Raw genomic sequence first — 57671 nt, forward strand, 5'->3', positions numbered from 1 at the left:
CGAGGCCTTGGCAGTCGCGATTGGGGATGAAATAGGCGACCACGACGAGCAGCGCCTCCTGCTGCGCCGCCGACCTGACCACGGTCGGGAGCCGCTCGAGATCGTGCTCACTGGTCATCCAGACGGCCTGGGGCGTCTTGGTGATCGGGTCCAGCCACGCCGAGTCGCGGTTGTGCGACTGGTAGATGGCTGCGGCGCTCTGCGGGTCGACGAAGAGCTTGGCGTGGTAGAACGGATGCCGTTGCCGCACGTAGCCTTCGGCCGGGTTCACCTGTGTCGGGCCGTCTGGCCGCGCGGCGCATCCGGCGAGGGCCAGCACCAAGGCGAGGGCGCATAGACGGCGCATCATGGCCTCCAGTACGCGCTGACCCGGTAGATGTGCACGGCGTCCTCGCCGGTGCCGAAGCTCGCCTCCTCGACGGCGTGTTCTCGTGCGCGCAGGAGCGTCGGATAGGCGGCTTGGTCGCCCCGGGTGTAGTACCAGTCGGGGACCACCAGGTAGTCGATCCGTCGCAGGGATCGCAGGACCTGGGGATCGGTGTCCAACTTGTACACCATGATGGGCTGAGGCGAGAAGCCGTGCCTGTGCACCAGGTCGGTCCAGATGGCGTCGTGCACGACGAGCACCTTGTCTCGCGGCACATGTACGGCAAGCCAGCCGACCGCCTGCCGTAGTGGCTGCTCATCGTGTTCGCGGGTGATGTCGCGGAGTGGGTTGATCCACACCTGGGCCGTCAGGGCCAGCAGGAGGACGCCGAGCAGGAATGCGTTCGAGCCGCGGACCGCGCGGGTGACCCACTTGGTGCGCACCCGCAGTATTCCGGCGTCGACGAGCTTGCGGTTGCCGGACAGTGCCACGATCGCACCGGTGAAGAGCAACGCGCTGAACGGCAGCAGTACGACCACGTACATGAACGGGACGTAGCCGCCGCGTGGCAGCACCAGCCAGCCCAGCAGCAGGGCGAGCGTGGCCGGGCGTAGCCGGGGCACGAGGACCGTGAGTGGCACCGCGACCAGTCCGGCGATCAGCAGATACGGGTCGTCGGCCAGCCATCGGGCCAGCAATGCGTGTGCCCCGCTGCCGACGTCGAGCACCCAGCCCAGCGACGGGCGGCCGGCGAGCTGCCACCATGCCGTGCCCAGCAGGCTCGTTCGGCCGGGCCGTGCGAACAACTCGCCTTTGTAGAGCGCGAGAAGCGGAAACATGGCCAGCAGCAGCACACCGCAGAAGATGGACACCGTGAGCACCTGCTGGCGGTTGCGGCGGTCGAGGTTCTGCGCGAGCGCCCAACCGAACGCGGGCAACATGATCAGCGCCGTCTCCTTGGTCAGGGTGGCCATCGCGAAGGCGAGTGTGGCCCCCGTCGCGGCGCCGATCGTGCGGCTGGGTGCGTATGCCAGCACGAATGCCGCCAGCAGCCACACAATCATGATGTTGTCAAGGAACATCCAGCGGCCGTAAAGGATCCCGAGCGGGCACAGTCCGAAGAGCACCGTTGCAAACATCGCGCCCAATCGGGAAAAGCCGAGCCTGCGCCCGAACGCATAGACCAGCGCCGACGCGGCCACCTTGGCTATGAGCATGACCTCGGCGCCCAGGTCCAGCGCCGAATCGTACCGGTTGAAGCCGTCGGTGAGCGCGGCCCACAGCGCGATCTGAAGCCAGCCGCCCGGGGGGTGGTCGTAGGTGTACGTGTACGGCGAGAGCGCGCCCTGGTACAACGCCGCCCACGCGTCTGCCAGGTAGACGCCCGAGTCATCCACATAAGTGGGATAGGTGCGGCTGCTGGCCCGGTGTACCACAGCGATCATGGCCAGCAGCGGCGACAACAGTGCCAGGCTCACCGCATGCCGCAGCAGCCAGCGCCGCGAGCCCTCGAAGGCGGCCCGGCTCAGCGACCAGCCAGCGGCGAACGGTCGCTCCGGCAGCGCCACGGTGGTCATGTATTGGCCAGGTGAACGCCGTGATGCGTGGTCTTCACCCAGTTGTTGCGGCCCACCATGTAGCGGGCCAGCGCCCAGATCCCGGCCAGCGACAGCACGATCTGATACGGATAGGAGCCGAAAATCAGTGCGAGGTAGTCGCGGATGCGGACCTTCTGTCCGAACGTGCGCCCGAACTGGCCGAGCAGCTGGACGTCGAGGATCAGGCTCAGCAGGCTCAGCGCCAGCGGCACGGTGGCCAGTAGCGCGATGGCCACCGGCGACTTGTGCCTGAACGCCAGTAGGAGCCCGAACGGGGCGAACACGGCGCTGAAGGCCTGAAAGAACTGGAAACCCAGCACATACACGGCCAGCACGCGCTGGCTGAACGTGCGCAGCAGCCGCCAGTCGCCCTCGCCGAACACGTAGATGAATCCCTGCATCCATCGTACGCGCTGGAGCAACAGCCCTCGCAGGCTCGCCGGTGTTTCCTCCCGGGTCACCAGCTGTTCGACGTAGACCACATCCACCGGGCAGCCGAGAACCGACGCCAGGATGCCGATTTTGCAATCCTCGGTCAGGCAGTCGGCGTCCCACCAGGTGCCGTAATGCTCCTTGAGCCGGTCGAGGAACCGGCGGCGGAAGAAGACGGTGTTGCCTCCCAGCGGTATGACATTGACCACGGCCTGCAGCTTGAGCCGCGACTGGAACCATTTGTAGTACTCGAGCACGTTGGCCGCGCGCCACCAGGCGCTGAGGTGAGCCGAGAGCCATCTGCGGAGGTGTCTGAAAGGTCCCCGCGGCAGCCGTGCCGAGGCCGGATTGGTCCCGAAGTTCATCAACTGGACACCACATTGCACGATCTCGGCTCCGGTGGCACGGAAACGGTAGTCCACCATCCGGAGCAGATCGACGTGGAACAGGTCCTCCGCGTCGGCGATGCCCACCCAGTCGTATTCGACCCCGGCGTCGTCCAGGTAGTCCATGGCGGCGTTGAGCCCGGTGGGCTTGTTGTGCACGGAGCTTTCCTCCGGATAGGGCGCCACCAGTATCCGGTCGGGGAATCTCTCTGCCGCCTCGTGCGCGATGGCCGCCGTCCCCGGATCGTCGGGGTGATCGATGATCGGCACGACGATGTAGCGCGGATGGTTCAGGTTGGCCAGGCGGTTCAGCGTCTCACCGGCCACCAGCTCCTCGTGACGCATCGGAACCAGGATCACCCCGGGGAGCCGGGGCTCATCGGGCACGCCATAGCGACGCGGATCGTTGTTCTCCGGCCGCCACCACTTATACAGCTGGAAGATCAGCGTGGTGACGGCGATGAGCAGCATGAAGGCCGAGGTCAAGGCGATGAATCCGCTCATCCAAAACGCGACGAGCTCAGCGATCGCGATGACCACCGCCACCAAGACCAGGACGCGCACGCTCATCAACATACTGGTGCGCTGGAAACTCTCTGTAACCAATTCGTCTCGGTGAGGTCACGGAAGTAGGCAGACACAGCCGGGTGATCGTGTCTTTCAGGTGGCTGCGGGCTCACCAGGACGAGCCACATCGCGGTATAGAATGGTGCCGTTCTCGTCAGACAGATACACCTCTGTCTCATATGAGCTTCGCGAGTCGTCGGCGATGCCCGCCTCTGCCCGGAAACGCCGGTACTCCTTCTTGACCAAATAGGTGCGATACTCGTCGCCGACGCAACCCGTCGCCGTCATCGCACGCCGGTAGGTCACGTTGTTCACCGTCCTCGGGACGTCGTCCCAGCCATAGGTCTCATTGAGCGGCTTCATCGTTGCGAGGTAACGGGTCTCGCTGGCGGTGAAAGGCAGCAGCCCGCTCGAAGCGAGCGGAATGACGGCGGGCGAGGCAGACGCCCGCGCTCGGGCCGAGCCTGACGCCGACGGCGCGCCCGTGCTGGCATCCGACGGGTCCCGTGAGGCCAGCGTGCCCACCGCCCAGGTGCAGCATCCGGCGACGAGCGTCACCGCCGCGCACACCCCTCCGACGACCTGCCACGCCGCCACCGAACGCTTGCCGAGCAGGGACTTCACCAGCGACTGCATCGAAGGCTCCCGTGTCCTAAGAACGTTATTCATTCGACGCAAGTCGATGGATGCCGCTCGGGCTCAGCTTGATCAATCTGTGATGTGTCGAAAATGGACGCGACGGCCACCCGCGGGTAGATCACTTGGCTTGTGACAACTCAACCGATCTTCGCGGACAGGCCGTCGCGGGTAGAGACTATGACGGGCCTGACCAGCGATCAAGTCGACCGCCTCGTGCTCGACGTCTACACCCACACCGACCTGGAACCCTCCCGCCGCCGCGCCGTCGGCCCGTACCGCGCGGGCGGCCGGTCCGGGCTTCGAACTCGTGGTTGTCGGACCAGGCGACGCGTGCACCGGCTGCTTGCAGCGTCTGGGCGAACTGGCGGGAGGTGATCGGCCGCCTGCTCATGTCCGTTCCTGCTGCTGTTCCTGCGTGCGACGAATGCGTCGGTCGACCGAGGAATTGTCAAGACCTGTGGACGGGTGCCTCCAGTCGCCTCGGTCAGCTGGCGAGTTCCATGAACATCGGGCGTAGCCGGGTCGCCAACGTTGGGTCCGTGAGGTCGAGTTCCGCTGTCAACACGGTCAACGTGACGTTCAGGGCGCGTCGCAGCTCAGCCTCGGTAAGCGATCGGACCAGGGTCGCCTCGAGTGGTGTGGTCAAGTCTGCTGGCAGCAGGTGAGCGCCTTTGGCGTAGCTGGTGGGGTAGCCCAGGCGCCGGCAGGCCTGCGCGAGCACCTGGGCGCGTGCGGCGCTGATCCAGTACTCGGCTTGCCACCACCTGCGGCGCTGGATGCAGACCCACGCGTGCAGGACGTGGTGCCAGGCTAGGCCGGCCAGGTTGTCGTGGCTGGGCGACGCTGTTGACGTAGGCTCTGTGTTCTGGCCGAAGACGGTGCGCCAGCTCGGACCACGAGGGCCGAAGTCGGCCGTTGGGGTGAACCCGATGTCGACTTCCAAGCAGCCGGGCAGCAGGAATACCCGGTAGATCGTCGAGCCCGAGGGCAGGTCCCAGTGGTGCAGGGCGGCGAAGTCCCGGTATATCTGCTCTGTCCAGCGTTCCAATGCGAGCTCGATCGTGCCGTCGACGGCGAATACCAGATCGACATCCGACCAGCGGTCGCTGCTGTCGGTGGCATAGGAGCCGGTGATCGCGGCACCCGCGATGGCGGGGTCTGCCTCGGCCAGTTGCAGCAGGCGCTGGCGGACGCGGTCGCGTTCCCCCTCGGTGAACATCGCCCAACCTTATCGACCGGTGCACCGGCGTCGGCTGGCCGTGGAGACCGCCACGGTCAAGTGCTGCGTGGCTGCTATGCAGCCACGGCTTCGGGCCGTTCGAGGACGTGCCCGTCACGGAAGACGGCACCGGCGCGCACGAGCGCGACGAGGTGGGGTGCGTTGACCGCCCGCCACCGGTCCTGCGCAGACTCGATGAGCTTAAACGCCATGGCCGGGCCCTCGGCGCGGCTGCCGGGTCCTTTGGTGACGCGGGTGCGATGCCTGACGGTGGCGAAGGTCGACTCGATCGGGTTGGATGTGCGCAGGTGCACCCAGTGCTCAGCGGGGAAGTCGTAGATCGTGAGCAGCACGTCCAGATCGTCGGTGATCTTCGCGGTGGCCTTCGGGAACTTCGCCCCGTACGCGGCGGCGAACTTCTTGGCCGCGGCCTGGGCGTGGCGCTTGTCCTCGCCGTTGTAGATCTCGGCCAGCGCGGACTTCGCGCCGGGGTGCGCGGACTTGGGCAGCGCCGCGAGGACGTTGGCGGTCTTGTGGACCCAGTCGCGCTGCTCACGGGTGCCGGGGAACACCTCACGCAGTGCCGCCCAGAACCCCAGCGCCCCATCGCCGACGGCCAGGACCGGGGCGCGCATGCCACGGCGGTGGCAGTCACGCAGCAGGTCGGCCCACGACCCGGTCGACTCCCGGTAGCCGTCAGCCAGCCCTACCAGCTCCTTCGACCCGTCGGCACGGACCCCGACGATCACGAGCACGCACAGCTTGTCCTCCTCAAGGCGGATGTTGACGTGGACGCCGTCGGCCCACACGTACACGTAGTCCACGCTTGACAGATCGCGGGCGCAGAAGGCGTGGTAGTCGTCGGTCCACTGCTTGGTCAGCCGGGCGATCGTCGCCGACGACAACCCGGCCGCCGAGCCCATGAACTGCTCCAACGCGGGCACGAAGTCACCAGTGGACAGCCCGTGCAGGTAAAGCAGCGGCAACACCTCGGCCACCCGCGGCGACCTGCGGCATCGATGGTCTACCACCTGACGCGCGGTCGGATGGACAAACGCCCGCGGTACAACACCACCCAGCTCCCGACGCTGGACAGTCCCTGGCAGGACACACCTTCCGGCCGATACTTCGGCTGGCGATGCAGGCAGGCAAATCTCAACGGCGAGCTGGCGTTCGTCGTGGAATACGTCCTGTGCCCGCACTGCAAGCTGGGGTGGGTGGATAAGCCGTACACGATTGAGGAGTACCAGCGTCGAGGATTGGCGGCTGCCGGATTGGAGGCGTTACGTGGGGAGCATCCCGGCGTGGCTTGGCACACCGGGAGCGGGCACATGCGCAACTCCCGGGCGTTTTGGTCTGCTGTGGGGCACGGCGTTCCGGGCTCGTATTTGCCCAGGGAGCTGTGCGAACACGTCGAGCGACAGGGCGGTCTCAAGTCGGGCTGGCTAGTGAGACGAGAGGAGCAGCGCAAAGCTCCGTAGCGGCGCGGTCGGCCTCAAGCACGCCGAACGCGGCAACTCGGTCGGAGGTGCTGCCACGCGTAGCCGCTGTGGCGAGTTGGCGAGTCGCGTCGACGGCGTCGCGGCGGGGGTAGGACCTCGGGCGGTTACCTTGATCGTCTGTGCAGCCGGCGGGCAGGTACGTGGCTACCAGCCGCCATCCGCTGTCGCTGGTGTCCGACGCGTAGTGGCGTGACAGGCTGGCGGGCAGGCGCTCGGGCGGTTGCGGACACAGGGGCGCGACACCGGCCTGACCCCGGACCAGGTGAAATTGCACCGTGGGGCCTTCGGGATGGCCTGGCTTCGACAACCACAGCCGTACCCGAAGGCCCCACATCATTTCCGCGCGATGCACCGGATCTGACTCAGATTAGGAACGTGCGATCGCGTCCGCACACGCTGACCTTCAACGGGCGACTCAGGCGAGAGGTTCCTGTCCGCTGGTGCCACCTGTGTCAGCCGGTCCGGTCAATGGTTTCGGGCAGTGACCGTGTCCCCCGGAAACGTAGGGGCAGTTCTTGGTGATCCGGATGGTGTAGGTCTGCGCGTCCGAGCCGGCGCTGTTGGTGGCGGTGACGGTGAAGGTGTACGTCTTGGCCTTCTTCGGGGTGCCGCTGATCACGCCGGTGGAGGTGTCCAGGGACAGCCCCTTGGGCAGCTTGCCCGCGGTGACGCTGAAGGTGGGTGCAGGGAACCCGGATGCTGTGATCGTGAAGTGGTACGGGGCACCGACCGTGCCGTCGACCGGTGGACCGGAGGTGATCACCGGTGGTGTCGGGGCCGGGGTGATGGTCCAGGTGAAGGTCGCCTGGTCGGTGATCGTCGAGCTGGTGGCGGTGACGGTGACGGTGGTCGTCGCGGCCGTGGTGGGAGCGCCGCTGATGACACCAGTGCCCGGGTCGATGCTCAGCCCGGCCGGCAGGCCGGTGGCGGAGTACGCGATCGGGCCGCCGGTGCTCGTCGCGACCACAGGAACCGAGACCACGTCACCGACCGCGTCGGTCTGGTCCGGGATCGGCGACACTGACACGGTGACGAACGCGACCCGGATCAACCGGTTCGCGGCGACGCCGTTGAACACGGTGAAGGCGCCCCCGGCCAGGACGTTGCCGTCCGGCTGGACCGCGACGGCGAAGACCGAGAAGGTGGTCCCGGTGCCGAGGCCGGTGTTGAAGGCCGTGTCGGCGGTGCCGTCGGCGTTCAACCGGATCAACGATCTCACGTCCGCCCCGTTGAACGTGATGAACGACCCGCTCACCAGGACCTTGCCGTCCGGCTGCGCCACCACCGCCGTCGGGGTGCCGCCGGCCGGTCCGGTGCCGAGGTTGGTGTTGAACGCGGTATCGCGGGTGCCGTCAGGGTTCAACCCGACCAGGTGGTTGGCCGCCGACCCGTTCAGAGTCGTGAAGCCGCCGCAGGCGATGATGCCCCCGTCCGGCTGCACCGTCACCGACAGCACGTTCGCATCGAAGCCGGTGCCCAGGGCCGTGCTGAAGGCGGTGTCGCGGGTGCCGTCCGGGTTCAGCCGCACCAGCCGGTTCACCGTCACGCCGTTGAGCGTGGTGAACGTACCTGCCGCGAGGATCTTCCCGTCGGCCTGCAACGCGATCGAGGGCACGGAGTTGTTGAACCCCGTGCCGAGGGCCGTGCTGAAGGCGACTTCGCGGGTGCCGTCCGGGTTCAGCCGCACCAGCCGGTTCACCGTCACGCCGTTGAGAGTGGTGTACAAACCTCCCGCGACGATCTTCCCGTCCGGCTGCACCGCCAACGACAGCACCGACGTGTTGAAGCCCGTGCCCAGCGCGGTGCTGAACGCGGTGTCGCGGGTGCCGTCCGGGTTCAGCCGCACCAGCCGGTTCGCGGTCACCCCGTCGAATGTCGTGAAGTTGCCGCCGACGAGGATCTTCCCGTCCGGCTGCACGGCGATCGCCGACACCACTCCCACCGTCGGCCCCTCGAAGCCCGTGCCGATCGCGGTGCTGAACGCGGTGTCGCGGGTGCCATCGGGGTTCAAGCGCACCAGCCGGTTCGCGGTCACCCCGTCGAAAGCGGTGTAGTCGCCCCCGGCGAGGATCTTCCCGTCCGGCTGCACCGCGAGCACCCGCACCGAGCCGTTGAACGCGGCCCCGAGATTCGCGGCAAACCCGGCATCTGGAGCGACCCACCCCGACGTGGTCGCAGCGGCCGGCGAAGCAATCCCTACCACCAGGGCGAGCACCGCAGCCATCACCGCCACCAGCGACACGCGGGCACGCGACCCGGACCAGGCCAGCGCGTTCAACGCCACGACCCGGTATGGCGTCGGTTCCAGCGGTACCGACTCGGTGTCGCTCGTCGCCGGTCGGGGCTCAGTGGATCGGCTGGTCAAAGCCATTTTTAGTCTCATAAGCGGCAAAATACCTCAAGAACGACTAACAGGCATGAATACCTTTAAATTGCGCAGCAGCCGGTTCGTCCGACAAAGGTGATGTGAGTCACGAGCGCTCACGCGGAGTAGCCCTAACGAGGAGCCTGCCGTTGGCGCCCGGTATATACCCCCTGGGGGTCAAGGGGTCGTCGGTTCGAATCCGGCCAGCCTGACGTTGTGTAAGGCCTGGTCGAAGCCCGTTTCCGGAGTTCAGGAAACGGGCTTCGACGTTCTTCGAGACACGGTTTTTTACACGTACGAGCGTACGGTTTGGCGATCCGAGGGCTGTGGACCTTGGTGCGTCTGAGCTGGCCAAACATTCTTTGATCTTGATCACGAAGTCTGAGCGCGCCGGGACGCACGCAGTAGGCGTATTGCCCTCGGCGGCTGGCGTCTGTGCACCGACGCCAGCCGCGCTTCGAAGGAGCCCGTCATGGGACGAGGATGAGGCGGATCGGGTCGCCGGTCTTGTTCTCCAGCCGGTGGATCGCGGCGGCTGCGTCGGCCAGCGGGATGTGGTCGGTGATGGAGGGCGCCAGGTCGATGCGGCCGTTGGCGGCCAGCTGGACCAGTTCGGCCACGGACTCGGGGAAGCCGCCGTAGTGGCCGCGCACCTGCTTGGACAGGTAGTTGAAGGTCAGGCCTTCGCTGATGGTGAGCGGCTGCGGTGTGATGCCGACCAGGATGAGTGCGCCGTGCTGGCCGAGTACGGCGGCGGCCTGCTCGCGCACCGCCGGGAAGCCAGCGCAGTCGAAGGCGAAGTCCAGGCCGCGTCCGCCGGTGGCGGTGAGTATCTGGTTGGTGAAGTCGTCGGAGGTCGGGTCGAGTGCGAGGTCCGCGCCGAAGGCCAGGGCGCGCTGCCGGGCGCCTGGCAGCGGGTCGATGGCGATGATGGGCGCGGCGCCGACCAGGCGGGCGATGCGGACGTTGTGCGCGCCCACTCCGCCCACGCCCCATACGCCCACGGATTGGGCTGGGCGTACCCCTGCGGTGGCCACGACGGCGGCGTAGGGCGTGGAGACCGCGTCGGGGATGATCGCGGCCTGGTCGAAGGGAAGGTCGTCGGGGATGGGGATGAGCGTGTCCTCGCGGGCGAGGGCGTACTGTGCCCAGCCGCCGTCGTAGTCGATGCCGCGGGTGCGGACCTGGGCGCAGGGCCGGCGCCGTGCGCAGTCGGTGCACCGGTCACAGCTCTGGCCGGCCTCCAGGGTGACGCGCGTGCCCATGGCCAGGCCACGCTGGAGACCAGGCCCGAGGGTGTGGATCACGCCGGAGACCTCGTGGCCGACGGTGACCACGTCGGAGGTGGCGAACAGCGGGACCAGGGAGCCGTCGATCAGGTGGACGTCGGAGAGGCAGACGCCTGCGGCCTTCACTTCGACGAGCACTTCGCCTGAGCCGGGTACGGGTACGGGGACCTCCTCTACGACGAACTTCTTCGAGTCCAGGTGGAATCGTCCGGCGAGCATGGTGTCCATGGTGTTCTCTTTTCTGTGCGTGATGCCCTCGACTGATCGAGGTGCGACGGGTTCTGTAGGCGTGGCGGGCCCGGCGTGTGTGGATCAGGCGAAGACGTCTTGCTGGTAGCGTCCGTCTGTTTCGAGCTGGGCGAGCCACTTGTGGGCGGCCTCGTCGTCGCTGCCGGTGCGTTCGCGGTAGAGGGCGGCGAGTGCGTCGCGGACAGCCGGCGCCATACGGCGGCCGTCGCCGCAGACGTAGACGTACGCCCCGGCTTCGAGCGCCTGCCACACCGCGCCTGAAGCAGCGGTAATGGAGTCCTGGACGAAACGGGCCGGGTGGTCGACGACCGCGGAGAAGGCGGTGTGGATCTGGGCGACACCGGTCTTCTCCCAGGTCTGCATCTCCTGCTGGTAGAAGTAGTCGTGCTCCGGATGCCGGCAGCCGACGAAGACCTGCGACAGGCCGACCTGTGTCCCGTTGTCGTGCTGCCAGGCGCGTTCTTCCAGGAAACCGCGCAGCGGTGCGACGCCGGTACCGGGGCCGATGAGGATGAGCGGCGTGGCGGGGTCGGCCGGCGGGGCGAAGGTCGGCGAGGGCACGCGCACGTAGCCGTAGAAGACGTCACCAGGTTCGAGGTGTGCGATGTAGGACGAGCACAACCCGCGGTACTGGCCGTCGCCGGACAGTGCGGGTCCTTCCACCAGGCCGACCGTCAGCCGGACATGGCGCGGGTCGGCCAGCGGTGAGGAGGAGATCGAGTAGAAGCGGGGACGGATCGGCCCCATCATCGCCAGGAACGCGGCCAACGGCAGGTTGATGGCAGGAAAGCGTTCCAGCAGGCCCAGCACGGAGACGCGCTTGCCGAGGATCTCCTCCTGATAGCGCTGCTCGGCATCGACCGTGTCGACCGTGTAGGCCTCCAACTGCGGCCGGGTCCAGGGGCAGGCGGTGTTCTCGGCAAGGGTCTGGATCTGGGAGCGCGTGGCCACGTCCTGCAGCTCCAGGAACCCGGTGACCAGCAGGCCTGCGGTCACGGGCGTGCCCACGGGCAGGTGGGTCCTGCCGGTGCCGGGCTGGTCGAGGCGCAGCACCTGGTCGTGGTCGACACCCAGCCGCGCCAGCGTCCGCTTGACCAAGGCCGGTTCGTTCTTGGCGAACACGGCCAGGTGGTTGCCGGTGGCGTAGGTGACTCCCTCCGGCAGTTCGACGGTCAGGGACTTCGCCGACGAGCGCGGCGCCTCGATCTGGAAGTCCCACAGGCCGGTCGGGTCGCTGACGAGTTCCTCGTTGGCGACCACGGTCAGCGGGTACGCCTGGGCGGAGACGATCGCCGGGCGCACGTCGGCCTCGGTGAGCAGTTGGACCTGGTAGCGCGGCGCGCTGTCGTCGGAGGTGTCGGCGGCGTACTGCTCGGCCAGGGTGGTCCACAGGGTGTTCATCCAGCGGGTGGCCATGCCGTCGAAGTCGCCGGCGGCGTCGGCCACGCCGCGGTCGATGACCGGGGTGGCGCCGGCGCCCAGCAGGGCTTGCTCGATCCGCTTGGGGAAGGCCTGGTAGGTCGCCACCCATTGGGTGTTGCCGGCGCCCAGCAGCGCGAACCGCACATCCGCCAGGGACCCTTCGGCCAGCCCGGCGCCGATCAGGTCGTCGAAACGTTGGGCGTTGTCCGGTGCCTTGCCGTTGTAGCTGGCGGCCACGACGACGAGCAGACCATCGGTGGGCAGGTTGTCGCCCAGCTCGTCCAGGCTGACCATGCTGGTGCCGAACCCGGAGCGCTCGCCGCGGTCGGCGATCGTGCGCGCCAGATCCTCGCAGCTGCCCAGGCTGGAGCCGTAGGCGACGGTGAGGTCGACCCCGACCCCGCTGACCGCGGCCTGCTGCTGCTTGTCATCGGCTTGCGTGGCCAAGACGCCGAAGACGCTGCGCTCGTGCTCCTGGCGGGTGCGTACGACGAGGTTGAAGTCGCCGGGTTTGCGCGTCAGTGCTTCCCGGACGTCCATCCGGTAGTCGCCGGGGTCGGAGAACTGGAACCGCTGCAGCATCAGCGCGAGGGCCAGACGAGCTTCGGTGAGCGCGAACTGCCGGCCGATGCAGGCGCGCACGCCGTTTCCGAACGGCTTGTAGGCGTGGGGGTGGTGCTTGGCCCGGTTCTCGGGCAGCCACCGGTCGATGTCGAACTCCTCCGGCCGCTCCCATGCCTTGGGGTGGGTGTGCAGCGGGAACATCAGCAGGTTCGTCTTCGTCCCCTGCTTGAGGTGGTAGCCGTCACCGATGACGGTGTCGCGCAGCGGCGCTTTCATGATCTGCGGGATGGGCGCCCACAGCCGCAGGGTCTCCTCCAGCACGCGCGGGATGACATCCAGCTTCATGATCGTCTCATAGTCCGGGACGGTGTCGCCGGGCAGCATCCGGTCCACCTCGGCGTAGGCCCGGGCCAGCACGTGGGGGTTGCGCATCAGCGAGTACGTGGCAAACGACAGCAGCCCGCTGGTGGTCTCGTGACCGGCGATGAGGAACGTCAGCACCTGGTCGCGGACGTTGTCGTCGTCCAGCCGCTTGCCGGTCTCCTGGTCGACGGCCGCCAGCATCAGGCCCAGCAGGTCGTCCTCGGTGGTGCTCTTACCGTGGCGGCGTTCCTTGATCACACTTTCGACCAGCTCGCGCATGAGCGCGATGTTCTGTTGGTACTTCCTGTCGTCGCCCTTGCGGAGTCTGGTCATCATCGGCAGTTCCTGGGTGCGCCGCATCGACTCCACCAGCGCGCCCAGCAGCGACTGGAGGAACGGGTGCAGTTGCTCGGAGCCGAAGGAGTCGAACCGGTACCCGAACCCCGACAGCGCGATGGTGTCCAGGGTGAGCCGGGTGTAGTCGTCGGTGATGTTGACCGGCTGCCCGTGCTTGCGCTGCCACTTGTCCATCAGGTTCTCGGCGATCTCCAGCATCTGCCCGAAGTAGTTCTTCATGGCGCGCTGACTGAAGGCCGGCATGAGGATCCGGTGCGCCATGCCCCATTCCTCTTCGTGCTGGTGGGCCGTGAACAGCCCGGCGCCGGCGTAGTCGCGGACATGGCTCAGCGGAGGCATGATCGGCTTGCCGAAACGGGTCTCATCGCAGACCTCGGTCACGAGGTCGGGGTCATAGACGAAGACGTTCTCCTGGCCGGCGATCTCCAGGCTGAAGATCCCTTCGGGGAACTGCTTGGACAGCTCCCCGAAGTACGCGACCGGATTGGTGCTGGGGATCTGCGGCGTGTGGCCGAGGATCGGGATTGCGCGCGGTGAGCGGATGGGACGGTGCTTGGTCACGGGTTGCGCGGTCATGGGCTTTGCCCCCTTGCGAGAAGTGCGGGTAGCTGTCGCAGCCGGTACGGCGCGGCCACCCGTGGCAGGGATGGTCACCAGCGACATGCGCCGCCGGTGTGGTCAGCACGGGTGAGGAGGCGTCTAGGCAGGCTCACCATCAGCTGACCATACTGTCATCACTGATAAAAGTATCAGTTGATGTGCGGCGGCCCAAGCTCAATGCAGCAAACTGGCTCAGGAGTGATGTAGGTATCAGTTCTGAGGCGTGTGTGACGAACAGATCAGGGCTGCGATAGGTTGCGGATGTGATGAAGTCCGGTTCCCCAGCGTCTGACAGCGCGCTCACGCCGAGCCGCCTCGAGCGGCGCAAGGCACAGACGCGCCAGAAGCTGATCGCCGCTGCTCGCGTGATGCTCGCCGCCGACACGGCTGCGCAAGCGAGCATCCAGGAGATCACCGACGCCGCCGACGTCGGCTTCGGCTCGTTCTACAACCATTTCTCCAGCAAGAACGAGCTGTTCACCACCGCGGTCGACGAGGTCCTGGAGGAACTCGGAGGGCTGCTGGACCAGCTCAGCGTCGACGTCGACGATCCTGCGCTGGCGTTCGCGCAGTCGGTCCGGCTGACCCTTCGCCTGTGCCGCGCCCGCCCGCAGACCTCGGCGGTGCTGGTCCGGCACGGGATGAGCTACGTGGACTCGACGCAAGGTCTGTCCCCCCGAGCGCTGCGCGACATTCAGGCCGGGATGGCATCGGGCCGCTTCACCGTCACCGAACCGGTACTGGCCCGCGCCGCCGTCGCCGGAGCAGTGCTCGCCACCTTGCACCTGTCGCTGACCGATCCCGACCGGGTCGACGACACCGCATGCGACCAGCTCGCCGAGCAGCTGCTGCGCATGCTGGGCGTACCCGCCGAGCAGGCACATACCCTGGCTAACACGCCACTGCCGGTCGCAGAAATGCCCGCACAGAGCTGACCGGCGTCGGCTGCCGCACCGGCGCAACGGCGAACCAGGCGCAACCGGCGCCCGCAGCATCATGATGCCCGCGAGGCCAGGCGACCGCCCAGCCCGTGAGGTCCGCCGGCGTCCGAAGGCGGCGGGTATGCGTCAGGAGGCCACCGTCACCGAGATGGTCTTGTCCCGCTTCGCGGCGTACATGGCATCATCGGCACGGCGCAGGGTTATCTCCGGCGGCTCGTCCGGGCTGCGCACGGCGACGCCGACGCTGATCCTGTGCCCGCGATCGGCCACCGAGGCGGCCATCCGTTCGGCAACCCGTACCGCCTCCTCGTGGTCGGGCACGTCCAGTACTGCGATGAACTCGTCGCCGCCGACGCGAAAGACCTCGTCACTGCCGCGCAGCGCCTTGCGGATGGCGTCGGCGACCTCGGTCAGGGCCCGATCTCCGGCGTCGTGCCCCCACATGTCGTTGATGACCTTGAGGTTGTCGATGTCCGCAGCGACAACCGCCGTGCGCGAGGGGATACTCGAAGCCAGTCGGCCGGCCAGCGGCCCACGGTGGCGCAGGCCGGTGAGCGGATCCGACTCAGCCATGGTCTGCAGCTTCTGCTGTCTTGACATGCGCTCGTAGAACACGGCGGCATTCGTCATCAGCAACTCGAGCACGAACGCGGTGTCCGGGGGCGGCTGGAAGGCGATCTCGTCCATTACCAGCATCGCCGCCTCGAAATCGAGGCGTTCGGTTCCCATGTGGACGGAAGCTGCGATCACGGTACCCACCCCGGCGTCGATGAGCGGTTCGAATCCCCGGGCGTCAAGAACGTTCAGGTTTGCCCGCGAGTGCGCGGCCTGATGTCGGCACGCCGCGTCCACCAGCCTGGACAGGCTCGGCTGCGGCAATGCACTGACCGCGTCGACCAGGCGCCGAGAACCGGTTGCGCAGTAGTCCGCCATGACGATCAGCGGCGGACCGCTCCACTGCGCGGACACGTTGACCCTGCGGACGAGCAGGGCCGCGCACCGCAGCCCGGACAGCTCGACCGCCGCACGGCAGGTGCGGGTCGCCAGCTCGCCGGGATCGTCGGCGGCGGCGATGTTCAACGTGTGACGCAGCAGCCATTGCGGCGCGCTCTCCTTGGACGGGCCGCCCAACTGATGGATCCGCTTTCCGAGCAGGGCACCGATCTTCGTCAGCGCCGCCTCCCAGTCGTCATGATCGGACTGCACGCCGTCGAACTCGACGGTGACCACACCGTTGGTGGGCATGTGGCCGTGGCGCACCGGAGCCGAGACCACCGAGCGGGCCGACCGGTCGGCATACAGGTCGGGGTAGTCGATCGACGCATCGCGCAGTGAAACCGTATGTCCGGTGGCCAGGACACGTCCGGCGATGCCGTAGTTCACTCGCGCCGCTCGGGGCGCGTGCCATACGCCGCTGCAGGCGACCAGGTACAGATGGTTGGCGTTGGCGAGTAGAACATCCACCGACGCGGCCGAGTGGGCGCTCACCGCGGCGGCCACAGCGTTGCACGCGCGATGCACGGAGTCACAGGCACGCAGCGCCTCGTCCGTTTCATCGATAAGTTCCGTCACGGTGGTCATGTCAGCGGCCCCCCTCGCTGCGAGGGGCGACACAACGCCGGCACGGGCAATGACTGGCCAGCTGTTGGGTGCGGCACAGCAGCGCCGGTTCGTCGATGGCGCCTTCGTCGGCAAGGCCGAGGAACGCGTCGACCACCGCCGGATCGAACTGGGTGCCCCGCCCTGACTCCAGTTCGTTACGGGCCTGGGTCACTCCGAGTTTGCGGGCGTAGGGGCGGTCGACGCGCATGGTGGCCCACGCGTCGCACACCGAGATGATCCGTGCCTCGATCGGGATGTCCGTGCCGGCTAGGCCGCGCGGGTAGCCGTCCCCGTCGTACCGCTCGTGGTGGGCGGCGATCGGCGGTGCCAGATCCGGCCGGTTCGCAAGCTCCACGACCAGGCGTGCTCCTTCCTGCGGGTGGCGGCGCATCTGCTCCCACTCCTGCGCGGTGAGCCGACCAGGCTTGGCCAGCAGCGACTGATCGAGGACGATCTTTCCGACGTCGTGCAGCCGCGCCGCAGCCGCCGTACGCACCTGTGCCAAACGATCGAGGCCCAACCGCGCGGCTGTCTGACCCGCCCACCGGGCGACCGCAGCCGCGTGCTCCCATTCACCGAGAACCGCGTCGACCTTGTCGGCCAGCCACACGAGCTCGCGCGGCAGCTCGGTGTCCAAGTCGACGTGCGGCGTCAGTAGACCGACCGACCCGGTCGGCGTGAAAGATTCCCCCATGTTTGCTGCTCCTGTGCAAGTCGTAAGGAAGAGTCTGGGCATCGGTCACCGGCAGGCAACGAGAAGCCGCCCACTGAAACGGGGCAGCTGCTCAGCCGGCGTGCGCGAACGGGTTCGCGTGCGGGCCGGGTACCAGAAGTTGGCCCAGGCTTCCGACTCATAGTTGATGGCTTGATCTGTACTGACGAAACTATCAGTTGGTTGCCAGGGCGCCAACGATTTGCGGAGAATGTCGGAAGTGAGGTAAATATCAGTTCTGAGGTGGGGCAACCGGTATACGCGGAGTACGAGGGCGAGGAGGCCTCGGCTAGCAGGATCGGAGGGCCGGCCGGCCGCGGTAAGCGACGCGGGCTCGCAGCCCACGGATCGCGTCGGCAGGGGTGTTGATGGTGGTGTTCATCCGTGCGGGGGGATGACCTCGCGTCCGCAGATCTTGCCGTGGTGTAGGAGTCGGTAGGCCTCGTCGGCGCGTTCCAACGGGAAGTGCTCTACGAGCGTCGTGATCTTCTGCTGCTGGGCGAGGGTGATCACTCATGAGTTCAGGGATGAAACCCCAGCGCGGTGAGGCGACTGAACACTCGTGCGGCGGGTTCGCGAAGCTGACGGGCGGGGTTTCGAACGGTTGCGCCGCCGAGACCAACGACGATGGTCAGGTGGCCCAGCACCCGGGCCACCTGGGCCGCTATCCGTAGCGTCGGGTCGACGCCGAGCATGTCGAGCACCAGCTCGGCGCCCTGCTGCCCGGCATGTCTTCGATGCGAGCGACCGCCTGGTCGCCTGAGAGCAGGGCCCTCCTGTGCGCCCATGCGCTTGGCGGTTTCCAGCTTTGCCGCGTCGGTGTCCACGGCGAGGAGGGTGGTCGCCGCGCTGAGCGCTCGCAGAATCTGGATCGCCATCTGGCCCAGGCCACCCGTCCCGATCACCAGGGCGGTCGAGCCCGGTCCCAGCAGGTGCAGCGACCGCTGCGAGTCAGTCGCCGATCCCGTCGATGTCGACCAGCACGTGGCGTGGGCCGCGGAAGATCTGGTTGTGGCGGTACGGCGGCGGATCCTCGACGAGCCGCGGGTTCTGCACGCGGCGGAAGAACTCGCTGACCGCAACCTGGACCTCCAGGCGCGCCAGCGGGGCACCGAAGCAGTAGTGGATGCCCTGGCTGAACCCGACGTGCTCGTTGTCCGGGCGTTCGAGGTCGAGCTTGTCGGGGTTGGCGAACCGGAGCGGATCGCGGTTGGCCGAGCCGTAGCACACGAAGATCGTCGAGCCCGCCGGGATGGTGGTGCCGGCGATCTCGATGTCTTCGAGGGCGGAGCGGGTGTGCCAGAACTGGACCGACGACTCGAAGCGCAGCAGCTCCTCGATCCCGGGCACGATGAGCTCGGGCCTGTGGCGCAGTTTCTCGAGCTGGTCGGGGTGACGCAGCAGGGACAGCACGCTGTGGGCGATCAGGTTGACCGTCGTCTCATGCCCGGCGAAGAGCATGAGCATCGCATTGCTGACCAGCGACCCCTCAGGCAAGCGGCCTTCCGGGCCGGTGTCGTTGCACATCGCCGACAACATTCCTGGGCCGGGCTGCTTGCGGTACTGGTCGAACAGGTCGGCCAGAAACTGCTTCATCTGGGCCACCCGAGCGGGCACCGCCGCCAGGCGGTGCTGCTGCTGCGGGTCGCTGGCCTGCGGGCCGAGGTCCAGCCCGTCGAGGGCTGTCTCGATCCAGTCGTGGAACAGCGGAATCGACTCCAGCGGCACGCCCAGAACCTTGCAGATGACGGTCACAGGCCCCGGGAAGGCGAACTCGTCGACCACGTCGACACGGGTCTTGCCCTTCATGCCGTCGAGCAGTTCGGCGAAGATGCGCCGGATCTCGGGCTCCATGTCGGCGATCATGTGGGGACGTTCGGGCGGCCCGAAGTGGCGCATCACCCGACGGCGATCCACATCGTGCTCCGACGGGTCCTCGGTGATGATCGTCGCCTCGAAGGGGTCGACCCCCGGGATCGCCCCGGGGCGCTTCCTCGTGTCCGAGCTGACCCTGGGGTCGTGGAGCAGCTCGACGACCTCCCGGTACGTGCTGACGACGTACACACCGTCGGGCTGGCGCGACACCGGGGTCTTGCGCAGCTGTTCGTAGAACGGGTACGGATTGGCGCGGTTGACGTCGCGGAGGGCCTGCTGCCAGGGCGTTTCCTCGGCCATGAGGCTCGCCTCCTTCCTGTTGCTGCTGCCGGTCACCACGCTCGATCGCCAGGCGGGTCAGTGACCCCGAGGCCGGAACTCAGCCGTCCGCTGGTTCGGGTCGTGGCCGGTCAAGACGACGTCGGACGTCGCCGCCGGGACGCCCGGCTCCGGGAACTCAGCCGGGACCGGCTTCATGTCGTCGGGCCGGTCCCAGCCCGATGGCGGAGGCGGGAACGGCGCCGACTGCTCGATCAGCCGCCCGTAGTACTCCAGCCACTTGCCACTGTTGAAGGTGACGGCGGCGACGATGCGCCCCCGGCGGCCGTACGCGGCGGCGAAGCGTCGCTGCTGAACCGAGCCCTGCGTGAAGGCGATCTCGTCACCGAAAGGCGGCACGCCGACGGACTTGATGTTGACGCCGAACTGGCCGGACCAGAACCCGGGCAGCAGCAGATGCGGGCGGTAGTCGGGCTCCAGGTTCACCATGTTGTGGGCTGCGACCTCGGCTCCGAGGACGGCGTTGTCCCAGTGTTCCATCGCCAGGAACTGGTACTCGTACAGCACGTGGGGCGCGCGCGCCACGTCACCTGCCACGTACACGGAGTCGGTCACCACGCCGTTGATGTCGAACGCACGACCGCCGGCGTCGCAGCCGACACCCCAGAACCCGGCCGCCAGCCCCGATCCCTCCAGCCATTCCACGTTGCGGACCGAACCCAGCGAGGCCAGCACCACGTCGGCCTCCACGGTGGTGCCGTCGGAGAGCCGGGCCCGGCGCACGTGTCGGCTCGCGTCGCCCTCCAACGACAACACGCCCACCTCGCAGCGCAGGTCGACGCCGTGGTCGCGCTGCATCTGCGCGGCGATCTCGCCGATCACCCCACCGAGCGCCCCGGCCAGCGGCGCCGAGCCCCGCTCGACGAGGGTCACCGGGATGTCGAGTTCCCGGCACACCGAGGCCGCTTCGCAGCCGATGAACCCGCCGCCGATCACCAGGACCCGCGACGGCCCCGCCGCCAGCGCCTGTCGCAGCCGCGCGGCGTCGTCACGCGAGCGCAGCGTGTACACCCCCTCCAGCGCGGCCTCGGTAGGGTTCGGCCACTGGCGTGCGCGGGTGCCGGTGGCGATCATCAACCGGTCATACGGCACTCGTTCACCGTCGGCCAGCACGACCTGTTTTTCGGTCCGGTCCAACCCGGTCGCGGCCACGCCGAGGCGCCACTGCGCATCCAGTTCCCGCAAGCGGGGGAGTTGGGTGTTTTCGGCCGGCACCCAGCCCTTGAGCACCTGCTTGGACAGCGGCGGGCGGTCGTAGGGTTCGTAGGGCTCGTCGCCGATGATCGTCAGCGGTCCCGTGAAGCCTTCCTTCCGCAGGGCTTCGGCGCCGCGCAATCCTGCCAGGGAGGCGCCGACGATGACGATCCGGCCGTTGGCCTTGAAGTCGCGCACCAGCTCTGCGACCCTGGCCGGCACGGTCATGACGGCACGCTCCGCGGCTGCGCACCTTCCAGGCGGTCGATCACGATAGCTTGGACGGGGCAGGCCGCGGCGGCTCGCTCGACTTGAAGGCGGCGCTCGTCATCGGGGTTCGGGTCGTAGGCGAGCGTCTCCTCACCGCTGAGCCTGAAGACCTCGTGCGCCAGAAACACGCACTGTGCGTATCCCTGGCACCGGTTCAGGTCCACGACGATCCGCATCGGAAGTCTCCTTCCATCCTGGCCGTCCCACCGGTCCTGGCGGTATCTCGGCTACGCGCGGTTGCCGCCAGTCGGCCCAGCCGGGGAAAGCGAATCTCGTCCAGCCCGACAGCGGTCCGCCGGGTGCCAACGTGTGCGATGTCCGTGGCCATCCGTTGGGGCTGCCGGCAAGACCTAGCTGGGGCCTGCGGCGCGCCTGGCGGCTCATCATTCGCAGTGGTCGCTCGGCGCAGGAAGGCCTCACCCCACGCCTCGTCAGCATTTACGCTACCAGGGAAGCCTTACGCCTACCCGACAACTACTCGAGGCCTGGAGGCTGCTCGTTGGCCAGGTGTCGTGGCTCAACGGCCCGTTTCGTCAACGGGGGATCGATCAGGCTGGGTAGCGGACGTTGGCATAGCTCGCTCGCCTCCTCGCCCGGCATGCCCAGCATGCGCAGCACGGTTTGTGCGACCAGGTCGGTCGATGTGGCGTGGTCGCGTTCGGGTTGGTCGTGCAGCAGGCGCCCGAGGCACAAAACGGCGCCGACGACCACAACCATGGCCAGGTCGGTGTCAGGGACGATGAAGCGGCCGGCAAGCACCGCGCGGTCGATGTCACGGCTGGCGCGCCGCGCGAGGCCGTTGTCGACCGTGGCCATGGCCAGCCCGAACGTGAACAGAACCTGGCTGAGCCCGGGTTCTCTGCGATGGATCCGCCCGGTCAATCGGAAGCTCTGCGCGAAGGCGTGGGCCGGGTCGTCCAGGCTGGCGCTCAATTCGTCGAACTGGTTCCCCCGGCGCTCCAGGCCATCCTCGACCGCGGCTCGGAACAGCTGTTCTCTGCTGTCGAAGTGGTTGTAGAAGGAGCCCATCCCTACGTCGGCCGCCTGGGTGATCTCGAGGATGGGCGCGTTCAACCGGCCTGCCGCGACGACGGACTGCGCGGCCTGTATGAGCGCCGCCCTGGTACGCGCTTTGCGCCGTTCCTGCCTACTGGCGATGTCTGTGCTGTTCTGGCCCATGACCGGCCACCTCACAGTCGTAAATCATCAATGTTAGCGACACAAGTCAGCGATGACGAAAACCTCAAACATTTGACTGACAGTCTCCTCGTAGGTGATGATTTCATCAAGACCTTTCGAGGAGGGTGTCGACGATGCACGACCCGCACACCGGTCTGCACAGCGAGCACGGCGCGCTGCCCGAGGAGCACCCTGGCCGGGCCCGTCAGCCGATCATCAAGGTGCGCGACCTGGCCTGGCTCGAGTTCCACAAACCGGACCTGCAGCGCGCCGAGATGTTCGCCCACGCGTTCGGCTTCACGACGTCACTACGCACCCAGCAGGAGCTTCATCTGCGCGGCACGGACCGGGCAGCCCCCTGCGTTCTGATCCGCCGCGGCCCGCGCTCGCGGTTCATCGGCCCGGCCTTCACGGCCGTCGACGCCCGCGACGTGCTGCGTCTTGCCGAGGCCACCGGCACGACAGTCGCACCGCTACCGGAAAGCCTCGGCGGGGTAAGCGTGGACCTGGTCGACCCGAACGGGACCCGCGTACGCGTCGTGGCCGACACACACGACCTGCCGGCACTGCCCGCGCAGCAGCCGCTGCCGTGCAACGTCGGGCACGACCCGGTGCGGCTCAACCACACCCAGCGGCCGCCGCGCGAGCCGGCCAGGGTGCAGCGGCTCGGCCACGTCGTGCTGCAGTCGACGAAATACGTGCAGACGCTCAACTGGTATCTGCAGCACCTCGGCCTGATCGTCAGCGACTTCCTCTACTACCAAGGCCAGCGCGAACGCGGCCCGGTGATGAGCTTCATCCGCTGCGACCGCGGCCCCATGCCCACCGACCACCACACCCTCGCGCTTGCCCTCGGCCCCGCCAACCGATACGTGCACTCCGCCTACCAGGTCGCTGACCTCGACGCGCTGGCAGCCGGCGGAGAGCACCTGCGCCAGCACGGCTACCGGCGGTCCTGGGGCATAGGCCGCCACATCCAGGGCAGCCAGATCTTCGACTACTGGCGCGACCCGGACGGCTTCCTGGTGGAGCACTTCAGCGACGGCGACCTGTTCGACAGCACCTTGGAGGCGGGCTGGGCACCGATGACTGCCTCCGGCCTGGCCCAGTGGGGTCCGCCCGCCACCAGTGACTTCCTCGGGATCAAACCCGGCCGGCAAGCACTTGCCGAACTACGCGCGGTCGCCGCCGCACTGCGTGAGGACAACGAGTTCGACCTGCACCGCCTTCGCGGCCTGATGAAAGTTGCCACCACATGACCATCTCCGTCCTGCGTACCGCCGACGCCTGGTGGGCGCGCACACCCACCGGCGCGGCCAAGATCGCCACCGAGGCGACCACCACCGGTGAACTGCTCGCCGACGGGCTGGCCATCGCCGCCGCGACCGCAAGCGCCGACACCGTCCCGGTCGACACGCTGGCCCTGGTCTCGCCGGTGACGGCACCATGCCGGGTCGTGGCACAGATGACCAACTACGCCTCGCACGTGACCGACACCGGCGGCGATCCCGCCACCGTCCCGATGACCTTCTTCCGCAAGACGTCCGGTTCGATCAGCGGCCCGTACGACGACGTGGTCCGGCCCGCCCACGTGCGCCTGCTGGACTACGAGGCGGAGATCGGCCTGGTCATCGGGCGGCAGATGCCGGTCGGCACGACCGTCACCGAGGACAACCTCGCCGACTACGTCGCCGGGCTGGTCGTCACCAACGACGTCTCCGCCCGCGACGTCCAGCTGCCCCAGACCCAGTTCTACGAGGCCAAGTCCTACCCGACATTCACCCCGGTCGGCCCGCTGCTGGTGCTGCTCGACGCCGACGAGCTCAAACGCTTCACCGACCTGCGGCTGACGCTGCGGGTCAACGGCGAGCTGCGGCAGGACCAGACAGCCGCCGACATGATCTACTCCCCGGTCCGGGCGCTGCAAAGCCTGACCCGGTTCCAGCAGCTGGAACCCGGTGACCTGCTGCTCACCGGGACACCGGTCGGCACCGCGCTCAGCGCGCCGCCCAAGCCGGTCCAGTTCATCGCCTCGCTACTGCCGCCCGCCACCAGGTGGAAGCTGTTCTTCGCCGGCCAGGCCCGCAACCCCAAGTACCTCAAGGACGGCGACATCGTCGAGGCCACGATCGCCACCGACGACGCCACGATCGACCTCGGCACCCAGCGCACGGTTGTCCGGGACGCCCGATGACAGAACAGCTGCTGTGGCCTCCCTATGCCACACCCGGCGACCTCGCCGCGATCGAAGCCGTGCCCCTGCAGGAACGGGGCCTACCCGAGTCGACCTACGCCCTGCTTGCGCGCGCGGCCGAGCACTGGCCCGACCGCACCGCCGTCAGCGTCCTACCCACCGCCGCGCGCTGGCGCGAGCCGGCGCAGCGCACCTTCGCCCAACTGCTGGCCGATGTCCACCGCTACGCCAACCTGCTGCACCATGTCGGCGTCGGACGCGGTGACGCGGTGGCGCTGATGTCACCCAACTGCGCCGAGCTGGTCACCGCGACGCTCGCCGCTCAACTCGCCGGGATCGCCGCACCACTCGGCGGCGGCCTGTCCCGGCAGCACCTGGCGGAGCTGCTGCGCCGCAGCGGCGCCCGGGTGCTGGTCACGGCCGGACCCGACCTCGCGCCCGGTACGTGGGACACCGCACAGGCGCTCATCGGCGACGGCATACTCGACACCGTACTGGCGATTGGCCCCACCGCTGCCGCGGGCGGACTGCAGCCGCTGCCGGTCGTCGACGGCGTGCGCATCGGCTACCTCGCCGAGCAGGCCGCCGCGATGGACCCGTCGGGTTTCGGCGGTGACCTGCCCCGCCGCGGCGACCTGGCTGCGATCTTCCACACCGGCGGCACCACCGGCGCACCGAAGCTGGCCGCGCACACCCACGCCAACGAGGTCGCCGACGCCTGGATGCTGGCCGCCGGATCCATGTTCGACCAGCAGACCGTGGTCCTGGCGGCCCTTCCGCTGTTCCATGTCAACGCGCTCGTGGTCACGCTGCTGGCACCGCTGTTCAAGGGCCAGCACGTGGTGTGGGCCGGCCCGCTCGGCTACCGCGACCCCGACCTGTTCCCGGAGTTCTGGCAGATCGTCGAGCACTACCGCATCGCCGCCATGAGCGCCGTACCCACGGTGTACGCGGCCTTGACGCGATATCCGGTCGACGCCGACATCAGCAGCCTGCGCCACCCAATGGTGGGCGCATCACCGCTGCCGGCCGCCGTCCGCGACGGCTTCCAGGCGCACACCGGCGCCACCCTGGTCGAGGGCTACGGACTCACCGAGGCGACCTGCGCCACCGCACGCACCTTCCCCGACGCGCCACGACCCGGGTCGGTCGGTCAGCGCCTGCCGTACCAGCACGTCAAAGCGATCGCCATGGCCACCGACGGCACCTGGCACACGCTGCCCGCCGGCGGCACCGGCGTGCTGGCCATCAGCGGCCCGACCGTCTTTGCCGGCTACGTCACCGGCCGCGACAGCCACGGCCACGTCCTGCACGGGCTCGGCAAGCTGACCGACGGCTGGCTGGACACCGGCGACCTGGGGCACGTCGACGCCGACGGCTTCGTCCACCTCACCGGCCGCGCCAAGGACCTCATCATCCGCGGCGGGCACAACATCGACCCCGCCATCGTCGAAGACGCGCTCACGTCACATCCCGACGTCGTGGCGGCGTGCGCCGTCGGCCGGCCCGACCGGCACGCCGGGGAGGTCCCCGTCGCCTACGTCACCCTCGCCTCGGGTGCCACCGCGACACAGGAGCAGCTGCGCGACTGGGCCCGCGACCGCGTGCCCGATCCCACCGCCGCACCCAAGACCGTCACCATCCTCGACGAACTGCCCGCCACTGCCGTCGGCAAGCTCTACCGCCTCGCCCTACGCATGGACGCGATCCGGGCCGAACTGCACACCGCACTGCGCGACATCACCGCAGTACAAGAGATCGACATCGCCGTCGAGGGCAGCACCCCGACAGCCGTCATCACGGTTCGATCGGCTGCCGACGAAGCGGCCGTCAAAGCGGTCCTGGACCAGTACACCATCGCCTGGCGCACGGAGGTAACACCATGACACTGCCCACCACCATCCTCGCGGTACTGCTCGCCCTGGCCTTCGCCGCCCTGGGCACCGCGAAGGTCAGGGCCGTGCCGGCCATGCGCGAACTCGCCGCCGAGGCAGGCTTCACCACCGCCGCCTACCGCCGCATCGGAGCGCTCGAACTCGCCGCCGCCGTCGGAGTGCTCCTTGGACTGATCCAGCCGCTGATCGGCGCGCTGGCCGCGGCCGGACTGCTGCTCCTGCTCACCGGCGCCATCGTCGTACACGTACGCAAAGGCGACGGCCCGCGCAAAGCCGCCCCGGCCATCGTCTGCGCCCTGCTCGCCGTCGCGTACCTGATCCTGCTTCTGGCCGGGGCGTGACCATGGTGCCCGTGGTGATAGTCGGCGCCGGCCCCACTGGGCTGACCGCCGCGACGCTGCTGGCCCAGTACAGCGTGCAGTGTCTGCTGCTCGAGCGGTGGCAGTCGGTCTATCCCCAGCCTCGTGCCGTGGCTGTCGATGACGAAACCCAGCGGATCATCGCCCGCCTCGGGCTGGGCGAGGAGTTCGCCGCCGCCTCCCGGCCACACCAGGGCATGCGCCTGCTCGACCGCAACCTGCGCGTACTGGCCGAATTCCGGCGCCGTCGCGACGGCGGCCGGCACGGCTTGCCCGAGGGGAGCATGTTCGACCAGCCTGAGCTGGAGCAGCTGCTGCGCGACAACCTGAAGCGGTACCGCACCGCCACCCTTCGCGGCAACGTCGAAGTCACCGCCCTCACACAGCAGACCGACGGTGTGCGGGTCGACTTCACGGACCTGGCCACCGGCGAACAACACTGCGTCCGGGCGGGCTACGTCCTCGGCTGCGACGGCGCCAACAGCCCGACGCGTACCGCGATCGGGGCCACGATGACGGACCTGAGGTTCACCCAGCGCTGGCTCGTCCTCGACGTGGACACCGACGCCGACCTCGGCCACTGGGAAGGCGTCCACCAGGTCTGCGACCCGCGGCGGGCCGCCACCTACATGCGCGTCGGCACGACCCGCCACCGCTGGGAGTTCGCGCTGACCCCCGGCGAGACCGCCGACGACTACCGCCACATGCCCCGGCTGCATCCGCTCATCGCCAGATGGACCGCAGACGTGCCGGCCGACCGGCTGCAGATCGTCCGCATGACCGAGTACACCTTCCGCGCGCAGGTCGCCGACCGGTGGCGCGACCGCCGCGTGTTCCTGCTCGGCGACGCCGCCCACCTCACCCCGCCGTTCGTCGGCCAGGGCATGGCCGCCGGCCTGCGCGACGCCATGAACCTCGCCTGGAAACTCGCCGGAGTAGTCGGCGGTACGCTGCCCGAGTCCGTGCTCGACAGCTACCAGACCGAGCGCGCTGCTCACGCCCGCTCGATGATCCGACTGGCGATTCTCGTCGGGGTGATGATGACTGACGACAGGCCCCTGGTCGGGTCGGTGGGCCGCGCTGTCCTGCGGTGGCTGCGCGTGTTGCCCGCGTTCAGGAGGCTGGCCGGCAGTAGCCAGACACCGGCGCTGTCGCGTTCGGCACTGGTGGCCCGGCCGCGGCTCGGCCGCACGTTGGCCGGACAGCTGTGCCCGAACGCGCTGCTGGACGACGGTCGGCGCTTCGACGACGTCGCCGCGGGCCGGTTCGCATACGTCGGCTGCGAGCAGCCGTCCGCCGCAGAACAAGCCGATCTGACATCCGCCGGAGTAGTCGTCGTGCACGCCCCACGTGGCGGCGAACTCCACCGCTGGCTCAGGCAGGCAAGGGCGCGGGCCGCGCTCGTGCGGCCCGACGGCACGGTGCTGAGCGTGGGACGCAGCTTGTCGACACTGCATCGCCATCTGCTGGCCTTCGGCACCGAGCCGGCGCCGAGGACCGCTGCGGACAGCGACCAGGACCTGCGAGTAGCCGGGCAATGACCGCCGTCGGTCACAGCGACCGCAGGCCTGCTTTGCCACATATCCAGCCGGCATCGCAAACGCGCGAGATACTCACTTGTACTGCCGTTCCGGGGTGAAAGACATTTTCAATTACGATATGGACATCAGGCTGCCGTGCCTGCAAATGCCTATGAGGAGAAGGTGTGGGAGCACCTGAATTGAATCCCGGCAAGGCGGCAGACGCCGTGCTCGCGGAGTATGCGTCACTGCGCGCCGAGCTTCTTCAAAAACTCGGAACGCAAAGCACGATAATCAACCTCAACCTGACGGCAATAGCCGGTATCGGCGGGATCGTCATTACGCAGCGGGCCGACATCCGGCTGCTGCTGATGCTGCCCGTGATCTCCGGCGCACTGGGACTGCTGGCATTCGGCGAGGCACGCGACGCCACCGTCATCGCGACATACATCCGCGACCACCAGGCGCCGCTGCTGGCGCAGTACATAGGCGACCAGCGACTGTTCCAGTATGAGCGGTACTTCCAGGACAACAGAGGAAGTCTGCGGCCGGTGCTGATCAGCCTGGTTGTCGGCCTCGTGTTCCCCGGCATCTCGCTGGCTTCGCTGTACCTCGTCTGGCCTTGGCTGAGGTCCCCCCTGGACTGGACGGCATGGGGTCTGGGCGCGGTTCTACTCGCGTTGAACGGCCTGGTCTGGGTGGTGCTGTGCGGTCGGCGGCGGTGACGGACGGGATCCGGAGAAGCCCGCGCAAAGGGCGGGTGGAGCGACTTCGACGAGCGCCATCTCGACGAGTTCGCCGTTGAGGACGCCAACTCCGGCGGCGACGAACCTACACGGTGGCGTACTGCGGAGACGGTGACGCCGAGCAGGCGCTGGCCCGGTACACAGCGGTCCTGCGCCACGTCGGCTCCAGCGTTACGGCTCTGGGCTTGGCCGCATAGTGGTATCGCGACCGGGTCGACCTTCGGCCCTGACCTGCTACACGACCCGCTACATGGCCTATACGCCGCGGCGACCGGCGGGGCGAACCATAATGAGGGTCACGCCAGACGGCGATGGGCAGCCGATGAGAAAGCTGCGGCCGGTCACGACGACCAACCCTGGCTGGCTGTGGTCGTAGCACCGGTCACCAGTGGCTGATGGCCAGACGTCGCCTGCTCGAGCGAAACGCGCTCCTAGCCGAACGGCCGCGGGATCGGATGGGGCACCAACAGATCGGGCGCAACTACCGTCGGCAGGCCGTCCAGCTCTCGTAGGGCTCGCTGCTTCTGGCTTTCGATCGCCACCTCAGGCTTGTAATTCGGATCGGCCCGGAGGACCTCAAGGTCCTCATCAGATGGGCCCCGCAGCATGCCGCGCTCCATCTCGTATTTCATCCTCGCCGTCAGCTTGGCGAAGTCGGCGTCGGTCATCTGTGCACGAACGGCCTCGGAGCCGTCGCCGCCGTCGCTGTTGCGGATCTTCAACCCGCCGACCCACCCGAACGCATGGCCGAACGTCGGCCGGACGAGCGCCACGCTCTTCCCGGAGATATCTTCGCCCATGATCTTCGCCATACCGGCCTCGAACTCGAGCCTAGCGATGACGATGCGGTCCAGCAGGTAGTTGTAGTCGGACAGGGCTTCGAGGATGTCGGCGAGGTCGCCACGCTGCTTCGGGTCGGTGATCTTCGAGATCTCCCACAGGTGCTCACCGCTGAGCGGGAACATGGCCCGCTGCTCGGACTTCGCTCGCAGTGCCGCCTTGTACAGGTCGACGTAGCTTTCTGGGACCTTCGTGTCACCGCGCAGCGACCGAGCGATGTAGATGATCGTGTTCAGGTCCAGGTAGACGAGTGGCATGCGCGGGCGCATGACGTTGGCCCACAGGAGTTCCTCGGTCATCGGAGCCATCAACTCGCCGGTCACGACCACACCCTTCTGCAGAACGCAACACAAGTTTGAACCCGGCTACCGACATGCGCCTCGTAGTTTCTCCGCGGTGGCTCACGAGCCCCGTGAACAGCCGAGGCATCCACACGTCGAGCGGGACACCGCGCCCTCCCTGCATGGCAGCCCACCGGAATGCTCGGCCATCTTGAGATCAGCTCCCACTACGACCCAGATGAGCCTCGACTGGATAATGCCGGTTCGTTGCGTGTCGTCCGGAGGCGGCAACCATCGGGGCGCGGCTCGCCGAGGCGGGGCATGAGGTGGTCCTGGTGGCGCGGGGGGCGCATTACACGGCGCTGAAGGCGGGCGGGCTGCGCTGGCGCGGCCCTGACGGCGAACGGGTTCACCGGCTGCCCGTCGTCGAAGACCCGGACGAGCTGGATGCGTTGCGTACGGAGGACGTGCTCGTGCTGACCGTCAAGACGCAGGACGCCGAGGCCGCATTGGACACCTGGGGCCAGGCGCCCGTGGCAGGCGGTGGCACGGCCGCGCAGCGGCTGCCGGTCGTGTGCGCGCAGAACGGCGTCGAGAGCCAGCGGATGGCGCTGCGCCGCTTCCGCCGCGTGTACGGCGTCTGCGTGTGGCTGCCGTCCACCTTCGTCGAACCAGGGGTCGTCTCCGCGCCCGGCGCCCCGCTCACCGGCATCCTGCACCTCGGGCGCCATCCCCACGGCGTCGACGACACCGTCCGCCGCATCGCCACCGATCTGGAGACCGCCCGCTTCGAGGCCCCTGTCGTCCACGACGTCGCGCGCTGGCAGTACGCCAAACTGCTGGGCAACCTCGCCAACGCGATCGACGCTCTGTGCGGGCCGGTCGCGGGGGAGCAGGCACGGCGGCTGTACGAACAGGTTCGCGGTGAGGGCGAGGCGGTGCTCAGGGCTGCCGGGATCCCGTACGCGAGCGCGCGAGAACAGCAGGAGGCGCGCGGCGACAAGGTGCGTTGGGCCGGTGGCGGCGGCGGCTCCTCCTGGCAGTCCCTGATCCGTGGCACGGGCACCATCGACGCCGACTACCTCAACGGCGAGATCGTCCTGCTGGGCCGCATGCACGGCGTGCCGACCCCGCTGAACGAGTTGCTCCAGCGGCTTGCCACCACGTTCGCGCGCGAGCGGCGGCCCGCCGGGTCGCTGCCGGTGGCGGAGCTGGCGCGAAGCGCGCAAGATCAGGCATGAAGCAGACAAAGCGGATATATTGGGAGAATAAGAGGGGATCACTATGGCGCAGCTCGAATACTCGGTCTACGTGGCACCGTCGAAGGTCGCGGTGTCGGACGATCTGCCGCCGGGCGAGGCTCGAAGGATGTGGTCGCCCACCGCGTCTACGCTCATCCACGGCGAGCACGACGCGGTCCTGGTGGACCCGCTGCTGACCGTCGACGAGTCGCGGGCGCTCGCGGACTGGGTCGTCAGTACCGGCAAGAACGTGACCACCGTCTTCGTCACCCATGCCCACGGCGACCACTTCTTCGGCGCTCCGGCGATCCTCGAACGCTTCCCCGACGCGCGCGTCGTCGCTGCACCGGGCGTGGTCGCGCACATGGATGCCCAGTACGGCCCGCGATGGTTCGACGGATTCTGGCAGCCACGCTTCCCTGACCAGCTCTTCGCCCAGCGTGTTTCGGCACAGCCGCTGGTCGATGGCGTGTTCGAGTTGGAAGGCCACGAACTGCGGGCGGTGGAGACGGGCCATACCGACACCGACGGCAGCAGTGTGCTGCACGTGCCGTCCATCGGGCTGGCAGTCGCGGGCGACGTCGTCTACGGCAATGTCCACCTGTATCTCGCCGAAGCGAAGGAAACCGGTGCGCAGCAGTGGCTCGACGCCCTCGACATCCTCGAACGGCTCCAGCCCCGGGCGGTTGTGGCGGGTCACAAAGAAGACGGCGGTCCCGACGACCCGGAACAGATCGGCCGGACACGCGGCTACATCAACGACTTCACCGCGGCAGCAGCACAAGCCGCCGGGTTCGCTGACCTGTTCGAGGCGATGGTTGCGCGCTACCCCGACCGGGTCAACCGCGGCGTCCTGTGGAACTCAGCGAAGGCCTTCCTGTCGTAGGTGTGGCCCCTTCTCGGCGCTACCTGCACTCGGTCCTGCCGGTCTTCGACTCGAAGGCGCCGGTGTGACCGGGAACGTGGCAGCAGCGCTTCGCCACCGTGCGGTGGTCGGGAACCGACCGCTGGTACAGACGTGGCAGTGGCTGGGTGAGGAGCTTCAGTGCTGCGTTGGCGACACGCTGTGTTGTTGTTCGATCACAGTTTTGGGCAGCGCCACTTCACGCGAGGCGTCCGCCGCCAGCTGACGGTGAGCATCACCTCACTCCTTCGCTGGGAGCACGCTCGGGCGGGCCCGTGGTCCGGAGCACGAACGACGCGACGCGCCATCCCACGCCCGTTTTCACGGCCAGGTAGGCCGCTCCGGCATGGTCGATCTCCTTCCCGTCACGGTTGCGGCGAGAGAACAGGCCCTCGAGGAACGCGGCGGACGAGTCGAGCGGTCGGATGTCGAGTCGCAGCAGCTCGGTGCCCGCATAGCCGGCGCGCAGCAACGGGTCGATGGCGTCGTGGGCGAAGTCCAGCACTGCCTCACGGGTGGCCAGGACCCGGTAGCCGCCGTCACTGACGACCGTCATCGGCACGCCGTAGAAGTCGAGCAGCGACTCCAGATCATCGCGCTCACCTGTCGCAAGGTGCACGAACGCGTCGAAGTAGGCGCTGTACCACCCGCGGACCTCACCCTCGACGCCATTTTGCGCGGTCACAGTAGAGAACCCTCCTCCCGAATCCGGACCAATGATCGCCGCGTCGAGCCGGTCGAGTCGCCTGGCACGCATTCACGCGGCGTAGGCCCGATGCTTTCAGGGTCGCGACCGTGAGGTCGGCGAGTCCTGGCATCGTCCACCCCTTGTTCGCGTGTTTGTGGCACGGGCGGTTGTGGGGTGGTTGTCGAGGCTCGACGATGAAGAAGCCCAGCCCATTATCGCGGCACGCGGCGGACGAGGGAGCGAACTGACCACATCGCCCGACCGTCGCCGCCCGCTGGCGCGTCCGTGCACGCCGCGTTCGGGTCGTACATGAAACCTGAATCCGAGGAGCCCCGGCACAGCAGCCCCCTTGCCGGCAGCGCACGATCTGTGGGTTTCGTGTCATCTGCCGCAGGTGTTCTCTAGGCTCGTAAAGAGGCAGAGCCGAGGAGTTCTCGCGCCCGCTGTTTCGATCACCATGGGGGAATGGCATGACATCCGCTACGCGCACCCGACGTGTGGTGCTAGAGAAGGCAGCCCAGCAGTTCGCTGAGGCGAACAGCAAGCCGCCGTTTCTCTTCCAGTTGCCGCCGGAGCAGGGTCGTCAGATCCTGGAAGACGTACAGTCCTCGCCCGATGTTCCCAAGCCGGAGATCACCGAGGAGTGGATCCAGGTCCACGGCGGGCCGACCGGCATCGTGCCGGTGCGTATCGTCAAGCCGGCCGGGGCGACCGGCACCCTGCCGGTGATCTTCTACATCCACGGGGCGGGCTGGGTGTTCGGCAGCGCCCACACCCACGATCGCCTGGTCCGCGAGCTGGCCACTCGCTCGCATGCCGCGGTGGTGTTCCCCGAGTACGACCGCTCCCCGGAGGCGAAGTACCCGACCGCGATCGAGCAGAACTACGCCGTCGCGCAGTGGGTGATGCAGCACGCGGGCGAGAAGCAGCTCGACGCCGCTCGGATGGCCGTGGTCGGCGACTCGGTGGGCGGCAACATGTCGATCGCGCTGACGCTGATGGCCAAGGAGCGCGGTGACGTGCGGCTGGTCGGGCAGGTGCTGTTCTACCCGGTGACCGACGCGAACTTCGACACCGAGTCCTACCGCCAGTTCGCCGAGGGCTACTACCTCTACCGCGACGGCATGAAGTGGTTCTGGGACCAGTACACCACCGATGCGAAGCAGCGCGCCGAGATCACCGCGTCACCATTGCGGGCGAGTTCGGAACAGTTGCGCGGGCTGCCGCCGGCGATGGTGCTCACCGGCGAAGCCGACGTATTGCGCGATGAGGGCGAGGCCTACGCGGCGAACCTGCGTGAGGCGGGGGTGCCGGTGTCGGCCGTGCGTTTCGCGGGTGTGGTGCACGACTTTGTCATGGTCGACCTGCTGCGCGACACCGCGGCCAGTCAGGCAGCGCTGGAGCTGTCCACGGCGTTCCTGCGCAAGATCCTGGATACCGAGCACAGCTGATCGTCGTGCAGGCGCCGGTCCCGGACGGCCGGGACCGGCGCATATCAAGTCGGACGACCTGGTCGCTGACCTGGAACTGGGACAAGCGTGTTGGTCTGCGGGTTGATCGACAACAAGCAGGCACAGGCCACGGCGAAGATGATCCTCGACGCGGCCAAGCGCCGACCTGACTCCGGAAACTCGCAAGCCTGATCCGCACCGCCTGCCCGGACGGGTGGAGGCACGCCTCCACCCGTCCGGGCAGCTAAATCACAGGAACGCTGCGTCAGCTGCAGTTGCCGGTCAAAGTCGTGGTGTTCGACAACGGCGCGCTGTCATTCGTGGAACTGGAGATGAAAGCCGGCGGCATCGTCACCCTACGCCACCGGCCTGGACAACCCCGACTTCGCCGAGGTCGCCAAAGCGATCGGACTCCATGGTGTGCGGTGGGAAAGGCGGGCGATCTCGGCGATGCGCTGCGGGCCGCGTTCGCTCACGACGGCCCGGCCGTGATCGACGTCCACACCACCCGCCACGAGATCTCCCTATCGCCTAAGATCACCCCTGCGCAGCTCAAGGGCTTCACGTTGTACCCCACCCGCACGATCCTGTCCGGCAACGCCGACGAGATCCTCGAAACGGCCTGCGCGAACTCGACCTGGAATGATCCGGATCGGCACGAGGCGTCGACACGCCGAGATTACCGCAGGACCGCTGCTGCGGACCTGGGCGCATACCAGGCTGCCGACCGCGCGAGTCTGACATCGATCATGTGCTTACTCGATGCAGCGGCTGCGTCGTGCTTCGCCAGGGGCGCCAAACGCCTGAACTACCCGAACCCCTGCGGATAAAATTATCCACTCGGGGAGTAGGGGTCATCCCAGGCGATATATGGCATGTCGCCCTGACTGCGAGATCGGCATAAGGGGGTCCGGCGCATGTCACCTGAGTTCGTTCACTACGCCCCGGACATCGAGACCGTGGACCCGAACCTCGACGAGGTGCTGGCGCAGATCATCGAGTTCTGGGAGGGAAAGGCTCGTGTCTCGCCCAAGACCGAGGGCGCCGGTCGGGCCTTGCGGGGAGCGCACGCGAAGTCGTTCGGCTTGGTCAAGGCAGAGGTGGAGATACTCGCCGACGTGTCGGCTGCGTACGCGCAGGGTGTCTATGCCAAGCCGGGCCGCCACGACGCCCTGATCCGCTTCTCCAGCACATCCGGTCATCTAGGCCCTGACGCGCAGCTCGGTGCGGGCCTCGGCTTCGCGATCAAGTTATTCGACGTCGACGGGCGCAAGCTGGTCGATGAGGAACCTGACACCAGCACGTTCGACCTCGTGCTCAAGAACACGCCGGTCTTCATCGCAAATACGGCCCGACACTATCTATTCATCGAAGATATCGCCGGCCATCTCACGGACTATCTGGCGCGAGGTAGGGCCGGTTTCCATGAACTCCTGACCGACTTCCTCACGGGCAAAGGCACGCTGGCGCCATCCGACTGGGCGTGGGATGAGCTGCTCGCGTTCCTCACCGCGGTCCAGGTTCCAGCGCGAAACCCCCTGCTGACCACATTCTGGTCGATGGGCGCCGTCCGGCACGGCGACTACGTTGCCAAGTTCCGCATCGCACCGGCCGCGGACAGCGCGGCACATGTCGTCCACCGTGAGGTCGACCTCACCGCCGGACCGGAGGTGTTCCGGCCGGTCCTGATCGATGAACTGCGAGCGAGCCCGTTCGACTTCGATCTTCAGGTGCAGCTGTGCACGGACCTGGACACAATGCCCGTCAACCTGGTGACGCAGGAGTGGCCCGAGAAGTTGTCTCCGTTCGTGACCGTCGCCCGCATACACCTCCCGCGCCAGGACATCTCAGGCCCGGAGAACGTGGACAAAGGCGACGCACTGGCCTTCAACCAGTGGCGCGTCACCTCCGAGCACCGACCGCTCGGCGAGATCATGAACGTACGGCGGATCTACAGCGCGTCGGCAAAGGTCCGCCGAACCCTCAACGGTCAGCCGCAGACCGAACCCGTCAGCGCGGATTCAGTCCTGCCCTGATCAGGCCGGGCAGCGATACCTCAGGGACGTGCTCAACCAGGACAATTCAACCATTTTGAGAGGGCGGTAAGCCATGACTGCACCGTCGCCGACGGCGAAACCGGGCCTGACCGTCGAGGAGAAAGTGAAGCAACTGCGAGAGCTGTTCGCTGACGCACCCGAGATCGGCAAGCAGGCGCTGGAGAATGTGATTCCGGAGCTGGACGCCCACCTGCGGCAGCCCGAGTACCGGGTGGAGAGCGCGGGCCGGGCCGGTGTCCGAGTCGGCAAGGTATCCGAGCTGACCATCGTGTTCACGTTCGCCCCCGGCGGGGCCAAACGGCTGCGTGCGCTGCTGAAACTGCTGGAAGGCAACTTCGAGGGAGCGGCCAAGGTCGGCAGCCTGCACGACATGCGCTTCGTGTTCCTGGACAACGACACGAGGCTGCTGTTCTGCACCACCTTCGACGGCGACTGGGATACCTACATCGACGACTTCGCCACGAAGATCCCCGACTACCTCGACATCCTGGACTGCTGTTTTGAGGATTGGCCGGGCATCCGCAGCCCCGGCGCCAAGGATTACCTCGCCGCGCGCCAGATCAATGCCGAAGGCTGGTACGTCGCCCACCCCGATCTCACAGTGGCGCAGATCAGCCGGCTCAAGAAGATCGGGGACGCGACCGAGGAGTTCCTGGACAAGATCGGCGACTAGCACCACGGCTTCGACCTCACTCGCACTGGTTCCGCTAGGAGAACGCCATGGCGCTGGCCGACCGACTCGGCGGGACGCCCCAACTGAGCCCCATCACCGTGGATCTCGACGAGATCCAGGCGACCGTGCTGCGCTACCGGCCCGAACCGTACTTCGGCACACACCTCATGCTGCACATCGCAGATGCCGACGCCGGCCGCGAACTCGTCCGGCGGCTCGTCCCGCACGTCGCCTCCGCCGCCGACTGGTGGCAGGCAGACGAGGCCTGGATCTCGGTCGCCATCAGCTACGCCGGGCTGGTGGCCCTGGGCCTGCCGGATGACTCGCTGCGCTCGTTTCCTGAGAGTTTCCGCGTGGGTATGGCGTCCCGCGCCGAACAGCTGCGCGACCACGGGGTGAACGCCCCCGCGAACTGGGACAAGCCGTTCGGCACGGGTGAGATCCACATCGGGGTGAGCGTCTTCAGCGGCAGCGAGCAGACCTGGCGTCAGACAATGGACACAGCTCGACGGCAATGCCAGGTCGCCGGAGTCATGGTGGTGACGGAGCAAGACTTCGGCGCCCAGCCCGACAGCCGCAACTCGATGGGCTACAAGGACTCGATCGGACAGCCCGCCATCGAAGGCTGCGGCGTCGAAGCGCTACCGGGCCAGGGACGCCCGATCAAGGCCGGCGAGTTCATCCTCGGCTACCCCGGCGAGTCCGGGCAGCTGCTGCCGATGCCCTGCCCGGACCTGCTGGGCCGCAACGGCACCTTTCTCGGACTACGCAAATACCAGACGCGCGTCGGTACGTTCAACCGCTTCCTGCGTGAACACGCCGCATCGGAGCAGGAGCGCGAACTGCTCGCGGCCAAGCTGGTAGGCCGCTGGCGCAGCGGCGCCCCCTTGACCCTCGCCCCCACACGCGACGACCCGGCACTCGGCGCGGATCCACGCCGCAACGACGACTTCACCTACGCCGACGACCCCCAAGGCCATCGCGTGCCGCTCGGGTCGCACATGCGCCGGATGAACCCACGCGACACCACCATGACACAACTCGCGGACGTGAACATTCATCGCATCATCCGGCGCAGCACCACCTATGGGGCACCCTACGATCCGGACGCGATCTCCGACAGCGACGACGAGATCGCCCGCGGCATCCACTTTCTGTTCATCAGTGCCAAGGCGATGGCCACGCTGGAGTTCCTGCAGCAGGAATGGGTCAACAACGGCAACTTCATGGACCTGGGCGACGAACGCGACCCCACCATCGGCCTGCAAGAGGAAGGGGCGACGTTCACCATCCCACGAGAACCGGTCAGACGCCGCATCCACGACATCCACACGTTCAACGTACTGCGCGGCGGCGAGTACTTCTTCCTCCCCTCACTGTCCGCATTGAAGTGGATCGGAAACCTCGATCATGCTGCCGGGGCACGCCACTGAACGGCAGAGACACCAAGGCCCAACGCGCGCATTCCGATCGATGACGACGTCCGGTATGCGCGTGCCCGCGCTGGTGCCTACTGGGTCGCCGCGGCGGCGTTCTCGATGACCTTTGCCACCTGATCCGGGTGCGAGACCATCACCACGTGCGATGCGCCGTCGACGACGACCGTCTCCTTGGCCGCGGCCCGCTGCGCCATGAACGCGTGCGCCTGCGGCGGGATGTTCTTGTCCGCGGTGCCGTATACGAACCACGACGGGATGTTCTTCCACGCCGCGTTCTTCGACGGCTCGTTCAGCGCCGTGTCGGTGACCGGCCGCTGGCCGATCCCCATCAGGGCGGCCTGGGCGGTCGGCACGTCGGCGGCGAACTGGTCGTGGAACTTCGCCTGGTCGATGAACATGTCGTTGCCGCCGCCCGGCAGTGGCACCGGCTTGGCCAGCGCGCTCGAGAGCGTGCTGCCGGGGAACTTCCCGGTCAGCCCGAGCGCCGTCTCGCCCACCTCGGGTGCGAACGCGGCGACGTACACCAGTGCCTTGACGTTCGGGTTCCCCTCGGCCGCATTGGTGATCACATTTCCGCCATACGAGTGCCCGACCAGCACGATCGGCCCCGGGATGCTCTTGAGGATCGCGGCGACCTCGTCGGCGTCGCTCTGCACCCCGCGCAGGTCGTTCGGCGCCGCCACCACCTGGTAGCCCTGCGCCTGCAGCAGCGGGATAACCCCGTTCCAGCTCGACGAGTCAGCGAACGCGCCGTGTACAAGAACAATCGTCGGCTTTGTCTGTTTCTGGGCACCCTGGCGTGGCGCCTGCTGCGCCGACGCCGGGACAGCCGCGGCCAGCAGCACCGCTGCCACCAGCCCCACGAGACCAGCGAACACCCTGCTCTTCAGCATGGTCGACTCCTCCATCCGGGGGTGCATCCACGCGGCCCGGTCCGACCATGGTCACCGTACGCCGACCACCCGGCCCACACCGCCGTTTCCCGATCACACTGAACAGGAGATCTCCGCAGCAGGCGGTCGGTCTGGCACGGAGTGTCGATGTTTCCGGGTCCGGTGCCGGACCCTGGTGGGCCTTTTGATCAAGACTCTGGCGCCTGGACCGGAGCACGCCGCACAACGAACCGGTGCACTTCATCCAGATGTGGGTGGCTCGACGAGCCAGGGTGACCCCCGGCTACGAGCAGCGGGAGCTTTCCGCCGAACACCTGCGCGCGGGCCTCGTGCCGGTGGCCTCCGGCATGGACATGCACCGCGACGACGCGGCCATCCGCATCCACAACCCTGCTCGCCGCACGACTGGGTCCGGGTCAGACGCTGCAGTATTCGTCCACTCCGTTCGTCGACCTGCTCCGCCCGCGGCACCGTGGAACTCGAAGGTAGCGGGCAGCTCCAGGCAGGCGAGCCGGTTCGGACGACCGCACCGGCGGTTAGAGGGATCACCGGCGCCGACGGCGCCGAGATCCTGATCTCGGAGATGCACTCCGTGCTGCGGCTGGACTGAGACCCGACACCCGAGCCTGATTGCCGCGACAAGGTTGCCGCTCGACCAGCGCTGTGCTGCGATCATCTCGTCGGTTGCTACTCCTACGGGCGGGGGGTGACGTGGACATGACCATCGAACGGGACATGGTTGACGAGGTGACTGAGGTCGTCGCCGACTGCGACTCAGTCACCCGTGCCTGCAACGCGGTCGTATCGATCGTGAACGCCCGGGCCTGCGGGCCGGTGGAAGCGCTGCTGTCCACCAGCAGCCAACTGGCCTTGATCGCGTGCAGTGGCGCGTGGCAGGCGCCCAGAGCGATCCCCGTGACCTACGGCATCGTGGGACACGTGCTGGCGACCGGACACGCCGCCGCCATCGCCAATGCCTCGATCGAATATGCGGGCCTGCACCTGGGCCGCCCCGTCGGCTCGGTCGTCTGCGCACCGATCACCGGCGGCGATCAGCCGGCCTTCGGAGTGCTCAACGTGGAGTGCGACCGGATCATGACCGAACTCGACGCCTGGACCGCGGCGCTGACCGAGGTCGGCGTGCTGCTCGGCACCCGCATCCTCCAACTCGGCGGCCCGCCCGGCGAGACCCGCGCCGAGCAACTGCTACGCCACACTCTCGCGTTCGCGGCCGTCGACGACCCCACACAGCTGGCGGCCGACGCCTGCCGCGCGGCGGTGGAGATATGCGGGCTGGGCAGCGCCATCCTGCTCGTACGAAGCGCCGAAGCGATCATCGAATGGCGGGCCGATACGCTCAACGTCGCTGCGACGTACTCCGAGCCCGGCTCCCGACGGCTGGTCGACACCGTCGCCGCACTCGACCCGCGATGCCTGTCGGCCATGATCGACGCGGCCTGCCACTACGGCGCCTCCCAGTCGCAGGGCGATCCCGACGGACTGGACGCACGCGGATTCGAGCCGCTCACCCAAGCCGGGGTGCGCACACTGATAGCCACCCCCGTGCGAGGGCCGGCCGCAGCACCCGAACTGGACGCCGCGATGCTCGTCATGGACGAACTCGCCGTGCGCTCGCACCCGAGCACCGTCAGCGTCCTGCAACTGCTGATGGCGAATGCGGCGGTCTGCTACGAGCGCATGTCCACGCTGCGCCAGCTCCAGGTCCTGGCCGATTTTGACCGGTTGACCGGGCTGGGCAACCTCGGCCCATTCAACCGGCGGCTGGCGGCCACCGTCCCCTCACACACCGCCCTGCTCGCCATCGACATCGACGGCTTCAAACAGGTCAACGACACATACGGCCACGCCGAAGGGGACAAAGTCCTCACTGCGGTCGCCACCGCCATGCGGCAGGCACTGCGCGACCGCGACGAAGTCTTCCGCGTAGGCGGTGACGAGTTCGTCGCCGTGCTTGAAGTATCCGACGAAGCCCACGCCGTACGGGTCGCCGAAAGGCTCGTCGCGGCGGCCGCCGGCACTGGATGCGGCATCAGCGTGGGCATCGCGCTGCGCCGCCCCGACGAGCCCGCCGAAGCCACCCTGCACAGAGCCGACGAGGCGATGTACGTAGCCAAACGCGACGACGCTGCCTCCGTTCATCTGGCCGTGTGAGTGGTTGCGTGCGATGGCGAGAATGGGGTGCCGGTCACGAGATCGCCCCGCCGAAGGTCTCGCAGCGGCTGGATCGTGTCCGACTATGCCCGGACGGAGAAAGGCGAGACCTCCTCCTGGCCGCTTGCCCGGGTCGCGCTGGTCGGAAGCGGCCGCCAGCCGGGGACACCTCGCGAGCGTCGGGGTGCCCGCTGAGGTTGCGCCGACTTGTTCAGGTTTGAACTGGCAGTGGCACGCAGCACGACTTAGCCGAACATGGATCCGGCAGGGCTGGAGGGCCCCGTCGACACGACTAATACACCGTGTATCGGTCTCTCCGGACGCTGCTGGAAGCAAGGCACATGCTGTCGCCGCTGTCTTTGCCTGCGATGGGGTCAGTCACGACAGTACCCAGAGATTCACGAGCCGGCTGGGCGGACGTTGGCCGACGTCGGCGTGCTGCGACGGAATCGATGGCACCAGTGTCGGGTGCAGCGCGAGTGGCCGACATGCGTGACAACATCAGTGGGCCGTTCAGCTGCCAACGTGACGTCCAGCAACCGCCCCCGCCGCGGTCTCTGTTCGCTCACGACTCCGCTCGCAACTGTCGGGCGCTGAGCCAGACGGTGCCTGGGTTGACTCGGTCGGGGTAGCGCCGGGTCATCTCGTCGAAGAACTCGCGTGCTGTGGGCTTGTCGGCGATCACCTGGCGGGCGGTGTGCAGGTATTCGGCGGTCTCGTCGAGGATGGCCGGGTCGTCGCTGCGGTTGGGGTCCTTGTGGCCGGCGACCACGGCTGTGGGCCGTAGTGCGCGCACGATGTCGATGGCTTGTAGCCAGGCGTCGATCCCGCCGTTGAAGCCGCCGTCGGCGAGGTATTGGTGCACGTTGTTATAGGCGACGTCACCGGCGACGACCAACCCCAGTGCTGGCACGTGCAGCACGGTGGTGTCGTCGGTGTCGCTGTGGCCGACCTCGATCGCGTGCAGTTGGTGTCCTTCGAGGGTGAGGCCGTCGATGGGGACCGGCTGGGCGGTCACGGGGGTGTCGGCGATCTGGCCGGGGAGCATCTGGTCCCAGGTCGCCGCCCGGCCCGCAGCCATGGTGCGCATACGGCGGATCGTGCCCTCGGTGGCGTAGACCGTCGCACCGGGGAACCGTTCGGCCAGCGGCGACAGGCCGAACCAGTGGTCGCCGTGGCCGTGGGTGATGTAGACGTGGGTCAGCCGCTTTCCGGAGCGTTCGACCCAGTCACCGACCCGCCGGGCCTGCTCGGCAGTGGGCGGCACGTCGACCAGAACAGCGTCGGTGGTGCCGGAGATGAGGGTGGTCGAGATCGGTGACCACAGCAGTGGCGCTCCACTGGGCAGTGTGGCGGTCGTGGGGACCTGCTCTGAAACGAACACCTCGTACGACAGCGGTGCAGTGCTCGACTCGATCATGTTTTACTCCGCGTTGGATCGCGTAACATCCCGAGATAGAAGCTACTCGGCATACCAGGCTTTTTCTGACCAAACCACTTCGAGGCTTCGTGCCGCCCGCAGAGCCGGCATCCGCTGGACAGGGGAGGGCCATGGCCGTCGAAGCGCCGCCGGCGGCGTACACCTGCCCGCACACGTCCCCTTCAGCCTGGCAACCCAGGCGAACAGAATGTGTTTCATCAGCGGGAGCCCGCGCTGGGGTCCACGGATCGTTCAAGGCGAATACGCTGAGAGACGAAAGGTCGGTCATGCCTCAAACCATGCGCGCGCTCGTAGCCGGAAAGGTCAGCGAGCCCACCGACGTCCTGCGGCTGGAATCCCGGTCTGTTCACCACGGGTCTGCGACGTGATCACTCACTGACCGCAAGAGGCTGGCGACGCACGTCGGGTCGCTGCTGCCGCTGTTCAACCCCGGATCTTGTCCAGCTGTGCCAGCGCCTGCTGGCGCACCACCTCCGGCAGGCGCGAAGCCCGGCCAGTCGATGGTTTCACCGCTGCCCAGGCGCCAGGAACGCGCTGCGGCGAGGAGGTACCTGGTGAAGTTGTCGGTGGTGCCTGAGCCGTCGGCGCGGTGGACGACCGTGATGGCCTGGTCCGGCAGGGCCATCGCCGGGTTGTCGGCGGCAATCGCCGGGTCGTTCCAGTTGGTGATGTCACGCTGGAAGACCCCGGCCAGGGTGTCTGCACGCAGTCGCAGGTCGGCCATGCCGGTGAAGGTGTTCGGCGATCACGCGCTGGTAGAACGCGTCCGGCAGGCTCGCCCCGGAGCCTTGGAGCTGACCGGACAGGTCATCGGCGCCAGGGAGCGACGGGCTCGGTACGGCACCGTCGCCACAGCCTGCCAACAGCCCCAGTGCCAGGGCGCTCACGGCTAGCAGGCGCAGCAGTTCCCTTCGCTTCATGGCGGCTCCTTCGCCGCTGAACAGGAAGAATACGACTTGCCTAACCTTGCCGATCATAGGCCGGTAGGACCGGATACTCAGACTTGCCGGGCCGACGGCGGCGCGCACACCGGTCGCGTCGATCCAGGACACGGTCGCAGCCGGCTCGGTTCGGCTGCCGTCGCCGTACTCGTCCACAACCGGACTGGCGGCCCGCGGCGTCGACAATGCGCGGGCTCGCATGTGCGAAACGGGGTGCCACGGTGATAGGTAGTGGTTGGACATCAGCGTCGCAGACATCAACGGTCGGCGGACCCGGTGCTGTGTTCGCATCGGCGCGGGAGGCGATGTATGGCGACAGGAATCGGGGTCTTGGCTCGTGAGGCCCTAATGGTCGAGGCGCGGCAGACGTGCGAGCTGCTGGAGGCGATGTTCCGCCGGCGGGCGGACCTGGCCTCGGTGGTTGTCGCCGACAGCGGCCGGCTCGGTCTGGTGATGCGGGGCGCGTTCGATCAGACGATGTCCGGCCCGTACGGGTACGGGCGCGCGCTGTGGGGACCGCGTCCGGTGGCGATGGCCGCGGACTGGAGCCCGCTGCGCCTGTCGGCGAACACCACGGTCGCCGCCGCGTCCCATCTGCTGCGGACCCGGGCCGAGCAGCACCGATACGACGACATTCTGGTCGATCTGGACGGCGGCGGCATCGGTACCGTCTCGGCCGCCCGGCTGTTCGACGCTCTGGCCAACGAGTTCGCCGATCGGGCCATCCGCGACGAGTTGACCGGGCTGGTCAACCGGGCGCACTTCCTGGACCTGCTGGTGGCGGCCTGCGGCAGTGCCGACTTCGGTGGTGACCGGGTCGTCGTGGTCTTCCTCGACCTGGACGGCATGAAACGGATCAACGACTCCCGCGGCCACCAGGCAGGCGACCTCGTGCTGGCCAACGTCGGTCGGCAGCTTCGCGAAGCCGCCCGGCCGGGCGAGGTCGCCGCACGGCTGGGCGGCGACGAGTTCGCGGTCCTGTCGCGCATTCCCCGCCAGGTCGCCGCGGAGCCGACCGCGTTGGAACTGGGCAGGCGCTACCTGCTGGCGATCGCGGCCCGCGACGGCCGCCACGACCCGGCCGTGCACCCCTACGCGAGTGTCGGCGTGGCGGTGTCCGGACAGCGCAGCGATCCGCAGACCCTGGTCAGCGAGGCCGACATGGCCATGTACCGGGCCAAGCAGGGCGGCGGCAACCAGGTCGAGCTGGCCGTCGGAGTCGAGGCGGGGCTGGGCTGGGACCTGGAGGCCGTCGACCGCACCGTCGCGCAGGCTGTGCAGTACGGCGAGCTGCGGATGCACTACCAGCCGATCGTGCGGATCGCCGACCGGGCCGTGGTGTCGGTGGAGGCGCTGGTCCGCTGGCAGCACCCGACCATGGGTTTGATCTCGCCGGGGCGGTTCCTGCCCGGCGCGCGCCGGGGCGGGCACCTGCCGCTGCTTGACCGGTGGGTGCTGCAGCAGGCGTGCACCGACCTGGTCGAGCGGACGGCGCGACTGGGCGCGGCGGCGCCACCGCGGGTCAATGTGAACCTTTCGCCGCCGACACTGGCCGGGGACTTCGACGGGCTGGTCGTCTCGACCCTGCAGCGTTCGGGGCTGCGGCCGGATCGGCTGCGGTTGGAGCTGCCCGAAGACGCCGACCTGCAGACGCTGGCCGGCGCAGGGCCGCGTCTGGAGCGGCTGATCGCCCATGGGGTGGGTGTGACACTGGACGACATGGGTGCCGGCTCGACCAGCCTGCGCTATCTGTCCACGTTGACGATCCACGGCATCAAGATCGATCAAGCGTTCGTGGCAGGGCTGCTGCACAACCCCCGCGACCACACGGTGGTCAAACTCCTCACCGACCTCGGGCACGGCCTGGGCCTGCACGTGACCGCCGAGGGAGTCGAGACCGCCGAGCAGCTCAGCGCACTGGCCGCGCTCGGTGTCGGGTACGCGCAGGGATACCATCTGGCCGCGCCCCAGCCTCTGGACGCGCTGTGTTCGACACTTGCCGTCACCGCCGGAGGCCATGGCCGGCCCTGAGCCCCGACGCCGGCAGGCCGAGTGCCCCTTTACGATCCGGTAACCTGCGCTGAACTGATCAATACGCGGTTGCGGAAGGTATGTCGTGGCCGGCACCCAGCAGCGGAGGCCACGTGGCGGATGACATGCCCAGCGTTCGTCTGCTGCAGGTCCTCAAGACCTACTGCGAGTCGCTGGACCCACTCGGCATCAGCGATCTGCGTCTGGCGCTGCGGTCCGGACGCTACCCATGGCTTCGCGACGAGCTACGCCACGTGCTCGATCACGACCTGATCAGCGAACAGCAGTGGACCTTCCTACTGGGGGAGGCGGGCGGCGGTCAGCAGTCCGACCGGCGCCGCAGCCTGTGGCAGGCGCTGTTTCCCGACGACCGGTACCCGCCCACCGCGCCCTGATCCGGACGGTGTGCGCCGATGCTCAATAAGGGGAGGTCGTGTTGTTGTCTGCCCACAGCTTCTCGGCGTCGGAGCCTCCGGGCGGCGGCACGATCCCGTTGATCATCCAGAGGTCCTCGCTGGTCTCGTCAACGTGGAACTCCCAGTGCAGGCCGGCTATGTGCTCGAGGTGGGGCTGCAGTATGGCCTTGACCCACTGGGCGGTCCGGCGGCGGCTTTCCTGGTCGGGGTTGTGGCGGGCGATGTGGTCGATGGTGATGCGGACCCCGGCCGGGGTGGGCTCACCTCCGACGTAGAAGTTTTCGGGCCGGGTTTCATGGAACAGCGTGATCACGTAGAAGCGGGGTAGCCCGATCTGTTCGTAGTGGTCGGTGATCCGGGAGGCGAGTCGGTGCTTTTCGTCGTCGGTGAAGGTTCCAGGTGTGTGATGGATGCTCCACAGCGGCATGGCGGTTCAGTGCTCCTTGTGTGTCGGTAGCCGTTGTCAGCGGGCGAACGAGAAGGTCAAGCGCTCTACGGGGCCGGCCAGCGCGGCTTTGGCTGCGACGGTGACGTCGTCGGCGAGCACCTCGGTGGCGCCGGCCTCCAGGCCGTCGACGATCCGTGCCGCTATGTCGGCCGGCGTCGCCTTCGGCAGGTCCATGGTGGCGACCATCTCAGTGTCGATGAACCCTGCGTGCGCGCCGACGACCTGGGTGTTCTGGTGCGCCAGTTCGAGCCGGAGCGAGTTCGTGACGGACCACGCTGCCGCCTTGGACGCCCCGTAGGCGCCGCTGCCGGCCAGCCAGGACAGCACGGAGTGCATGTTCACCAGCGCGCCTCCACCGTTTGCGGCCAGGATCGGCGCGTACGCCCGTGCCACCCGCAGCAGTCCGAAGACGTTGACGTCGAACATCTCGGTGGCGCGCTCGAGGTCACCTGTCAGCAGTGGAGCCGCAAGCAGGACCCCGGCGTTGTTGAACACGATGTCCGCGTCGGCAGTGGCCTTCGCGAGGGCGGCGACCGACGACGCCGAGCGGACTTCGAGCTCCGCGGTGAACACCTCTGGGCGCTCGTCGACGTATGCCGAACGTGCGGTCGAGTACACCTTCCGTGCCCCGCGCGACAGCACCTCGTCTACCAGAGCCGCGCCGAGTCCCCGTCGGCCTCCGGTCACCACAACCACTCTGCCTTCTACCGCGACCACGACATCTCCCACCTGAGTAATGACATCGTTAGTCAGCATATCTCGCCTGGCGCTGGGTAACGCAAGTGTTAGTTACACTGGCTGTGTGGCGATGAACTTCGAGGAGCGGCTGCGGGACCGGGACGCGTGGCCGATCGGCGACGAATGCTCGGCCCGACGAGTGCTGGACCTCCTGCTCGGTACCAAGACGGCCTTCCTGGTGGTGCGCGAGTGCTTCTACGGCACCACCAGGTTCGACGACTTCGTGGCGCGGATCGGCACCTCGGCGCCCGCGGTCTCACGAGCGATCACCCAGCTCAAAGCCGCACAGATCATCACTCCCGTCGCCTACCGGGAGGCCGGCAGCCGGCCCCGCGACGAGTACCGGCTGACCAAGGCCGGCGAGGACCTGCTGCCGATCCTGCTGTCACTGACACAGTGGGGCGACACCTACCTGCAGGAAGGCCATCCGCCCCTGGCGTTCGTCGAGGCCGACACCGGCCGTCCGATCCGGGTCCGCGTGACCGCCGAGCCGGCGCCGGAGACGGCGTCCGAGGACATCGAGATCAGGCTCAACCCGGACGCCCGTCCGCAACTGGCGGCCGCGACCGGCGGCGCCCACGCACACCGCACCTTTGGGGTCCGCCGCTCTACCGATCACGGTGGAGTTCCCGCGGCCGACTCCGCCGGCTGACCACGGACACCGCGGTGGGGGCCGCGAACTGCCTGGCCGCCGAGCGCCCCCAGCAGATGATCACGCGAGTCGGGCCATCGGCCTCGGAACCCCTCGCGAGCAAATGCTTGGTGTGCCGAGTCTGCGTGCACAGCTTTACTTTCGCCGGAACTGCGCAAGTCGGGTCGCTGTCACGATAGCTTGATCACGGGACCTCTGGGTCCAGCGCCGGCGCCACCCCCGTTCTTTGACCGGGTGGGGACGTGAAAGGCGATACCGGCGCAAGCCAGTGACCGAATCCGAGGTGACCTGGTGGCTCTGGAGACACTCGACGTCCGCAGTGAAGGATCGGTTCTGTTCGCCGCGATCACCGCGCCGCCGATGAACCTGCTGGGACCGGAACTGGTCCGCGACCTGATATCGCTCATTCAAACAGCCGAAGCCGACGGCGACGTCCGGGTTCTGGTGTTCAGCAGTGCCGACCCGGACTACTTCATATCCCACGTCGACGTGACCCAGATCGCGCGATACCGGGCCGAAGCGGCCAAGCTCGTAGGCGAGCCGTCGATCGGGCTGCTGTTCCGCCGTCTGGCCGAAAGCCCGCTGGTCAGCATCGCGCAGATCGAAGGCCGCGTCCGCGGCGCGGGCAGCGAGTTCGTACTGGGCTGCGACATGAGATTCGCCGCGCGGGAGTCAGCGCTGTTCTGCCAGTTCGAACAGGCCTTCGGTGCCATTCCCGGTGCCGGCGGTGTTCAACACCTGACTCGCCTCATGGGCCGGGCAAGAGCACTCGAGGTCATGCTGAGCGCACAGGACTACGACGCCGAACTTGCCGAACGATACGGCTGGATCAACCGCGCGCTGCCCGCTGCCGAACTGCCGGACTTCGTCGACGCGCTCGCCCACCGCATCGCCGGGTTCCCCGCCGCCGCCCACATCATGCTCAAAGACCGTGTCAACGCGATCACGCTCGCGTCCGTGGAAGAATTTCGTCGCGACTCAGACCTGTTCGCCCAGGGTATGACCACTCCTGAGGGCGCAAGCCGGACCAAGAGCGCGATGCAGCGTGGCTTCCAGACCCGAGACGCCGAGATCGACCTACCGGGCATGCTCGCGACTCTGACCGAACCCGTCAACGAGCCCCGGTCGGAGCCCTGAGGCTGGGGATTTCGGCTGCGCTGGCGCTCGTTGCGAGAAGTCCCGTCATGGGTCAGGCCAACTGCGCAGCCTAACGCTCTCCCTAACATTTCCTTCAGCAGAAGCGGATGTCGCTGAGGTCGATCGAGACCATGACCTCGTCTGGGAGAGGGCGGCCGTCGCCGTCCCGGCGGTAGGCACGGCGTTTGGTGGGCAGCACGATGCCGCCGGCCCCGACGCGGTCATAGACGTACTGGGCCGCGGCGAAGCCGCCCGCGACGTCGACGTGGTAGTCGTGCCGGCGAAGCAGGTGGTCAGGGCCGAAGTAGAAGTCCTGGTCGGTGCTGTGGCTGGCGATCTGCGGCGGGAAGGTGGCGCGCAGTCCTCGCCATGTTTCGTCGCGTTCGCGCCACGGCTCGATCTCGCTGACGGTGACGCCGGGCTTCGCGAGCAGGAATGGCGTGGTGAGGTAGGTCCACATCGCGTAGCCGTTGAAGTAGGCGCGGTCCAGCGGATCCCAGGGCGTGTCCAGAACGTGGCCGGCGAACGATTCCCGAGGGTCCCTGCGTTCGACCACCACCTGCCCGTCGAGCTTTTCGATGGCCACTCGCCCGGGGGTGAAGTCGGTCTTCTGGTCGGGGGCGCCGAACGGCGTGACCGAGGCGTGCTCCTCATGGAGCCATACGGTCATCTCACGCGGTGCTGGATCCTGCGGCAGGCCCTTGAGAACGAACAGCGCACCACCGCTGACGACCGTCGTCCGGACCTGGGACAGCTCGCGCCACCGCCTGATCCCTCCGTGGGCGTCGATCGCCAGGTTGAGTAGCTCGTTCATCTGCGTCTCCAAACGGAAGGTGCTCGTCGGTGGCAGCAGGACACCGAGATCAGACAAAGTTCACTTACGTACGAGACCGCCACAGCTTCACCGGCAGGTCAACCTCGCTACTTGAACAGGCGGTTGACCAGATCCGCAGCCAGGTCTTCGTCGAGAGTCCAGGGCATGTACAGCACCCGGAACACGATCGGCGCCATCACATGGTCGATCACCTCGTCGGCGACGACCGCGCTGTCGGCCCGATCAACCAGGACCGCTGCCTCGTCACGGCGATCACGCAGGCAGTCCGAGGCGCCGGTTCCGGTCGATGCGGCACCGCAGCGCAGCAGCGCCGCGACACCCGGGTCGCGGAAGTGCGCGACGATCTCGCGCGCCCACTGCGTCAGGTCCTGCCGCAGGTCGCCGGTGTCAGGTAACGGCCGGTCCGGGGAAAGCCGATACACCACCAGGTCGTCGATCATGGCCGCCGCGTCGCCCCAGCGTCGGTAGATGCTGGACGGGTTGACGCCCGCACGCTCAGCGACCATGGGAATAGTCACCCGATCACGGCCGCGCTCCTGCACCAACTCCTCAACCGCCAAACGGACAGCGGTCACCACGGCGGCACTACGGCCTCCGGTGCGGCGGACAGGCGAGGTGGTGGACATGGCCTATTGATCAACGCAGAGGCACGCGCCCTGAATTCCGGCCCTGACGGCTGCGGACTCCCAGAGGGCAGCGCGCTGCCGACCACACGCGCCTCAGAAGAATCTGGGACCGTTCGGGCCCGGTACGAACAACGACGGCCGGCGGCTCTAGTCCGACAGCGCGGCGACATCGATGCCAAGCTCAGCCGCGCGCAGGTATTCGGTCTCGGCGTAGGGCTGTTTCATCAGCGCACTCGTGGCAGCCCAGGCCCTCGTGTCGGCTGCATGCCTGATGAGAGGCACGAAGCCGAAGCTGCGATACAGATTGATGGCCGGTAGCCGTTGCGTGAGCGTGTATAGCGCCACCCGGGTGTGGCCAAGAGACGCCAAGCGGGCGCAGCAGGCCGCCAGCAGCGGCTTGGCCAACCCGCGGCCCTGAGCTCGAGGGACGATCAGCATCCAGTTGAGTTTGCCGAGGCTCGGTTCGTCGAGGTTCTCGAACCACCAGGCGGTGGCCGTGCCCACCGGCTCGCCGGAGCCGTCGCAGACGAACGCCTGCCGCCGTCGGAGTTCATCGGGGTACGCGACGTACAGGCGCTCGTGGTAGTCCGGCGGGGCGTGATGATGCGTGTCGGACGCGGACTTGATCGCCATCCAGTGCCGGGCGTCGCCCTCGCGGTACCAGCGGAGCGTGTACGGCTCGGGCAGCTCCGACGGTGGCAGGTCGTCAAGGTGCGGGCGGATCATCATGATGCGGTTCGACACGGAGATCAACCTTGCCACACCTGTTTCCGGCATCAGGTCCCGGTGCTGGTGGCGGCGACCCCGGCCGCTGAGCGGGCGTAATGTGAAAGGCCGGGTGGGCGTACGCGCGAGTGCGGCGGCACGGATACGAGTGAGGCAGAGTAGCCGCTGCTTGCGCTGGTTGCTGCCGCGGCTTGACGTGTCACGCCTGGGGGTGACGGATGGAGACATCCGCACGGGCACAACACCAGGACCGCAGGGTGGACCGGATCCTGGCGGCGCTCGGCATCGTGGCACTGCTCCTGGTCCCCGCTGTGTTCGGCGGAATGGTGGCCGCCCCGGCGCCGGATCTGGCCGATGCCGCCGTCTGGGTGCTGTTCGTCTGGCAGTGCAGACAGGTCGTCACGATGCCGGGGGCCGCGCGGGACGTCCGGGTGTTCTGGCGCACGCTCAGCCTCGGCGGTGCCCTGCTGGCGCTGGCGCACCTGACATACGGGATCGCCCGCACCGTCGGCGCCCCGCCCAGAGATCCTTTACGGCTGGCCGCTATGGCGCTCATCGCGGCGGCCGTCGCCACGGTCGGCTGGGCCATCGTCGCCTACCCGTTGCGGGTGCCCCGGCGTGACCGGCCGCGGCTACTGCTCGATGTGGCCACGGTGATGACCGCGCTGACGATGCTGGCGTGGTACCTGTGGCTGCCCGAGGGTGCCCCCGAAGGCGACGCCGTCCAGGACGGGCTGAGCCTGCTCGCCTGTGTGCTGGCGCTGCTCGGAGTCACCGCTGGGGTCAAGCTCGCGCTGGGCGGGTCCGCGCCGTGGACGGTCCCGGCCGGCGTCCTACTGGGTGGCGGGGTGCTTGTCGGGTCGTGGTCGTTGGCCAACCTGGTCAGCCTGGGCCCGGACGAGATCAGCGTGGTGTACGCCGCCCAGCTGGTGGCCGCGGTGCTGTACGCCATGGGGGCGCGGGCGCAATGGCTTCGAATGCGTACCGAGCCCACCGGCCGGAGCGTGCGCCAACGTGCGCTGAACAGCCCGCTGCCGTACCTCGCCATCGCCGTAGCGCTGATCTTGCTGGTGGCCGTGCTCGTGCATGAAGGGCTCACGATGCGGGGCTGGGGCATGCTCGTGGGCGTGGTCGCCGTGGCGGTGTTGGCCATGCTGCGGCAGAACCTCGCCTTCGGCGAAAACACCCGGCTGCTGGCGCGTCTTCGGGCCGCCATGCGCGCCATGCGCCAGCAAGAGGAGCGCTTCCGAAGCCTGGTGCAGAACGCATCCGACCTGACCCTGCTGCTCGACCCCGACGGCACCATCCGGTACGCCAGCCCCGCGCTGCGTGACCTGCTCGGCGTCGACCCGCGCCACGCGCTGGGCCGGCCGTTGACCGCGCTGGCTCCCGAGGCCGCAGCGGCCATCGAGCAGCTCATCGCCGACGTGCTGGCCCAGCCGCGCTCCGCCCGACGTGCGCAGCTATTCGTGCCGCAGGCCGACCCCGGCCCACGCTGGCTGGAAGCGCTGGCCACCAACCGTCTGGACACCTCGGGCGTCAGCGGCATCATCGTCAACGTCCACGACGTCACCGACTCGCGCAGACTCGAGCAGCGGCTGCGGGAGCAGGCCACCCACGACCAGCTCACGGGGCTGCCCAACCGGGTCATGCTCAACGAACGGATCCAAAGCATGCAGCACCGGCAAGGCGAGTCCGAGCGCCACGACGCCGTGCTCATGCTGGACCTCGACGACTTCAAATCCGTCAACGACGCCCTCGGCCACAAGGCGGGCGATGGTTTGCTGATCGTCGTCGCGCAGCGGCTGCGCCGCAATGTCCGCCCGGCCGACCTTGCGGCGCGGGTCGGCGGCGACGAGTTCGTGGTGCTGCTCAGCGACACCACCAGGGACGGCGCTCTCGCCACCGCTGAGCGCATCCGCGCGGCCCTGTCCGAGCCGGTGACGGTGGGCGAGCACCAGTTGTCGACGGGCGCCAGTATCGGCGTGGCGCTCGGCTCGGTCGACCGGTTCGACGACCTGCTTCGCGACGCCGACGCCGCCATGTACACGGCCAAACGCAGCCCCGGCGGGGCGCGAGTCCACGTCGCAGACGGCGATACGCAGCCGTAGCGGCGACCGCTGGGCGACGTAATCAATCAATACCCGAACTAACGGGAGACCAGGCGGATAGGCTTCGATCTGATGTGGTCAACCTCCGAGGAGGAGGACACCATGAGAGTGGTCGTGGACCTCACCCGGTGCCAGGGCTATGCCCAATGCGCGTTCCTGGCGCCAGAGGTATTTCATATGGTCGGCGATGAGGCGCTGATGTTCGACCCCGCGCCCGACGACAGTCTCCGCAAACGGGTGCTGCGCGCAGCCGCGGCCTGCCCGGTGCAGGCGCTGCAGGTCGACACGAGCATCGCGCCGCGCCGCGAGAACCCGCCGGCCGCCACATCGAGCCGCAAGACCGAAGACCTCAGACGAAACGGCCGCATTGTCATCGTGGGCGCCTCGCTGGCGGGCTTGCGCGCCGCCGAGATGCTGCGCAGCGAGGGCTTCACCGGCAAACTCACCATGGTCGGCGACGAGCCGCACGACCCCTACGACCGGCCGCCGCTGTCCAAGCAGGTGCAGACCGGCTTGGTCAGCTCCGCCGACACCTCTCTGCCGCGCCGCTGCGACATAGACGCCGAGTGGCGTCTGGGTACCGCCGCGACCGGGCTGGACCGTCAGCGCAACGTGGTTACCCTCGCCGACGGCGCCGAAATAGAGTTCGACCGCGTCCTGATCAGCACCGGTGTACGCGCCCGGCCCTGGCCCGTGGCGCGCGAGGCCGAACTCGACGGCGTGTTCACATTGCGCACCCGCGAGGACGCCGCTGGGCTGCGCGAGAAGCTGATGGCCAAGCCCCGGCGGGTGCTCGTCATCGGCGCGGGGTTCACTGGCTCGGAGATGGCCTCGGTCTGCGCCGAGCTGGGCATCCCCGTCACCGTCGCCCAGTCCGGCCCGTACCCGCTGTACGGTGCGCTCGGCGCGGTCATCGGCCGGATCTCCGCCGAGATCATGCGCGAGCGGGGCGTGGACCTGCGCACCGACACCAGGGTCACGTCGCTGGAAGGCGACGGCGGCAAGCTGCGGCGTGCGCACCTGTCCGACGGCACCGTCGTCGACATCGACGTGGCGGTGGTGGCGCTGGGCGGCATCCGCAACGTGGAGTGGCTGGCCGGTTCGGGTCTGGCGGTGGGGGAGTGGGGACTGGCGTGCGACACCGGCTGCCGCGCGTTCGACGCCAATGCGCTGGTCACTGACGACGTGTTCGTCGCCGGGGACGTCGCCCGCCAGCGGCAGCCGATGTTCAACTACCAGTACGTGACACTCGAGCACTGGAGCAACTCGGTCACCCAGGCCGAGGTCGCCGCGCACAACATGATCAGCGCCGAGAGCGACCGGTGGCCGCACCTGGCAGTACCCGCCTTCTGGTCCCTGCAGTTCGGCAACAACATCAAGTCGGTGGGCGCGCCACCGATCGCCGACCAGATCGCCGTCACCCAGGGCTCGGTCGCCGACCGGCGCTTCATCGCCGCGTACGGCTACAACGGCCGCGTCGTCGGCGCGGTCAGCTTCAACCTGGGCCGCCGCCTGGACTACTACGCGGGCCTGATCGAACAGGCCGCGCCGTTCCCCCTCGGGCACGAGCTGACCAACTCCTCCGACGATCCTTCGCCGGTGTCCGCGGAGTTCCCGGAGCGGGCATTCCCGGGCTACGAAGCCACGGTGGTCGTCACCGGCCAGGATCCCAGCGAGCGGAAGGCCACCCTGGTGCACGCCACGCTGGCCAGGAGGAACCGATGAGCCAGCCGAGCATCTTCGACCAGGTCCTCGACTTCGCCAACCGGGCCGACCCGTACCCGCTCTACCGGCAGCTGCGCGAGCAGCCGGTGCGCCGAGAGGCCGACGGCACGTTCGTGGTCAGCACCTACCGCGAGGTCGCGTCGCTGTTGCACGACCCGCGGTTCAGCAACGACAGGACCAAGCTGCGGCCCGAGTACGCCGGCAAGATCCCGCCCGATGAGGTGTCCGGGGCGAGTTTCATCCGCACCGACCCGCCGGAGCACGATCGGCTGCGGCGCATCGTCACCCGCCAGTTCGGGCCGCCGAACCGCCCGACCCGCATCGCCGACCTGGAGCCCGACCTCGAACGCATCGTGACCCGCCTGATCGACGGGCTCGCCGACCAGCATGAGGCCGACATCGTCGGTGACCTGGCCTACCCGTTCCCGGTCGCGGTCATCTGCGACCTGCTTGGCGTGCCGGCCGAGGACGAGCCGCGCTTTCGCGAATGGGTGGACCCGATCGTCGACTCGATCAGTCAGCTGACCCCGGACCGGGTCGCCAGGCGCAAAGACGCCGCCCGCGACCTGGGCGCCTACCTGTCAGGGCTGGCCGAGCAGCGGCGGCAGAATCCTGGCCCGGACATGCTGTCCGGGTTCGTCACCGACGACGGGCCCGAGGGGCGCCTGGACGAACAAGAGCTGATCCCGGCGCTGATGCTGCTCCTGGTAGCCGGGCATGAGACCACGGTCAACCTGATCGCCAACGGCACGCTGACGCTGCTGCGCCACCCGCAATGGCTGGAGCGACTGCGCCAAGACCCGGAGTCGAGCATCCGCGTGGTCGAGGAGCTGCTGCGCTACGAGCCGTCGGTGCAGTTCCTGCCGGACCGGACCTGCGTGGCCGACATCGAGATCGCCGGGACGACCATCCCCAAGGGTGCGCCGCTCACGCTGATGCTGGCCGCGGCCAACCGCGACCCGGCGCACGTGCGCGACCCCGACATGTTCGACCCTGACCGCGACGACAACGAGCACCTCGGTTTCGGCAGCGCCACGCACTACTGCTTCGGTGCACCGCTGGCGCGGCTGGAAGCACAGATCGCACTGACCCAGATCGCGCAGCGGCTGGCCGACCTGCGTCTGGTCGAGGACCCGCCGCCCTACCGGCCCAGCCCCGTGCTACGCGGGCCGATCCACCTGCCCGTCACCTACGACAAGGTCACACCGGTCGAAGCCATGAGCTGACCGCCGCCCCATCGCACATGGAGAGTGCCATGCCCGTCTTCATGCGCACGTTCCGCGACACCGCTTCTCACGGGAGCAGAAGCTGGCATCGCTCGCCGACGCGCTCAGCCAGGACTCTGGGTCGCGTCTTCAGCGCAGGTCGAGTCGTTGCCTGAAGTGCGAAGTTCCGACTGGGTATGGCGTCTGCGGCAAATGTCGACCAACGCGGCCCGTATTGCAAGCAGGATCAGCCTGTATGGGCGTGCTTCGCGATAAAGTGACGGACTTCGTAGGGGATCGTATGGCGGGCGACGTCCAGCACAGGTACATCACGGTCAACGGCGTCAGGCTGCACGTCGCCGAGCAGGGAACGGGCCCGCTGGTTCTACTGCTGCACGGATTCCCGGAGAGCTGGTACTCGTGGCGGCATCAGTTCGGCCCGCTGGCCGCGGCAGGATACCGGGTCGTCGCCCCTGACCAGCGTGGATACGCCCGCAGCGACCAGCCCGAAGACGTGCAGGCCTACAGCCTGCTCCATCTCGCCGGCGACGTCATCGGGCTCATCGACGCGCTCGGCGAGCAGGCGGCGGTGCTCGTCGGCCACGACTGGGGCGCCCCGGTCGCCTGGGTGACCGCGATGCTGCGCCCGGACGTCGTACGCGCGGTGGCGGGCCTGAGCGTCCCGCCGGTCCTGCCCGCAGGGATGACTCCGCCGTCGGTCACCCGCAACAGCTTCGGCGACGGCTACTACCAGGTCGTCTTCCAGCAGCCCGGGGTAGCTGACGCCATGCTGGCCCAAGACCCGGCGACCACATTCCGCCGGTTACTGGCCGGCGCCTCGGGCGACAGCCCATCCAGCGATCCGCCCCGCCCATGGATCGTCCCCGACCAGGGCACGCTGCTGGACGTGATGCCTGACCCGATACGACTGCCGAACTGGCTCACCGAAGACGACATCGAGGCCTTCGTGGCCGACTACTCCCGCCACGGCGACCGAGCCTTCACCGGCGGCCTCAACTGGTACCGCAACATCGAACGCAACTGGGAACTGCTCGCGGCGTTCCGCGGCCGCCGGATCGAGGTGCCCGCGCTCTACCTCGCCGGAGACCGCGACATGGTCGTCGGCCTGCGCGGCGTCGAGGCCACCTTGAACACCGTAGAGCAGGCGGCGCCACGGCTGTGGCGCGCCCTGATCCTGCCCGGCTGCGGCCACTGGACCCAGCAGGAACGCCCCAACGAAGTCAACCGGGAACTC

At 68.0% G+C, this 57671-nt stretch carries 50 protein-coding genes (2 of these 50 cut by a window edge); 23 read left to right on the top strand and 27 right to left on the bottom strand.

From position 1 onward, the window contains the following. The 9 genes from KUA19_RS29785 to KUA19_RS29825 form a co-directional block, all read right to left on the bottom strand. Positions 1–319: the 5' end (the start) of a glycoside hydrolase family 6 protein gene (locus tag KUA19_RS29785; RefSeq protein WP_217401223.1), read on the bottom strand. The gene continues 647 nt to the left of window position 1, outside the view; the window shows 319 of its 966 coding nt (coding positions 1–319); the start codon lies at positions 317–319; the stop codon falls past the left edge of the window. Between the two features lie 26 nt (positions 320–345). After that, the gene (locus tag KUA19_RS29790) at positions 346–1944 is read right to left on the bottom strand and encodes a glycosyltransferase family protein (protein WP_217401225.1); all 1599 of its coding nucleotides are present in this window, start codon (positions 1942–1944) and stop codon (positions 346–348) included. After that, a complete protein-coding gene (locus KUA19_RS29795; protein ID WP_217401227.1) occupies positions 1941–3347 on the bottom strand; it encodes a glycosyltransferase in 1407 nt (468 codons plus the stop codon). The genes KUA19_RS29790 and KUA19_RS29795 overlap by 4 nt, the downstream gene beginning before the upstream one ends. A gap of 96 nt (positions 3348–3443) precedes the next feature. Beyond that, complete coding sequence (locus tag KUA19_RS29800) at positions 3444–3986, bottom strand: hypothetical protein (RefSeq protein ID WP_217401229.1); 543 nt, start codon at positions 3984–3986, stop codon at positions 3444–3446. Between the two features lie 487 nt (positions 3987–4473). Next, positions 4474–5208, bottom strand: a complete 735-nt coding sequence (locus KUA19_RS29805) for a nucleotidyltransferase domain-containing protein (RefSeq protein WP_217401231.1) — start codon at positions 5206–5208, stop codon at positions 4474–4476. A gap of 74 nt (positions 5209–5282) precedes the next feature. Further along, positions 5283–6410: an IS256 family transposase gene (locus KUA19_RS29810; protein WP_443623186.1), complete on the bottom strand. Its 1128-nt coding sequence runs from the start codon at positions 6408–6410 to the stop codon at positions 5283–5285. A gap of 715 nt (positions 6411–7125) precedes the next feature. After that, complete coding sequence (locus KUA19_RS29815; protein WP_217401233.1) at positions 7126–8994, bottom strand: putative Ig domain-containing protein; 1869 nt, start codon at positions 8992–8994, stop codon at positions 7126–7128. A gap of 551 nt (positions 8995–9545) precedes the next feature. After that, complete coding sequence (locus KUA19_RS29820; RefSeq protein WP_254550310.1) at positions 9546–10592, bottom strand: zinc-binding dehydrogenase; 1047 nt, start codon at positions 10590–10592, stop codon at positions 9546–9548. Positions 10593–10676: 84 nt separating this feature from the next. After that, complete coding sequence (locus tag KUA19_RS29825; RefSeq protein ID WP_217401235.1) at positions 10677–13895, bottom strand: bifunctional cytochrome P450/NADPH--P450 reductase; 3219 nt, start codon at positions 13893–13895, stop codon at positions 10677–10679. Positions 13896–14185: 290 nt separating this feature from the next. On the opposite strand from KUA19_RS29825, the gene KUA19_RS29830 reads away from it, so the two are divergent. Continuing rightward, the gene (locus KUA19_RS29830; RefSeq protein WP_217401237.1) at positions 14186–14854 is read left to right on the top strand and encodes a TetR/AcrR family transcriptional regulator; all 669 of its coding nucleotides are present in this window, start codon (positions 14186–14188) and stop codon (positions 14852–14854) included. A 132-nt stretch (positions 14855–14986) separates the two neighbouring features. Here the strand turns inward: KUA19_RS29830 and KUA19_RS29835 are convergent, their stop codons facing one another. The 8 genes from KUA19_RS29835 to KUA19_RS29865 form a co-directional block, all read right to left on the bottom strand. Next, positions 14987–16441 carry a sensor domain-containing diguanylate cyclase gene (locus KUA19_RS29835; RefSeq protein WP_217401239.1) on the bottom strand — a complete coding sequence of 485 codons (1455 nt, stop codon included), beginning with the start codon at positions 16439–16441 and terminating at the stop codon, positions 14987–14989. A gap of 1 nt (position 16442) precedes the next feature. Continuing rightward, the gene (locus KUA19_RS29840; RefSeq protein WP_217401241.1) at positions 16443–17099 is read right to left on the bottom strand and encodes an HD-GYP domain-containing protein; all 657 of its coding nucleotides are present in this window, start codon (positions 17097–17099) and stop codon (positions 16443–16445) included. A 453-nt stretch (positions 17100–17552) separates the two neighbouring features. Continuing rightward, positions 17553–17687, bottom strand: a complete 135-nt coding sequence (locus KUA19_RS44125) for a hypothetical protein (RefSeq protein ID WP_302563250.1) — start codon at positions 17685–17687, stop codon at positions 17553–17555. 8 nt (positions 17688–17695) lie between these two features. Beyond that, complete coding sequence (locus KUA19_RS29845) at positions 17696–18052, bottom strand: zinc-binding dehydrogenase (RefSeq protein WP_217401243.1); 357 nt, start codon at positions 18050–18052, stop codon at positions 17696–17698. 73 nt (positions 18053–18125) lie between these two features. Then, positions 18126–19349 (bottom strand): cytochrome P450, encoded by a 1224-nt coding sequence (locus KUA19_RS29850; protein WP_217401245.1) that lies wholly within the window; start codon positions 19347–19349, stop codon positions 18126–18128. Between the two features lie 57 nt (positions 19350–19406). Beyond that, entirely contained in the window at positions 19407–20810 is a 1404-nt protein-coding gene (locus tag KUA19_RS29855; RefSeq protein WP_217401247.1) for an NAD(P)/FAD-dependent oxidoreductase, read from the bottom strand. After that, positions 20807–21028: a ferredoxin gene (locus KUA19_RS29860; RefSeq protein ID WP_217401249.1), complete on the bottom strand. Its 222-nt coding sequence runs from the start codon at positions 21026–21028 to the stop codon at positions 20807–20809. Before KUA19_RS29860 ends, KUA19_RS29855 begins: the two co-directional genes overlap by 4 nt. A 298-nt stretch (positions 21029–21326) precedes the next feature. Then, positions 21327–22031, bottom strand: a complete 705-nt coding sequence (locus KUA19_RS29865) for a TetR/AcrR family transcriptional regulator (RefSeq protein WP_217401251.1) — start codon at positions 22029–22031, stop codon at positions 21327–21329. A gap of 134 nt (positions 22032–22165) precedes the next feature. On the opposite strand from KUA19_RS29865, the gene KUA19_RS29870 reads away from it, so the two are divergent. From KUA19_RS29870 to KUA19_RS29895, 6 genes are all read left to right on the top strand, one after another. Beyond that, positions 22166–23290: a VOC family protein gene (locus KUA19_RS29870; protein WP_217401253.1), complete on the top strand. Its 1125-nt coding sequence runs from the start codon at positions 22166–22168 to the stop codon at positions 23288–23290. Beyond that, positions 23287–24225: a fumarylacetoacetate hydrolase family protein gene (locus KUA19_RS29875; RefSeq protein WP_217401255.1), complete on the top strand. Its 939-nt coding sequence runs from the start codon at positions 23287–23289 to the stop codon at positions 24223–24225. The genes KUA19_RS29870 and KUA19_RS29875 overlap by 4 nt, the downstream gene beginning before the upstream one ends. Next, positions 24222–26111: an acyl-CoA synthetase gene (locus tag KUA19_RS29880; RefSeq protein WP_217401257.1), complete on the top strand. Its 1890-nt coding sequence runs from the start codon at positions 24222–24224 to the stop codon at positions 26109–26111. Before KUA19_RS29875 ends, KUA19_RS29880 begins: the two co-directional genes overlap by 4 nt. Beyond that, positions 26108–26461 (top strand): DoxX family protein, encoded by a 354-nt coding sequence (locus KUA19_RS29885; protein WP_217401259.1) that lies wholly within the window; start codon positions 26108–26110, stop codon positions 26459–26461. Before KUA19_RS29880 ends, KUA19_RS29885 begins: the two co-directional genes overlap by 4 nt. A gap of 2 nt (positions 26462–26463) precedes the next feature. Next, positions 26464–28020 carry a bifunctional 3-(3-hydroxy-phenyl)propionate/3-hydroxycinnamic acid hydroxylase MhpA gene (gene mhpA, locus KUA19_RS29890; RefSeq protein WP_254550311.1) on the top strand — a complete coding sequence of 519 codons (1557 nt, stop codon included), beginning with the start codon at positions 26464–26466 and terminating at the stop codon, positions 28018–28020. Between the two features lie 164 nt (positions 28021–28184). Beyond that, entirely contained in the window at positions 28185–28724 is a 540-nt protein-coding gene (locus tag KUA19_RS29895; protein WP_217401263.1) for a hypothetical protein, read from the top strand. Between the two features lie 452 nt (positions 28725–29176). On the opposite strand, the gene KUA19_RS29900 is transcribed toward KUA19_RS29895, so the two are convergent. Continuing rightward, positions 29177–29908, bottom strand: a complete 732-nt coding sequence (locus KUA19_RS29900; RefSeq protein ID WP_217401265.1) for a hypothetical protein — start codon at positions 29906–29908, stop codon at positions 29177–29179. A gap of 251 nt (positions 29909–30159) precedes the next feature. Here KUA19_RS29900 and KUA19_RS44700 point away from each other — a divergent pair, with 251 nt between their 5' ends. Then, a complete protein-coding gene (locus tag KUA19_RS44700) occupies positions 30160–31107 on the top strand; it encodes a ketopantoate reductase family protein (protein WP_217401454.1) in 948 nt (315 codons plus the stop codon). 43 nt (positions 31108–31150) lie between these two features. Then, positions 31151–31993, top strand: coding sequence for an MBL fold metallo-hydrolase (locus tag KUA19_RS29910; RefSeq protein WP_217401267.1), 843 nt, complete (start codon positions 31151–31153; stop codon positions 31991–31993). Positions 31994–32246: 253 nt separating this feature from the next. On the opposite strand, the gene KUA19_RS29915 is transcribed toward KUA19_RS29910, so the two are convergent. After that, on the bottom strand, positions 32247–32768 hold the full coding sequence (locus KUA19_RS29915; protein WP_217401269.1) for a DUF6841 family protein: 522 nt from the start codon (positions 32766–32768) through the stop codon (positions 32247–32249). Positions 32769–33199: 431 nt separating this feature from the next. Here KUA19_RS29915 and KUA19_RS29920 point away from each other — a divergent pair, with 431 nt between their 5' ends. From KUA19_RS29920 to KUA19_RS29940, 5 genes are all read left to right on the top strand, one after another. Further along, positions 33200–34150, top strand: coding sequence for an alpha/beta hydrolase (locus KUA19_RS29920; protein WP_308167720.1), 951 nt, complete (start codon positions 33200–33202; stop codon positions 34148–34150). A 269-nt stretch (positions 34151–34419) separates the two neighbouring features. Beyond that, positions 34420–34980: a thiamine pyrophosphate-dependent enzyme gene (locus KUA19_RS29925; protein ID WP_302563255.1), complete on the top strand. Its 561-nt coding sequence runs from the start codon at positions 34420–34422 to the stop codon at positions 34978–34980. Positions 34981–35067: 87 nt separating this feature from the next. After that, entirely contained in the window at positions 35068–36186 is a 1119-nt protein-coding gene (locus KUA19_RS29930; RefSeq protein WP_217401275.1) for a catalase family protein, read from the top strand. Between the two features lie 73 nt (positions 36187–36259). Then, a complete protein-coding gene (locus KUA19_RS29935; protein ID WP_217401277.1) occupies positions 36260–36880 on the top strand; it encodes a hypothetical protein in 621 nt (206 codons plus the stop codon). Between the two features lie 47 nt (positions 36881–36927). Next, positions 36928–38313, top strand: coding sequence for a Dyp-type peroxidase (locus tag KUA19_RS29940; protein WP_217401279.1), 1386 nt, complete (start codon positions 36928–36930; stop codon positions 38311–38313). A 77-nt stretch (positions 38314–38390) separates the two neighbouring features. Here KUA19_RS29940 and KUA19_RS29945 read toward each other — a convergent pair whose 3' ends face one another. Continuing rightward, on the bottom strand, positions 38391–39212 hold the full coding sequence (locus KUA19_RS29945) for an alpha/beta fold hydrolase (protein ID WP_217401281.1): 822 nt from the start codon (positions 39210–39212) through the stop codon (positions 38391–38393). A 717-nt stretch (positions 39213–39929) separates the two neighbouring features. Here KUA19_RS29945 and KUA19_RS29950 point away from each other — a divergent pair. After that, the gene (locus tag KUA19_RS29950; protein ID WP_217401283.1) at positions 39930–41384 is read left to right on the top strand and encodes a GGDEF domain-containing protein; all 1455 of its coding nucleotides are present in this window, start codon (positions 39930–39932) and stop codon (positions 41382–41384) included. Between the two features lie 565 nt (positions 41385–41949). Here KUA19_RS29950 and KUA19_RS29955 read toward each other — a convergent pair. Continuing rightward, positions 41950–42804: an MBL fold metallo-hydrolase gene (locus tag KUA19_RS29955; protein ID WP_217401285.1), complete on the bottom strand. Its 855-nt coding sequence runs from the start codon at positions 42802–42804 to the stop codon at positions 41950–41952. A gap of 367 nt (positions 42805–43171) precedes the next feature. After that, a complete protein-coding gene (locus tag KUA19_RS29960; RefSeq protein WP_217401287.1) occupies positions 43172–43549 on the bottom strand; it encodes a substrate-binding domain-containing protein in 378 nt (125 codons plus the stop codon). A gap of 526 nt (positions 43550–44075) precedes the next feature. On the opposite strand from KUA19_RS29960, the gene KUA19_RS29965 reads away from it, so the two are divergent. Together KUA19_RS29965 and KUA19_RS29970 are read left to right on the top strand one after the other, a co-directional pair. Beyond that, positions 44076–45797 carry a putative bifunctional diguanylate cyclase/phosphodiesterase gene (locus KUA19_RS29965; RefSeq protein WP_217401289.1) on the top strand — a complete coding sequence of 574 codons (1722 nt, stop codon included), beginning with the start codon at positions 44076–44078 and terminating at the stop codon, positions 45795–45797. Positions 45798–45922: 125 nt separating this feature from the next. Further along, positions 45923–46192: a hypothetical protein gene (locus KUA19_RS29970; protein WP_217401291.1), complete on the top strand. Its 270-nt coding sequence runs from the start codon at positions 45923–45925 to the stop codon at positions 46190–46192. Positions 46193–46214: 22 nt separating this feature from the next. Here KUA19_RS29970 and KUA19_RS29975 read toward each other — a convergent pair whose 3' ends face one another. Together KUA19_RS29975 and KUA19_RS29980 are read right to left on the bottom strand one after the other, a co-directional pair. Next, positions 46215–46640, bottom strand: coding sequence for a tautomerase family protein (locus tag KUA19_RS29975; protein WP_217401293.1), 426 nt, complete (start codon positions 46638–46640; stop codon positions 46215–46217). A 36-nt stretch (positions 46641–46676) separates the two neighbouring features. Beyond that, positions 46677–47390, bottom strand: coding sequence for an SDR family oxidoreductase (locus KUA19_RS29980; RefSeq protein WP_217401295.1), 714 nt, complete (start codon positions 47388–47390; stop codon positions 46677–46679). A gap of 79 nt (positions 47391–47469) precedes the next feature. On the opposite strand from KUA19_RS29980, the gene KUA19_RS29985 reads away from it, so the two are divergent. After that, the gene (locus KUA19_RS29985; protein ID WP_254550336.1) at positions 47470–48051 is read left to right on the top strand and encodes a winged helix-turn-helix transcriptional regulator; all 582 of its coding nucleotides are present in this window, start codon (positions 47470–47472) and stop codon (positions 48049–48051) included. A gap of 291 nt (positions 48052–48342) precedes the next feature. Continuing rightward, positions 48343–49188, top strand: a complete 846-nt coding sequence (locus KUA19_RS29990; RefSeq protein ID WP_217401299.1) for an enoyl-CoA hydratase/isomerase family protein — start codon at positions 48343–48345, stop codon at positions 49186–49188. A gap of 94 nt (positions 49189–49282) precedes the next feature. Here the strand turns inward: KUA19_RS29990 and KUA19_RS29995 are convergent, their stop codons facing one another. The 3 genes from KUA19_RS29995 to KUA19_RS30005 all read right to left on the bottom strand — a co-directional run bounded on the left by KUA19_RS29995 (position 49283) and on the right by KUA19_RS30005 (position 51393). Next, positions 49283–50002, bottom strand: coding sequence for a hypothetical protein (locus KUA19_RS29995; RefSeq protein WP_217401301.1), 720 nt, complete (start codon positions 50000–50002; stop codon positions 49283–49285). 107 nt (positions 50003–50109) lie between these two features. Then, a complete protein-coding gene (locus KUA19_RS30000) occupies positions 50110–50649 on the bottom strand; it encodes a TetR/AcrR family transcriptional regulator (protein WP_217401303.1) in 540 nt (179 codons plus the stop codon). Between the two features lie 147 nt (positions 50650–50796). Further along, positions 50797–51393 carry a GNAT family N-acetyltransferase gene (locus KUA19_RS30005; protein WP_217401305.1) on the bottom strand — a complete coding sequence of 199 codons (597 nt, stop codon included), beginning with the start codon at positions 51391–51393 and terminating at the stop codon, positions 50797–50799. A 200-nt stretch (positions 51394–51593) separates the two neighbouring features. Between KUA19_RS30005 and KUA19_RS30010 the strand changes: the two genes are divergently transcribed. The 4 genes from KUA19_RS30010 to KUA19_RS30025 form a co-directional block, all read left to right on the top strand. Beyond that, the gene (locus tag KUA19_RS30010; protein ID WP_217401307.1) at positions 51594–53486 is read left to right on the top strand and encodes a sensor domain-containing diguanylate cyclase; all 1893 of its coding nucleotides are present in this window, start codon (positions 51594–51596) and stop codon (positions 53484–53486) included. Positions 53487–53588: 102 nt separating this feature from the next. Next, positions 53589–55211: an FAD-dependent oxidoreductase gene (locus KUA19_RS30015; RefSeq protein WP_217401309.1), complete on the top strand. Its 1623-nt coding sequence runs from the start codon at positions 53589–53591 to the stop codon at positions 55209–55211. Next, positions 55208–56437 (top strand): cytochrome P450, encoded by a 1230-nt coding sequence (locus KUA19_RS30020; protein WP_217401311.1) that lies wholly within the window; start codon positions 55208–55210, stop codon positions 56435–56437. Before KUA19_RS30015 ends, KUA19_RS30020 begins: the two co-directional genes overlap by 4 nt. A 280-nt stretch (positions 56438–56717) precedes the next feature. Then, positions 56718–57671, top strand: the 5' portion of a protein-coding gene (locus tag KUA19_RS30025) for an alpha/beta fold hydrolase (RefSeq protein WP_217401313.1). It continues 36 nt past the right edge of the window; the window shows 954 of its 990 coding nt (coding positions 1–954); it begins with the start codon at positions 56718–56720; its stop codon lies beyond the right edge, outside the window.

It is taken from the genome of Catellatospora tritici, assembly GCF_019083965.1.
Classification (GTDB): Bacteria; Actinomycetota; Actinomycetes; order Mycobacteriales; family Micromonosporaceae; genus Catellatospora; species Catellatospora tritici.

Coding starts and splice junctions, on each gene's coding strand:
- KUA19_RS29835 (WP_217401239.1), bottom strand. CDS start 16,441: ATGACCACCGTGACGGAACTTATCGATGAAACGGACGAGGCGCTGCGT.
- KUA19_RS30000 (WP_217401303.1), bottom strand. CDS start 50,649: ATGTCCACCACCTCGCCTGTCCGCCGCACCGGAGGCCGTAGTGCCGCC.
- KUA19_RS29805 (WP_217401231.1), bottom strand. CDS start 5,208: ATGTTCACCGAGGGGGAACGCGACCGCGTCCGCCAGCGCCTGCTGCAA.
- KUA19_RS29830 (WP_217401237.1), top strand. CDS start 14,186: ATGAAGTCCGGTTCCCCAGCGTCTGACAGCGCGCTCACGCCGAGCCGC.
- mhpA (WP_254550311.1), top strand. CDS start 26,464: ATGGTGCCCGTGGTGATAGTCGGCGCCGGCCCCACTGGGCTGACCGCC.
- KUA19_RS30020 (WP_217401311.1), top strand. CDS start 55,208: ATGAGCCAGCCGAGCATCTTCGACCAGGTCCTCGACTTCGCCAACCGG.
- KUA19_RS29935 (WP_217401277.1), top strand. CDS start 36,260: ATGACTGCACCGTCGCCGACGGCGAAACCGGGCCTGACCGTCGAGGAG.
- KUA19_RS29985 (WP_254550336.1), top strand. CDS start 47,470: ATGAACTTCGAGGAGCGGCTGCGGGACCGGGACGCGTGGCCGATCGGC.
- KUA19_RS29885 (WP_217401259.1), top strand. CDS start 26,108: ATGACACTGCCCACCACCATCCTCGCGGTACTGCTCGCCCTGGCCTTC.
- KUA19_RS29955 (WP_217401285.1), bottom strand. CDS start 42,804: ATGATCGAGTCGAGCACTGCACCGCTGTCGTACGAGGTGTTCGTTTCA.
- KUA19_RS29970 (WP_217401291.1), top strand. CDS start 45,923: ATGCCCAGCGTTCGTCTGCTGCAGGTCCTCAAGACCTACTGCGAGTCG.
- KUA19_RS29820 (WP_254550310.1), bottom strand. CDS start 10,592: ATGGACACCATGCTCGCCGGACGATTCCACCTGGACTCGAAGAAGTTC.
- KUA19_RS29975 (WP_217401293.1), bottom strand. CDS start 46,640: ATGCCGCTGTGGAGCATCCATCACACACCTGGAACCTTCACCGACGAC.
- KUA19_RS29865 (WP_217401251.1), bottom strand. CDS start 22,031: ATGGGCCAGAACAGCACAGACATCGCCAGTAGGCAGGAACGGCGCAAA.
- KUA19_RS29910 (WP_217401267.1), top strand. CDS start 31,151: ATGGCGCAGCTCGAATACTCGGTCTACGTGGCACCGTCGAAGGTCGCG.
- KUA19_RS29995 (WP_217401301.1), bottom strand. CDS start 50,002: ATGAACGAGCTACTCAACCTGGCGATCGACGCCCACGGAGGGATCAGG.
- KUA19_RS29875 (WP_217401255.1), top strand. CDS start 23,287: ATGACCATCTCCGTCCTGCGTACCGCCGACGCCTGGTGGGCGCGCACA.
- KUA19_RS29915 (WP_217401269.1), bottom strand. CDS start 32,768: ATGCGTGCCAGGCGACTCGACCGGCTCGACGCGGCGATCATTGGTCCG.
- KUA19_RS29945 (WP_217401281.1), bottom strand. CDS start 39,212: ATGCTGAAGAGCAGGGTGTTCGCTGGTCTCGTGGGGCTGGTGGCAGCG.
- KUA19_RS29850 (WP_217401245.1), bottom strand. CDS start 19,349: ATGGCCGAGGAAACGCCCTGGCAGCAGGCCCTCCGCGACGTCAACCGC.
- KUA19_RS29790 (WP_217401225.1), bottom strand. CDS start 1,944: ATGACCACCGTGGCGCTGCCGGAGCGACCGTTCGCCGCTGGCTGGTCG.
- KUA19_RS29845 (WP_217401243.1), bottom strand. CDS start 18,052: ATGGCGATCCAGATTCTGCGAGCGCTCAGCGCGGCGACCACCCTCCTC.
- KUA19_RS29870 (WP_217401253.1), top strand. CDS start 22,166: ATGCACGACCCGCACACCGGTCTGCACAGCGAGCACGGCGCGCTGCCC.
- KUA19_RS29965 (WP_217401289.1), top strand. CDS start 44,076: ATGGCGACAGGAATCGGGGTCTTGGCTCGTGAGGCCCTAATGGTCGAG.
- KUA19_RS29825 (WP_217401235.1), bottom strand. CDS start 13,895: ATGACCGCGCAACCCGTGACCAAGCACCGTCCCATCCGCTCACCGCGC.
- KUA19_RS29860 (WP_217401249.1), bottom strand. CDS start 21,028: ATGCGGATCGTCGTGGACCTGAACCGGTGCCAGGGATACGCACAGTGC.
- KUA19_RS29855 (WP_217401247.1), bottom strand. CDS start 20,810: ATGACCGTGCCGGCCAGGGTCGCAGAGCTGGTGCGCGACTTCAAGGCC.
- KUA19_RS29940 (WP_217401279.1), top strand. CDS start 36,928: ATGGCGCTGGCCGACCGACTCGGCGGGACGCCCCAACTGAGCCCCATC.
- KUA19_RS30010 (WP_217401307.1), top strand. CDS start 51,594: ATGGAGACATCCGCACGGGCACAACACCAGGACCGCAGGGTGGACCGG.
- KUA19_RS29880 (WP_217401257.1), top strand. CDS start 24,222: ATGACAGAACAGCTGCTGTGGCCTCCCTATGCCACACCCGGCGACCTC.
- KUA19_RS29800 (WP_217401229.1), bottom strand. CDS start 3,986: ATGCAGTCGCTGGTGAAGTCCCTGCTCGGCAAGCGTTCGGTGGCGGCG.
- KUA19_RS29930 (WP_217401275.1), top strand. CDS start 35,068: ATGTCACCTGAGTTCGTTCACTACGCCCCGGACATCGAGACCGTGGAC.
- KUA19_RS30015 (WP_217401309.1), top strand. CDS start 53,589: ATGAGAGTGGTCGTGGACCTCACCCGGTGCCAGGGCTATGCCCAATGC.
- KUA19_RS29950 (WP_217401283.1), top strand. CDS start 39,930: ATGACCATCGAACGGGACATGGTTGACGAGGTGACTGAGGTCGTCGCC.
- KUA19_RS29960 (WP_217401287.1), bottom strand. CDS start 43,549: ATGGCCGACCTGCGACTGCGTGCAGACACCCTGGCCGGGGTCTTCCAG.